Raw genomic sequence first — 57,671 nt, forward strand, 5'->3', positions numbered from 1 at the left:
GTTCCAGACGCCGTGGTTCGCCGCAATCGCGATCGGCTGCATCTCTCTCGTCCTGCCGCTGTTCCTCGACATGGCGACGCTGTCCCGCTTCGTCAACTTCGGCGCGCTGTCCTCGTTCGTGCTGCTGAACATTGCCGTGTTCATCTTCTTCTTCATCAAGGAGAAGAAGCGCAACAGCTTCGGCGACGTCGTGAAGTACCTGGTTTGCCCGGTTCTCGGCGTGCTCATCCTGCTGTACGTGTTCACCGGCTTCGACGTGCCGACCTACATCGTGGGCATCGCGTGGCTCGTCATCGGCCTCATCATCGGCGCCGTGAAATCGAAGGGCTACAAGGAAGTCCCCGAGGCTTTCAAGAATCTGGAAGTGTAACGCTTAGCCGAGTTGTTCGGGCTTAAGCTTCGCTTTTAGCAAGGCGCCTCGCAGGTAGCTGCAAGGCGCATCCAACAGGCCGCGTGTTCCGCACACGCGGCCTGTTTTGCATTAGCAGGAAGACAAAGGGAAAGCGAAGCCGCCGCATGCTCGGCGAGGCGGAAGCGGCGCGGGGCATGGGGTGCAAAACGGGCAGCCCCAGCGCGACATGCGGCTACGCAATGCCCCCTTTCCTTACCTGCCAAAGCAAAAGCGCGCGGACCTGAAAGGACCCGCGCGCTCGATGCATAGTTTGCGACGTGAGATGTATTACAGCTCGATGCGGCCGAACTTCGCAAGCAGTTCGGAGGCGGCGGCGCAAGAGGGGCAATTGCAATACTTGGCGCCCGCCTCCTTGCGCGCGAGCTGCGCTTCGAGCATTTTTGCGGCGGCCTCTTCGCCCATCATTTCTTTCGCCGGGCCCTGGGCGAACGCGATAACGCCATCGATTGTGGTGGGACGCCCCTCAAGGAAGTCGAGCAGCTTGGTGGTCGCAGCCTCAACAGCGGCGTCACTGCTGTCGGCGGCAACAGCGTCTTTCCAGGCGGCAGCCGCGTCCTTGGTGTCCTGCTTGCTCGTGTCAGCAGTGGCGAGGATGCCCGCGCGCTCGGCAACGTAATCGAACAGTTCCTTCTCCATGATGAACCTCCTTGGTTGCGCTTATATTCCTGCAGACATTATAGGATGCCGTCGATGCAATCCAAGTAGTTACTTTGCAGAAACCAGGGCCGTCGCGTCATCGGCAGCTCAAGGCGGCAAGCCCCTCTCTCAAACACCTCGCCTTGCCTTGCGCTATTCCCCTTTGGCCTTGTCGGTCATGTAAAGCCCGACGCGAGCCTGATTCCAGGTTTCAGCCTTTTTGTCAACCTTAAGAATGCGGCACTCAAGCACATCGTCGTGGCCGAAGCGCAGCAGCTGAGCCGCAAGGTCGTTCTGATCGCGCGGAATGTAGCCGAGCTTCACGTCCTTGCGATAGATGGCGACGGCGTTGGGATCCGCCGGATTGTGCGATTCCGCGACAAGACGCAGCTTCTTGCCCGGCTTGAGCTTGGAAATCACCTTTGCACCATCCCAGTAACGCATGCCAGCAACGTTGAAATCCGCGACGTAACGAGAACTCGAGCTCATGATTGCAGCCGTCCTTCCTTCTCCTCTTCTGTCCTTTTCCAATGTAGTTGCCATTCTATCGGGCCGGCACAATATGCCTGTCCTTGCTATCGGACATGGAAACTATGGGGCACTCTTCTTCCCATCTGCTACAATGAGGATGCATATCGTTATTGCGCCCCTCGAGAAAGCGACTGCTATGGCGTACAACAGCAAGGCGAAGCTCAAGGTTCTCTATCTCTGGAAGATCCTTCAGGAGGAAACCGACGCCGAGCACGGCCTTTCCATGACGCAGATTCTCGAGCGGCTCGATTCATACGGGATATCCGCCGAGCGCAAAAGCATCTACGACGACATCAAGACGCTGCGCGATTTCGACATCGACATCAAAACCTACCAGCGCAACCCCGTGGAATATGCCATCGAGCGACGCGACTTCACCCTCGAAGAGCTCATGCTCATGGTTGACGCCGTTCAATCATGCCGTGCCATCACCGAGCGGCAGGCGCGCATGCTCATCACCAACATCAAACAACTCGCCACCAACCGCGAGCAGGCGCTTCTCGACCGCCGCATCCACGTCGAAGGACGCATCAAGTCGAAAAGCGAGAGCGTGCTCTCGACCGTCGACGCCATCCACGAGGCCCTTCGCCTGCGCTGCAAGGTGGCGTTCTCCTACCGCAAGATCGGCGCAGACGGCAAGCCCCACGAAACGCGCGAGGGCAAGCGCCACGAGGTAACCCCCGTTGCCATCTCATACGACGACGGGTTCTACTACCTGACCGCATGGAACGACCACCACGCCAATCTCACCGAGTACCGGCTCGACCGCATGGCGAAGGTGAGCGTCGAACGCGACATGCCAGCCACCCGCAACGAAGAGATCGCCAATTACGCCTTCGACCAGGGGAAAGCCGTCATGTTCGGGCGGTTTAACGGCGAGGAGGTCGCCTGCGAGCTGACCGTCGACCCCGATAAAGTCGAGATCATCACTGACCGCTTCGGCAAGGGCGCAACCTTCCTCCCCTTCGACGGGCAGCAGGTGCGCGCTCGGGTGAAGGTGTGCAAGAGCCAGCAATTCTTCGGCTGGGTAGCGAGCATGGGCCGCGCCGTGAGCATCGCGGCCCCGCAGAGCCTCGTCGAGGAATACCGCAATTATCTGCACTTCCTCCTCGAAGAATAAGCGCCTGCCGCCAACATGTCGAGCTCGCGAACGGCGGCTTGAACCGTGCCACCCTCAAGCGATAAACGGATACTGCACCCTTCCAACTCGATGACGTATTCATCTTTTGCTGTGCGGAAAGCCCGACAAGCTCGCTGGCCGAACGCGCAAGAGAGGGGTCCCACAACGACCCACGCGGGACAGCAGTCTTCGGCGTCGCGCCGCAAACTGGCAGGCGGAAGCGAGGTGTCCACCGCTCCCGCGCAGACGGCAAGCTTGCCGTCCAGCGCCCGATATGCCGCAAGATCCCCTTCGGAGAAACGCAGGACGAAAGGCGCATCGGAAATCGGCGCGTCAGCGTAGAAATCCCAGGCTATAAAAGCGTCGGCCAAATCATCGCCCAAGGGGAAAGCCTCGGGAGAAGACGGCGCACCCAGCATCCACGACGCTTTGAGCTCGCAAACCTCACCCGACATCCCAATCGCGCACGCCGCATCAGGCACGGCGGGCTCATCCGACACCCCGCGCGCACCCGACCTTCTGGGTGCGCATGCCGCATCGGGAACGCACGACGATTCGTCCGTGTCGCCAAAGAGCTGATGCGCGCCTTGCAATGCCATGCGTGTGCCTCCCGTCGTTTTCTCGATTGGCGCCATTGTAGAACGTGCGTACGAACCAGTCTGTCCATGCTTTTGGACAGTCGCAGCCCAACTGGAAGAGTTTTCCGAAGCGCCCCTCACGCCCCTCGTGCCCTCGCGCTGCCTGCCGCCGCTCGCAACGCGAACGGGAAGCGAGGACGGAAACCGCGAACAGCCCTCGCGCTCGGGCAGCCTGCATCGAGTATCATGGGGGATGCGGCGCGCCATTCGCGGCATGCCCCACTATCGGAAGGACACTCCCTTGCAAACGCAGCAAACCACCTCCCCCGCACGCGAGCGCCTTATCCGCACGCTTGCCGCCCTGCTTCTGGCAGTGAGCCTGTGCCTTCCCTCGCTTAGCGGGTGCGCAGGCGGCGAAAGCGTCGCGAACGGGGACAATGCGACAAGCTCGCAGCAAGTTTCCGCAGGCAGTGCCGCCGCGAAGCTATCCGATATCCCCGAGTACTCAGGTGCGCTCTGCATCGATATCAACGAGGGGCAACCTGGATTCTCCGCCGATGACGCGGCGCGCGGGTCGTTCATGGAATTCAGCGAGCTCGACTTCGAGGGGCGCTGCGGCACGGCGTTCGGCCTTATTGGACCCGAGACTGTCTCCAATGCCGAGCGCGGCGACATCTCGCAGGTTCACCCTTCGGGCTGGGTCCAACATCGCTACAGCTTCGTCGACCGCGAGATGCTCTACAACCGCAGCCACCTCATTGCGCACCAGCTGTGCGGCGAGGACGCCAACGAGCGTAACCTCATCACCGGCACGCGCACGATGAACGCCGTGGGGATGACCTATTACGAGGAGCTGGTGGGCAACTACGTCCGTCGCACGAACAACCACGTCCTCTATCGCGTGACCCCGCTCTTTGCAGCGAACGACCTGGTGGCACGCGGGGTTCAGATGGAAGCGGAATCTGTGGAAGACGGCGGGCAGGCTATACGCTTCAACGTCTTCGTTTACAACGTGGAGCCCGGCGTGAAAATCGACTACGTGACGGGCGACAACTGGGAGTCGAGCGAGATTCCCGCCGTGAAGACCAAGAGCGAGGCAACCACAACCCGCGGCACGGGTGGCGATGCGGCGCTACCCCAAAGCGCGTCGAGCAAACGCGAGGCGGGCGCTTCGGGCACGAGCGGCTCATCGACTTCCAGCAACGCGGCAGCGGGGAATGGAGCGGGAGCAGCGCCATCCGGTTCCTCGGACGCGAAAACGAGCGGCGACTCGTCTTCTTCCGCGAACACCGCCGAACAGCAAACGTACGTCCTGAACAAGAGGAGCCACAAATTCCATCGTCCCGAGTGCGACGGCGTGCAGTCCATGTCCCCCTCCAACAAAGAGGAGTTCACGGGGTTGCGCCAGACGCTGATCGACGAGGGATACTCGCCCTGCAGAAGCTGCAATCCGTAACGCCACATTCCCCCAGGTCATGCACGAGCGATCTCAACCTGAGACCGAGGGCGCATCGACTAATGTGAGGCTTGCGTTCAAGCAGCCAGCTTGGTCCTTTCATCAAATTACAACAACGTTCAAAAAAGTGCTTGCGTTACTGTGCATAGTGTATATATACTGTGCTTATCAGATATACACACGTAAGGACTCACAGTGGACATCATCCTATCCAACTCGAGCGACAAGCCCATCTACGAGCAGATAACCTCGCAGATGAAAGCCCAGATTCTGTCGGGCGCGCTTCCAAGCGGGGAGAAGCTCCCCTCCATCCGCGCGCTCGCGAACGGCCTCGGCGTCAGCGTGATAACCACCAAGCGCGCGTACTCCGATTTAGAGGCCGAAGGATTTATCGCAACCGTGCAGGGGAAAGGCAGCTTCGTAGCCGCGGGGAACCTCGAGCTTCTACGCGAAAGGCGCCTGCGTCAAGTTGAGGAGCTGCTTGTGCAAGCGGGCGAACAGGCGGCTGAGCTGGGGGTCTCACGGGCCGAGCTGCACGACATGCTCGACCTCGTTGCGCCTGACGACCTTGCATGAAGCCACCCACCACAGGCAAAAAGCGCCTCACGACATGAAAGGACACGGAACGCCCATGTCAAACCTTCTTGAAATACGCGACGCAAACCGTCAGGTGAGCGACTCTTTTTCGCTCCGAAATGCCAACCTCTCCATTGGATCAGGGGAAATCGTCGGCCTCGTCGGAGCGAACGGCGCGGGAAAGACCACGATACTCCGAGCCGCACTCGGCCTTCTGAAACTCGGTTCCGGGTACGCAGCGCTTTTCGGCGAGCCCCTCGCCGCCGACACCCCCGACGCCGACGTGCGGCGACTTCGCTCCCGCGTCGGCGTCGTGTTCGACACGTGCCCCTATCCCTCCGAGATTACGGTGTCTCAAGTGGAAACATGCATCAAACCAGCCTTCCCCACCTGGGATAACACATGTTTTGAGACGCTGGTCGCCCGATTCGGGCTCGAGCCGAAGAAGAAGGTGAAGTCGCTCTCGCGCGGCATGGGCATGAAGCTGCAGCTCGCCTGCGCGCTCTCGCACAACGCCGACCTGCTCATCCTCGACGAGGCGACCGCAGGGCTTGACCCGCTCGCTCGAGACGAGCTGCTCGATGAGCTGCGCGATTATGCTTCAACCGGCGATCGCGGCGTGCTGCTTTCGAGCCACATCACAAGCGACCTGGAACGCATCGCCGACCGCGTGGTGGGCATCGACGCGGGCAGCATCATCTTCGACATCCCGCGCGAGCAGATAACCGACGTTGTCGGCATCGCGCATTGCACAGCTGACCAGGCGCAACGGATTCTCGCATGCGTGGATGGCGCCCGTATCGCAAAGCGCGAGTTCAGCTGCGACGTTCTCGTCCCCAACCGCTTCGAGTTCTCCGAAGCCTTCCCCGAAGTGCCCTGCGACCGCGCCTCCATCGACGACTACCTACACTTCATCCTGAAAGGAACCAACCGATGAAAGCCGCTTTCCTCTCCGAACTTGCCATAGTGCGCACCTTCGTCCTCAGCTTCATCGGCATCCTCGCATTCGTCTTCGTCTTCATGTGTTGGTCGATGGGGAGCGCCGTGGGTGCCGCCGCGGTTGTATGCGCCATGACGCCAATGCTCATCATGTTCTCGCTCATGGGCTACGACGACCAAAACGGCTGGCTGCGTTACCGTGCCGCACTCCCCTTCGCGCGCCGCGACATCATCGCGAGCCGCTACGCGACCATCTTGGCATGCGCCGTCGCCGTCATTGTTGGCGCTTCGGTGCTTGGCATCGCGCTCAACGGGGTGCTTCCCCGCTTTCTCGAAGGTTTCGAGGTAGCCGAGCCAATCGAAATCATTTCCTCAAGCATCGCGGCCACGATGATCGTCCTCATCATCGCCGCCATCGCCGAGCCCTTCCTGGTGAAATTCGGCACCACGAAGGGGATGCGCTATCTCATGTGCGCATTTATCCTGGCAGGATGCATCGACGTCGTCATCCTGACGAACTTCCTCGCCCCCGACGTCATGCAATCGATTCTCGTGTGGATCGACGCGCACAGCTGGCCGCTATTCGCGGCGCTCGTCATCATCGCACTCGACATCTACGTCGCAAGCTGTATGGTTAGCATCCGAATTTTTCAGGCGAAAGACCTCTAGGGAATCGCGGGGTCGCGCCGCGTGCTCTTCATCGCTCGCCCTCGCCTTCGCTATAATCAACGTCGACACGAACAAGCACGCGGAGAGGAACCCATGAACATCACCGTCTACCTGGGAGCAAATGAAGGCAACGACCCGTCCATCGCCGAAGCGGCCCGTGAGCTGGGCACATGGATCGGCGAAAGCGGAAATGCCCTCGTGTACGGCGGGTCGAAGGTCGGGCTCATGGGAATGCTCGCAGAAAGCGCACTCGACGCGGGCGCCGAAGTCACCGGCGTCGAGCCGCAGTTCTTCATCGACCAAGCCGTGCAGCTCGACACCATCACGCAGCTCATCGTGACCGACACCATGGCCGAGCGCAAAGCGAAGATGATCGAGCTCGGCGACGCGTTCATCGCCTTCCCCGGCGGCTCGGGCACGCTTGAGGAAGTGTCGGAGGTCATGTCGATGCTCTCGCTTTCGCACTTGGACGCGCCCTGCATCATCTACAACCTAAACGGGTACTACGACCACTTGAAAGCCCAGATCAACCTCATGATTGAGAAGGGCTTCTCCACGCCCAAGCGCCTGGAGCACGTCCACTTTGCAAGCAACCTTAACGACGTGAAGAACATCTTAGGTCGCTAGCGCATAAGCCGCCCGACGCCGCGGGGGAGCCTGCGCCTCATTGCAGCGCGCGCATCGGCCGACATCGCGCCCGCACCCCCGCGCGCCGCCCGGACTCGCACTCACATCCTCTCGCGCGTATCGCCCGCCTTCCCACCTCGCGATACGCTCAACCCGCATCCCCTTGTCATCTGCGTGAAAGCGCGCCGCCTTCCGCATTCCCGTTCCCCTGTAATAGTACAATGTGATTTTGCCGCCCTACGCGCCCATTGAGCACCGCGCTCGCAATCCGCGCGAGCAGGGCATTTCACTTCCAGATACGAGAAAGAACTAGCATGTCGACCCTAACGGATCAGATTTCCTCACGGCGCACCTTCGCCATCATCTCGCACCCCGACGCGGGCAAGACGACCCTCACCGAGAAGCTCCTGCTCTACACCGGCAGCATCCAGACCGCAGGCTCGGTCAAAGGCAAGTCCAGCTCGAAGCACGCCGTATCCGACTGGATGGACATCGAGAAGCAGCGCGGCATCTCCGTGACCTCCTCGGTGCTGCAGTTCTCCTATGACGGCTATTGCGTGAACATCCTCGATACCCCCGGCCACCAGGACTTTTCGGAAGACACCTACCGCACGCTCATGGCCGCCGACGCCGCGGTCATGGTCATCGACGGCGCGAAGGGCGTCGAAGCGCAGACGAAGAAGCTCTTCAAGGTGTGCACGCTGCGTCATATTCCCATTTTCACGTTCGTGAACAAGCTCGACCGCGAGACGCGAGACCCGTTCGACCTCATGGAGGAGATCGAGACAGTGCTCGGCATCGGCACCTACCCGATGAACTGGCCGATCGGCTGCGGACAGAACTTCCGCGGCGTGTTCGACCGCCAAACCCGCCGCGTCATCGCCTTCGAGGGCGATGGGCACGCCAACGCCACCAAGAAAGTTGCGGAAATCGAGGCCGAGCTCGGCGACGCCGCGCTTGCCGACCTCATCGGGGAAGCGAACCACGCGAACCTCATCGACGACATCGAGCTGCTCGACGGCGCAGGTGACGAGCTCGACCTCGACGCAGTGCGCACCGGCAAGCTCTCCCCCGTGTTCTTCGGCAGCGCGCTCACCAACTTCGGCGTCGAACCGTTCCTGAAAGAGTTTCTGCGCCTCACCCCCACGCCGCTTCCCTATACCGACTGCCTCACGGGCGAGCCGGTCGACCCGATGCGCGACGAGTTTTCGGGATTCGTCTTCAAAATCCAGGCGAACATGGACAAGAACCACCGCGACCGCATCGCCTTCGTGCGTATCTGCTCGGGCAAGTTCGAGCGCGGCATGGACGCAGTGCACATGCAGGGCGGCAAAAAGCTGAAGCTTGCCACAGGAACCTCGCTCATGGCAGACGACCGCGCGACGGTCGACGAGGCATACTCGGGCGACATCGTCGGACTCTTCGATCCGGGCATCTTCTCGATCGGCGATACCGTTTGCGCAGGTAAATGCCGCGTTCAGTACCCCGAAATCCCCACGTTCGCACCCGAGATCTTCGCGCGCGTCACGCAGGTGAACACGCTCAAACGCAAGCAGTTCGTGAAGGGCATGGAAGAGCTCGCACAGGAAGGCGCCATTCAGATTTTCCGCGAGCCGGGCTTCGGTATGGAAAGCGTCATCGTGGGCGTCGTCGGCGTGTTGCAGCTCGACGTGCTTGAACAGCGCCTGAAAAGCGAATACGGCGTCGAGGTGCGCAGGCAGGCGCTCCCCTATTCCGAGATTCGCTGGATTATGAACGATCCTTCCACCTACGACATCGCGAAGCTCAACCTAACAAGCGACACACTGCGCGTCGAGGACATGCGCGGGCGCAAGCTGCTTCTGTTCACGAGCGCATGGAACGTGAATTGGGCGAGCGAGCGCAACGCTGACCTGGAGCTTTCGGAGGTCGGCAACTTCTCCATTTAAGGGGGCGGCGATGCGACAGGGCAGACACGACACCTTTGGCGCGCCCGTAGATCATCCTTCGGGCGCAAGGGAGCTTGCGGGCGGGGGCTCTGTTTCGCTTGTCGCCAACACCTCATCGGCCGAAGTGGTTGCCGTGAAAGATGGCGAGTCATCGGCCCCGAATGCGGAAACGGCCTGTTCCGAATATACCCCGACACCCCTCTTTGCGCTTGATGTTCAAGGGGCGTGCGTCACTGTTTGGCCTGCGCAATCTTCGGGCAATGCGCGCAATCACGCTGGTGAAGGCGGCGAAGAGGACGACAGCAACCGCCTCAACCACATCGTCTATCTGCATGTTTACGACGGAGACGGCCTCGACGTCCTCAGCGAATGCCAGCGTATCGGCTGCCCACCGTTCACGCTCGTCGCCATAAAGCCCGCTTGCTGGAACGACGACCTTACACCTTGGGAATGCCCCGGCCTGTTTGCCGACGACGCCCCTTTTGCAGGACACGCCCAAGACCAGCTTCGCCTACTGGAAGAAGAAATCATCCCCCAGGTCGAGCGAGAATGCGGCAAACCCAACGGCGCCCGCATCTGCCGTACCGTTGCGGGCTACTCACTTGCAGGGCTTTTCGCCACCTGGACGGCATTCAACTCGTCTACCTTCTCCCGCATTGCAAGCGCTTCGGGTTCTCTTTGGTATCCCGATTTCGCACGCTTCGTCACTGAGGCACCGCTCGCTCGCCCAATCGATTGTGCCTATTTCTCGCTTGGCAGCAAGGAAGCGAAGACCCCGAGCCGACTTCTGCGCAATGTCGCAACGGGAACGCACGAGGTCGTAGTCGCATTTCGCAGCAAGGGAGTACCAACGCAATTCGAGTCGAACCCCGGCAACCACTTTAAAGAACCCGCCCTTCGCATGGCACACGGAATTACCTGGGCGATCAGCCAGCAAGTGACCAATCGATAGGCTCGGCTCCGCATTCCCTCAGCAGGTCGTTTGCGCGGGAGAACGGACGCGAGCCCAAGAAAGCGGGAAGATCGCCAGCCGCGCGCGATGCCGAAAGCGGCGAGGGGTGCGTGCTTTTGAGGATGAACTTACGGGAAAGAGCGTCGGCGACAGAGGAGCCGCTTTCGTCGGCTGCAGCGGGTGTGGCAGCACTCGAAGCAGAGCCACCAGCGGCCGCGACACCAGCACCAGCACCCGCGACACCAGCGCAATCGCCGCCTTCGAACGCATCCTTCGACACGCGCGCCTTCGCGCTCTCGATCAGCTTGATGGCCGGACGCCCCCACGCCAAAAAGACCACTGGCTGAGGCAAGCGCATGCACGCCTCGACGATCGCCGTCGTAACCACCTGCCAACCCAACTTGCTGTGTGAGTTCGCCTCGTGTTCCCGTACCGTGAGCGTCGTGTTCAAAAGCAGCACGCCTTGCTGTGCCCACGCAGACAAATCACCGCTCACGGGCATATTGCACCCCAGGTCAGACGCCATTTCCTTATAGATATTGCGCAAGCTTGGCGGAAGCTTCTCCCCGCTGGGCACCGAGAACGACAGGCCCATCGCCTGACCTGGGCCATGGTAGGGGTCCTGTCCTAGAATGACGACGCGGACATCTTCGGGCGTCACATAGGCAAGCGCGTTTAAGATGTCACCTTGCGGCGGGTAGATGGTCTCTTCCCTTCGCAGGTCATCGACCTCTAAGAGCAATCGCTGCGCAGTCGCCTTCGCCTGCTCGGGAACGAGCGCGAACCACGCATCGATCGATTCCTGTTTTTCCACCGTCGCCTCCAACCGGTCGCCTTCCCGCAGAGCCAATTCACAGCTTTGCGCTCGTCCATTTTAGCGAACAAGAAAGACCGATTTCTCCCTGTTTCGAAAAGCGCGTGGTTACAATGCACTTGGAGAAGGGGGTAACTGCCAGAAAAACGGCACTCTTCATCAAATCGAGAAGCCTTGTCGCCGAATCCAAAAGCTATACAACCGCATTGCCAAGCCAGTTTCAATTCCGTCCAAGCAAATGACCAGGTCGAAACAACGCAAGCTGAGCTAACCCAAATTCAAGCTCATTACCTTTTCTCTGGTTTGATGAAAACCACCCGATTTCTGGCAGGACCCCCCTGCCAAATTGTACAAGCGAGAACACGCGCGCGCCTAAACCAAAAATGTCCCAAGCGCCTCGTTTTTCGAGCAAATACTCCGATCGACAACGTGGACAGACTCTTGAAATGATAAGTGATGCTCGTATCATACCCGCATGGACATCTGCCTCTCACATATCTCCGCCCTTCGATGGCTCATGCGCAACCCGAACCCCCTCGCGGCCCAAAAAAGGACACGTTATCGCGCCGATGCGCCCGACGGCATTCCCTCGCCAACTCGTTGCCGAGAGCTTGCGCTTGAGCTTGACCCAGAACGCGAGTTTCTCGACTTCCTTTCGAGCAGCCGCCGCGGAAGAAACAACGGCAAGCACTTCGCAGTTCACGTCCAAACTGAATTGCTTCCACCAAAGTCCTTCATTAGGATCGGGACTATCGACAAGACTGCGATCTACATTGCCTCACCAGAACTCGTTTTCATGCAGCTCGCTCAACGCCGCCCACTTGAAGAAGCGGTCTATTTCGGCTTCGCCCTTTGCTCGCTATACCGCATCGACCCAACGGCACCAGGGGGATTGCGACAACGAGACGAGCGCCCGCTATCTAGCTCGGAGTGCGTTATCGCAGATAAGCCCCTCACAACCGTTAAACGCATCGAGAACTTCCTTGACACCACCAAGGGAAACCTCGGTTGCGAGAAGGCTCGCTCGACACTGAGGTTCGTCCGCGATGGCTCGCGATCACCTATGGAATCTGCGCTCGCGATTTCCCTGGGACTTCCCCGTAATCGCGGAGGTTTCGGTCTTGGCATCGGGCAGATGAATCATGCAGTTCGTATCTTCAATGGCGCTGATTGGGCGGGCGAAAGGCGCTACGTAACCCGATATCCGGACATAAGCATCGAGCATGGTGATTCGTCGGGCCGAAAAACCACCGTCGGCATCGATTATGATGGGCACGCGTTCCATTCAACCGCCGCCGCCCTTGCTCGAGATGCTCGCCGAAGAAACGAGATTGCCCCGATTCGAGGATTTACCCACCTCAGCATCAACGCCCAGGAAGCCACCGACTTCATCGCATTCTGCAGATTCGCTGATCAAACAAGACGAGCCCTCGGCATCAGGTCGCTCGACCGATGCCCACGAAACAACCCTACCGTTGCAGATCTCGAAAAACGCAACGCCATCGAGCGAAAGCAACTTGACCTCTGGAGAAAGCTCATTTGCCAAAGCGACTTCCGGAGAATTGAATAAGGTCGTACCTGCTAAGCACCTATTGCAGCGGTGAAACTCACGCCCCCCTTTGCTGCAGCAGAATAGCCTTCGCCCCCTGTGGCGATGCAATCTGAACCCCCCAACATGCCAGAAATCGCGTGGTTTTCATCAACATGGCATTCCGCAGAAGACATGGAGCAGTTTCAAGGCAGCAGGCACAAGACGTTCACCTGCGGGTTTCCATTTCCCACTCCCGCACCGCCTCCCAGAGTGCAACCCAGAGCGCACTCATTTGATGAAAACCACCTGATTTCTGGCAGGACCCCCATGTTTCGTCCGCAAGGTATCGCAATCGCTCGGGATGAGCGCAAGTGACGGTGCGAGTTTTGACGAACAGGGGGACGAGCGCTCGAGAAAACAACAGGCACCGCAACCTCGACGCAGCAATAGCGCATCTAAGCAGAGCGCTACGTCGCCAACACAACCGGCGCCGCACGAACGAACGGCGAGCATGTTCGGCTCAGCGTCGAAACGCGGTGGGTTCCTTGAAGCATCCGCCCCACCTCAAACGAAAGAAGGCCGCCCGAGGGCGGCCTTCCGAACACTTAGGAGCCTACTTCGCTACAGATGCAGCACGCGGTCCTTGATTTCCTGCGTGCGGCCCTGGTTCCAGAACTGCGTGCCGATGTATCCGCAGGTACGACGTGCAACGTTGAGCTTTTCCTGATCGCGATTGCCGCAGTGCGGGCACTCCCACACCAGCTTGCCGTCGTCTTCCACAATCTGAATCTCACCGTCGAAGCCGCACACCTGGCAATAATCGCTCTTCGTGTTGAGCTCCGCGTACATGATGTTGTCGTAGATGTACTGCATAACGCGGATGACGGCCTTCAGGTTGTCCTGCATGTTGGGGACTTCAACATAGCTGATAGCCCCGCCCGGAGACAGACGCTGGAATGCGCTTTCGAACTTCAGCTTGTCGAAGGCGTCGATCTGCTCGGTCACATGCACGTGGTAGCTGTTCGTGATGTAGCCCTTGTCGGTAATGCCGGGAATCACGCCGAAGCGACGCTGCAGCGCCTTCGCGAACTTGTACGTGGTCGACTCGAGCGGCGTGCCGTAGAGCGAGAAGTCGATGTTGGTCTCCGCCTTCCACTCGGCACACTTGTCGTTCATGTGCTGCATGACCTCCATGGCGAACGGCGTGCCCTCCGCCTCGGTGTGGCTGTGGCCGGTCATGTACTTCACGCACTCATAGAGCCCCGCGTAACCAAGCGAAATGGTGGAATACCCGCCGTAGAGCAGCTTGTCGATCGGCTCGCCCTTCTCGAGGCGAGCAAGCGCACCGTACTGCCACAGAATCGGCGCGGCGTCGGAAAGCGTGCCCTTCAGGCGATTATGACGGCACATGAGAGCCTTACGGCACAGCTCGAGGCGCTCATCGAAGATCTCCCAGAACTTCGCCTTGTCGCCATGAGAAGAAAGCGCCACATCAGGCAGGCTGATGGTCACAACGCCCTGGTTGAAGCGGCCATAGTACTTCGGCTTGCCCGGCTCGTAGTTGCCCGCGTTCGCCACGTTGTCGTAGCCGTTGCCGGAACGGTCGGGCGTGAGGAAGCTGCGGCATCCCATGCACGTGTAGCAATCACCGTTGCCCTCCGTCTCGCCCTTGGACAGCTTCATCTCGCGCATTTTCTTCTCGGAGATATAGTCGGGCACCATGCGCTTGGCCGTGCACTTCGCCGCCATCTGTGTGAGATAGAAATACGGCGAATCCTCGCGCACATTGTCTTCCTCGAGCACGTAGATGAGCTTGGGGAACGCCGGCGTGATCCACACCCCGGTCTCGTTTTTCACGCCCTCGTAGCGCTGGCGCAGCGTTTCCTCGATGATCATGGCGAGGTCGTGCTTCTCAGCCTCGGAGCGAGCCTCGTTCAGGTACATGAACACAGTGACGAACGGAGCCTGACCGTTGGTGGTCATCAGCGTGACGACCTGGTACTGGATGGTCTGCACGCCGCGGCGGATCTCGTCGCGCAGGCGGCCTTCCACCACTTCGGCGACGCGGTCGGCGTTGGCCTCGAGCCCGAGCTGGTTGATCTCCTGGAGCACCTGACGGCGGATCTTCTGGCGGGAAACGTCGACGAAGGGCGCTAGATGCGTGAGCGAGATGGACTGCCCGCCGTACTGGCAGCTGGCCACCTGCGCGATGATCTGCGTCGCAATGTTGCAGGCGGTGGAGAAGCTGTGCGGGCGCTCGATCATGGTGCCCGAGATGACGGTGCCGTTCTGCAGCATATCTTCCAGATTCACCAGGTCGCAGTTGTGCATATGCTGCGCGAAGTAGTCGGAATCGTGGAAGTGGATGATGCCTTCGTTGTGCGCGCGCACCACCTCGGGCGGAAGCAGCAGGCGCATCGTGATGTCCTTGGACACCTCGCCCGCCATGTAGTCGCGCTGCACGGAGTTCACGGTGGGGTTCTTGTTGGAGTTCTCCTGCTTCGCTTCCTCGTTGTTGCACTCGATGAGCGAGAGGATCTTGTCGTCGGTCGTGTTGGAATGGCGCTTCAGGGACTGCACGTAGCGGTAGATGATGTACTTGCGCGCCACGGTGTAGCGGCCCTGCGCCATAATCTGGTCTTCCACCATGTCCTGGATTTCCTCGACCGACACCGTGTGGCCCGAGCGACCGCACAGCCACTCGACGCTATGGGCGGCGAGCGCGACCTGCTCGTCGGTCAAGCGCTCGTTTTGCGGAACCTCGTTGTTGGCAGCCTTGATGGCGTTCACAATCTTGTCGATGTCGAAGGGCACTTCCGAGCCGCTGCGCTTGATAATCTTCATGGCACTTCCTCTTCGTTGCTTATCTGAAACCGTCTTACTCGCCCGCAATGGGGACACGACCGTGCGGGAAGGTATTTCCCGACGTCAGAGACGCTGCCCACGATCTTTGAGGGGTTTACTGCGTGCGGACGCCTGAGCATCCGCCTATATTATGTGCTTATGATACGACATTCAAACACAAGATATTGTGTTTTCTTGTTTTGAAAAATCCATAGATGGTGTTTTCCCGATAGTTTTCCACTTGCCCCAAAAACGGCATAACCCCACCTCGTCACGAAAGGCGCGCATTGTTTGGGCGCCTCGAAAACGCAGTTTTCCACCACCGCAAAACCCCAGGAGAAAATTTTTTGTGCGCTGAAAGCTGGCGCAAGGGGGTTGACAAGCGCAACGCTGCGGCTGCGCTATACTTTCACGCATGGCAAGCTATCAGCATATCTCGCACGGGTTCGACCCGGTATTCGACGAGCATTCCCGCATCCTCGTGCTAGGGTCGTTTCCCTCGGTGCTCTCGCGCGCGAACGCCTTCTACTACGGCAACCCGCAAAACCGCTTCTGGCGCGTCATCGCGCACTCCCTCGGCAAGCCGGTGCCGCCCAACGAAGGCGAGCCCCTGCCCCCGAACGGCAGCACAGCATCACTTGAGGAGTCGATTGCCGCGAAGAAGGCGCTTCTCCTCGAGGGCGGCATCGCGCTGTGGGATGCCATCGAGGAATGCGACATCAAGGGATCCTCGGACGCGAGCATCAAAAACGTCGTGCCCGCGCACATCGAGCGCATCACCGAGTGCGCGCATATCGAGGCAGTCATCTGCAACGGCGCCACGGCGGGCCGCCTCTACAAGCGCTACCTGCAGTGGAAGGTCGGGCTTGTCGCGCACGTGCTTCCCTCGACAAGCCCTGCGAACGCCGCCTGGAAAACCGAGCGCCTCATCGAGCGCTGGGGCAACGAACTCCGCGCGATTGCCGACGAGCTGGCGAAAGAAGACCGGCAGCAGGAAACGACAGCAGACGAAGGCACTCCTGAGGAGCCGCGCCGCCGCACAAAGGGAAGCACAACTGCCCGTACCCGCAAAGGCGGCTCCGTTTCCTATGGCACCATACGAATCGACGCACCTGCCGCCTCGAACTTCGCGGTGCACAAGTCGATGCAGGGAAACAAGCGAGCCAACACCAAGCCCGAGCTCTTGATGCGCGAACGGCTGCGCGCGGCGGGACTTGGCGGATACCGTCTGCAGTGGAAGGTCGCGGGGCACCCCGATATCGCCTGGCCAGGCAAGAAAGTCTGCGTGTTCGTAAACGGGTGCTTCTGGCACCGATGCCCGCACTGCAAACTTTCGACCCCGAAGAAAAACGTGGAGTACTGGACCGCAAAGTTCGAGCGAAACGTCGAGCGCGACCGCGAGAACGTCGCCGCGCTCGAAGCCGACGGCTGGCGCGTTCACGTGGTATGGGAATGCGAGCTGAAGAAGACGATCGACGCGACCATGGAGAAGCTCCTCCCTGAAATCGCGAATGAGCTGGGAAAAGAGATTCTGCTGCCCGAAGGTGGCGCGGTCGAGCCCGACAGCACGAGCGCCAGCCCCGAGCCCGAGCCCGACGGCACGAGCGCAAACGTCGCCCCTGCCGACGCCACTCCGCCCTCGCCCACTGCAAGCACGCCGACAAGCGAGCCCAAGCGCTACTACCTCTACGTCCTCGAATGCGGCGACGGCACGCTCTACACCGGCTACACCCCCGACATCGAGGCACGCCTCGCCCAGCATCGCGCAGGCACGGGTGCGAAGTACACGCGCGGGCGCGGGCCGCTCACCCTGCTCGCAAGCGCGGAATTCCCCACCAAGCACGACGCGATGAGCGCGGAATACCACTTCAAGCGCCTCACACGCGACAAGAAAGACGCCCTGCTCGCGGAGGTTGCCGCATCGAAAGAGCCCTTCGAGCGCATACTGGAGGAAACGTTCGCGAAATAGGGCGCCTCGCAAAGCCGCCCACATCGAAAAAGGCCAATCAACAACGAAGCGCTGCACCATCACCGGCGCAGCGCTTCGTCCATTCCCTTGATTGTCGCAACGGGGGCAGCTCCTACTCGAAGCCGTAGAGGTCCTTCGTCGCTTCCTGGAACGCAGCGTACACTTCCATCGCCACGCCCTCGTCTTCCACGAGCTCGAAGCCGGACGGCTGGTCGTCCTCGTCAAATTCCACAGCCTCCAAGATGACCACCTCACCGGAGGAAAGCGCCGGCTCCTCTTCGCTCACCGGGAAGAAAATGCCATAGCGATGACCGCCATGCAGAAGCAGGCCGAGGAACTCCAGAACGGTCGCGTCGCCTTTGGAGTCCTCGAAGTTGATAGTCAAGCCCTCCTCGACGGGCGGGCAAAAATTAGGGTTCGAACCTTCGCGCACGGGGCGCTCCTCTCTCTTCGCGCACCGATTGGGTGCCGCATTCTCGTAGCTGTAAGTCTTACCCGTAAGTATAGAGCGAGCCCCCGCCTTATCGTGCGAGGGCTCGCAAATCAACCGCATTCACGCAAACCGGCAAAAGCCGCTCCGCCTTACTTCTTCCCCTTGCGCTCGGCGCGCGAAGGCTTCTTCTTGCCGAAGTCGGGCGAAACCGCCGCATCATGAGGCGACACTGCCGAAGTCACAGCCGTCGCACCCTCGGAAGCGCCAGCGTCCACCGAAGAAGCCGCGTCTCCCGCAGCCGCCGCAGCCACAGCGGGGACAGCCGTGCCCGGAAGGCGGTTCAGGAACCAACGCTGGATATCGTTGCCGTACTTCTTCTGTAGCTTCTTGAAGCGCGGCTCGTGCGTCTTCCAAATGACGTAGAGCGGCGTTGCGATGGCATAGGACGAGTAGCAGCCGCACACGAGGCCGATCGTCATGGCAAGCGCGAAGTCCTTCAGCGTTTCGCCGCCGAACAGCAGCATCGCAACAACCGGGATGAGCGAGGTGATCGAGGTGTTGAGTGAGCGCACGAGAACCTCGTTCACCGAGTGGTTCGCCATGGTGGCGAAGGTGCACTTCACCGAGTCGTCCTTCATGTTCTCGTTGATGCGGTGGAACACGACCACCGTGTCGTAGAGCGAGTAGCCCAAGATGGTGAGCAGGGCAGCGATGGTGTTCGGGGTGATCTCGCGACCGACGAGCACGTAGACACCCACGACGATGATAAGGTCATGCAGCAGCGCCACGACCGCCGTCACGCCCATCTTCGGATCGCGGAAGCGGATCGAGATGTAAGCGATGATCAGCAACAGCGAGATGAAGAACGCAATCGCCGACGACTGGATGACGCTTGCGCCCCAGTCAGGGCCGATTGTGGTGACCTCGAAGCTGTCGGTGGTCCAACCGAAGGTGTCCGCTACCTCGTTCGCCGTCACCGTCGCATCTTCAGCGGAAGTCGTGGTGGTGCGGACGAGGAAGCCCGGCTCGCCGTCGGCCGTCGTGGTCTGGATGACCGCGTCGGGCTCGCCCGCATCGCTGAACGCGTCGCGAACCTGCTCGGTCGTCACGTCGCCCGTGCCGTGGAAGGTCACCGACGTGCCGCCGACGAACTCGATGCCGAAGTTCATGCCGCGCACGCCGACGATGATGGCGACAAGCACCATCGCGCAGCAGGCCGCGGTGAGGAAGATTTTCTTAAGCCCCAAAAGGTTGATGTCAAGCTTGATGAAGCGGCCGCGCACATCCTTGCGGGAAGCGGCCTGCTTCACGCCCTGGAAGTAAGGCACAGCCTCGATGCAGTCCTCCACGCCCCAGAACTTGGGGTGCTTCGCGATGAGCTTCGGGGCGAGAAGGCGAATGAGCGGCGCCTTGAACAGAAGCATCATGACGATGTCGCACACGATACCCAAAGCAAGCGTCATGCCGAAGCCCTTGACCGAGGCGCTCGCCAGGAAGAACAGCGTGAGCGCGGAGACGAGCGTCACAAGGTCGGCGTCAATCGAGGTCAAGATGCCGTGGCGGACGCCCGTGATGGACGCGGCGCGCACGCTTCTGCCCATGCGGATTTCCTCGCGGAAGCGCTCGAGCGTCAGAATGGAGGAGTCGGCCGCCATGCCGATGGTCAAGACGACACCGGCGATGCCCGCCATAGAAAGGCTGAACAGGCCGAACGCGGAAAGCAGCGCGAGGATACCCAGGTAGATCGCCGCGAACACGGCCATCGCCGCCGCGGTGATGACGCCGAGCCCCTCGTAGAACACGAGCAGGTAGATCATGACGATCACAAGGCCGATGAGCGCCACGAGCACGCCGGACTGCAGCGCGTCCTGGCCGAGCGTCGGGCCGACGACCTGGCTTTGCGCGTACTCGAAGCTCACGGGCAGCGAGCCGGATTCAAGCACGGTCTTCATCTGCTTGGCCGCGTCGAGCGTATAGCCGCCGGTGATGGAAACGTTGCCGTCGGAAATGACGGACTGCACGGCAGGAGCAGACTGCACTTCGCCGTCGAGGATGATGACAATCTGGCCCTTGGTGGGGGCGAGGTCTTCGGTTGCCTCGGCGAAGGCCTTCGTGCCCTCGGAGTCGAGACGCAGGTTAACCGCATAGTCGGTCGAGGTCTGGGAAGCCTGGCCCACGTCGACCTTCTCGAGGTTCGAGCCGGTGATGATTGGCGTGTACGTGCCCTCTTCGACCTTGAGGTGCTGCACCTCTTCGCTCGGGAAGGAATTGCCGAACGCGTCGGTCACCGTGCCCTGCGTGCCGTATTGGCCGTTCTGAATCTTCGTCTTCACATCGGAATCAGTGAAGGAGTCGAGTCGCGCGAACTCGAGCTTGCCCGTCTTGCCGATGGTATTGAGCGCTTCCTCGGTGTCGGACAGGCCGGGGATCTGTACGAGAATCTGATCATTGCCCTGGATCTGCACGACTGCCTCGGATGCACCGAGGGCATTCACGCGGTTCTCGATGATCGCGCGCGAAGATTCCATGTCCTCAGTGGAAACATCCGACCCATCGTTGTTGTGCGCCGTGAGCACGACCGAAAGGCCACCTTGAATGTCGAGGCTTTGATTGATCTTTTCCTGCGGCGGCGTGAACATCACGATCGAGCCGATGACCAAAAGCGCCATGACCACGAGCAGCCATACGTTGCGCCTATCTTTATTATGATGCTTCTTCTTTTTCTGAGGTTCCGCCATGTGCCTGAACTTCCTTACTTCCCCTCGCCATAAAGACATTGCAAGGTTGGTTTTGCGTATACGAACTTCCGTATTATGCCACAACAAAGCCGCATTAACGGTAACAAGCCCACATCGACAGGTAAAATTATTCTTAAATCTAGATAAACGGCAACCTGATAAATACCCGATACGCTCAAACAGAAGCGGCGTCCCAAGGAAGGCTCGTCACGGCAAGATTGTTCACGCGCCCGTAAATGGCTGATGGGCTTACTGCTCCAACAACTCATCACTTCCAATCGGACTTGAGTATGTTTCTTTACGCTCGTCTCCACTAACGCTGCAGTATTCCACCAGCTCTCCAACAATTTCAATATCTGGATAACCCGCAGCTATACCTTCCTCTATGAGAACCATAAGGTCTGACATCTGATCTTCACTGCCTTGTTCCAACCATGCTCCATCTTGGTCTATATGACACCATATCGACGGGGCACAGTCAGGGAAGGATTCGCCTTCCCAAATCTCGTCTTCAAGAGTTGCGTTAGCCTTAATCCATTCGGCAACTTCGGTCGCTTCTTCTCTGCCTTCGAGTTGGCTTCTTAAACCTTTTATATATTCCTTTAATCCTGCCTTCTGTTTGTCGGTTCCATTAAAAGAAAAAGAGAGGTCGTACGAAGTACTCATGGCGAATCATCCTTTCTGGTCAATGCCGTAAGCGTATCCCGTTGCGCAAACCGTCCAAATTTTACCACGCACCGGATCGTCAGGATGCTTGCATTCCGATGCGGGAGCGCTATGCTGCTGATGTCGACCCTAGCATGGCAGTAACTGACCGCAAGAGCGCGACCCCAAACAGCGTTGCGCCGACGAAGGATGAGGAATATGCCCATTATTCTTGGATTTCTAGCAGGTGTCGGGCTGCCCATACAGACGAGCGTAAACACAAGGTTGCGGAAAAAAGTAGGCTCCCCCTTCAACGCGGCCTTGGTGTCGTTTCTTGTAGGGTTATTGTTTCTGTCCGCATTATTGCTGGTCACCGGGCAGGGGCTGCATATCCCCTTCGCACAGTTGCTGAATGAGCCCGCATGGATCTGGATCGGCGGCATTTGCGGCGTGGTTTTCCTGACGGGAAACATCCTGCTGTTTCCAAAGCTGGGCGGTGTGCAGACGGTCGTGCTTCCCGTTCTCGGCCAAATCTTAATGGGACTGGCCATTGATAACTTCGGGCTGTTCTATTCGCAGCAAACATCATTGACAGTGTTTCGTGTTGCAGGTGCGGTGCTGGTGCTTCTCGGCGTGGTTTTGGTTTCGACGGCGAAAGAAAGCAAGGCGGAGCGGGGCAAGCGGCAAAAATCAGCGCCAGCCTCTTTGTGGCTCTGGAGGGCGTTTTCCGTCTTTAGCGGAATAGCGGTCGCGACCCAGACTGCCGTAAACGGTTACCTTGGAGTAGCGGCAGGCTCCCCGATAAAAGCATCCGTCATCTCGTTCATCGTCGGAATCATCTTGCTGGCAATCACCTGCATCGTTTTGCGCTTAAAGAACGGGAAACCAGAGTCAAAGGAAGAGAAACCAGCTAAAAACCCCTGGTGGATGTGGATTGGCGGAATCCTTGGCGGACTATACGTTCTCGCAAATGTCTATCTGTCGAGAATCATAGGAACCGGAATGACAGTTGTCGTTCTTCTGGTCGGCTCCACGACGGGCGGCGTCCTGGTCGATCATTTCGGGATATTCGAGTCTCCTAAAAAGGCAGTTAACAGGCAAAAGATACTCGGCGTCCTGATTATGATTCTAGGAGCCGCCGCAATCAAGCTGCTGTAGGGGGAACAATCCGCCGACTCGCAAAGCCTGCGAGGGTCGTATGCGGCTTACCGGTGCAGAAGGAAGTCGATGATGTTCACGATTTCTATCCCATCGATATCCGAGGGATAGCTGCCCTCGCCCACCACGACGATTTTGCGGTACTCGTCTCCGATGCGGCGCAGCGGGGCAAGCTCGCGACGCTGCGTTTCCTCGTCCTGCATATTTTCAGTTACCTGAATATACATCTTGCATCGAGGCTTTGTGGCAATGAAGTCGACCTCGCCTCCGCGCAAATGGCCAATCAAGACATCGTAGTCGTCGAACACCAGCTGACTGAACACCAGGTTTTCCAGCACGCGCCCGGTATCGGTGCCTCGATAGCTGTCCAGGTAGTTGCGCATGCCGACATCCGCAATATAGTATTTGCCGCCCGTCTTCAACAGCTCCCGCCCCTTCACGTCGTAGCGAAGCACGTGGCGGAATAGGTACGCCTCCGTAAGCGTCGAGATGTAGAAATCCGTTGTCGCGCGGGTCACCGATTGCCCGTCGGCCTTCAAGGAACCTGCAATTTTGTTAATCGATGTTTCGTTGCCGATATTGTCCGCCATAAACGCGCAGATGCGCTCGAGCGCCGCTTGGTTGCTAACCGCCCGCAGCCCCTTGCGCTGAGCGCGCATCATGATATCGCGAACGATTATGGTCTGGTATATGCTGCGCATATAGTCGCGGTGAACCGATTCGTTCGGCTCCTGAAGAGCCAGATACGGAAAGCCCCCGAACGTACGATACTGATCGAACAGGTTGGCGAGCGTAGCAAAAGAGCCATCCGCGAACGAGGCGATATCCGAGCCCGTCTTTCCTGCAGGCTGCCACGTCGCCCCACGAAAATCAAGATATTCGGCAAACGTCAGCGGCTGCATCGGTATCTCGACATAGCGTCCCGAAATGAGCGTTGCAAGCTCGCTCGACAGCAGAAACGCATTCGAGCCAGTTATGTAAATATCGCAATCAACATCGACGCGCAGTGCATTGATCGCCTTTTCCCAGCTCTCGACATTTTGCAACTCGTCAAAGAACAGGTACGCATGCGGCTGCCCTGCGATACGGCTCACAACCAAATCATATAAATCGCGATAGTCAACGATTCCCGCAAGCTCCATCGATTCCATCTTAAACGTGAGAAGCCTGCTTTCAGGAACGCCTTGCTGCGCAAGGTGACGACGCATCATGTCAAGCAGCGTCGACTTCCCACAACGGCGAATACCCGTGATCACTTTCACCAAATCAGTATCTTGGAATGAGATGAGCTTATCGAGGTACTTTTGCCGTACGATCATAAGGCCCTCCGTTTTCGTTAAGAACTATGGTAACCATAGTCAAAACTTGTCAAATTTGCAAGTTTTGACTATTGCATCTACAAAACTTGCTGCAGATGCAAGTTTTGTAGATTGAATTAGCGCGAAGAGCCCGATCTCCATAATTTTGCAACTCGTCTACCTGTTCCGCGTGCACCAAGCCGAGGGCAAGTGGCCAAAACCGCAAGGGTGGTCCGCCATCTGCTCATGACTGATGCGACTTACCGCACGTAGGTGGCCCGGAATACCCCAATTCACTTGCTTTCTTTATCGTTCGCTCATGCGGGAGTTCTGTGGGTTTGCAAGCAAAATCTAACATGTCCTCTAGCTAAGCATCTTGCAAATGTAAAGAAAATGCTGTACATTGCAATTACACTAAAGCAATGAGGTGATTAACATGTCAAAAACGGCAACTATCAACATGCGCGTGAGCCCCGAGGTCAAAAGCGATGCGGAATCAATTTTTGCCAGCTTAGGCATGAGCCTCACTGAAGCAATCAACGTGTTTCTACATAAGTCAATCATGGAAGGTGGCTTGCCGTTTGACGTGCGACAGCCGCGATACAACGCAACTACCGAGGCTGCAATGCGTGAAGCACGCGACATCATGGCCGGTAAGGTAAAAGCAGAATCCTACGATAGCGCAAGTGAGCTTTTTTCCTCTCTCGACAAGTAACGCCTATGCCATTAAAACTTGTCCCGACATCCCAATTCAAGAAAGATCTCAAGCGAATCAGGAAACGCGGCTATGACCTTGACGCACTTGAAATCGTTCTCGATAAGCTATGTGCATGTCAGCCGCTTGAAAACCGAAATCACGACCATGCCCTATCGGGCAATTACGCTGAATTTCGCGAATGCCATATCAAGCCCGATTGGTTGCTTGTATATGCGATCGATGGTGATCAGTTGATTCTAACCGCCTCAAGAACCGGCACTCATTCCGATTTATTCCAAGAGTGACTATGGCCAGCAGCCACTAAACCCTCGCTATTGAAACCGATTTTACTAAAAACGTTTTTAGTAAAATCGGTTTTAGCATTGCAGGAACCGAAGCATCTTCTCTCATTCCCCAGCGGCTGCATATTGTTGCAATCCGTAGCTTCTTAGTAGTCCTTCGCCGCAGGACTTGCCATCCATTGCGCTTCGAACTCGGCATACGCATCGGCAAGCACGGCCTCGCGCGCGGGAACGCGAGAGGCTTTCTCCAACGGTAGGCAGCTCGCAGCGAGCCCGACCTCACACTTGGGGCGCATGAGGTCGATCGGGTCGCGAAGGTTGCGACAAAGATGGTTCACCCGAAATCCTTCCCCGGTTTATTCAACAGCTAACTCACGTATTCTTCCTTGTGTCCATCTTGGAAACATCAATGCGTCGCAATCGTTGATTCACGCCCCACCCTTCTCGATGGTAGCTTGTTCATGGGGGGATTCATTGGGCTCTGCGAACAAACAACTTCGCAGACAAGAGCAACTCAGAGGAGGAGATATGAGTTCAGCTGTTGAAAGCGCCCCGAAGAAGGGGACCATGTCCGTGGGGAGGGCATGGGCGGTAGTCGTCGTAGTGTTCCTCGCAGGCTTCTGCATGCCGGCGAACATGGGACAGACGATGTGGCTCGCGCCTGTCATCATGCAGACGTTCGGCTTCGGCGAGAATGTGCTCGGCATCCTGAACGGATGCTTCTACATCCTGGGCGCATTGATTGCGTTCCCCGCCGCTTCGTTCGTCCGCAAGATCGGCGTGCGCAAGTCGGTCTGCATCGCACTTGCCTGCGGCATTGTGGGCAACCTGATCGGCGCATTGGTCATCCCCATGCTGTCGGTGCCGCTGCTCATGGTCGGCCGCTTCATCCAGGGCGCGGGCTTCGGTCTTATGGGCGTCATCGGCGTCGTGGCCATCACGCCATGGTTCCCGAAGGAGCGCCGTGGCGCACCGCTCGGCTTCTGGGGCATGTGGGTTGCCGTAGCAAACAGCATCACACCCCTCGTCAACACCGCCGTGTTCGGAAAGACCGGCTCCCTCGAGTCCGTTTGGTGGCTCTACTTCATCGTCGACATCGTAGTGCTCATCGCTTTCCTCATCGTGTACCGCGATCCGTCCGATCCCTACATTGACAAGGCCGAAAAGAGCGGCGAGGCAAAATTCTCCTACAAGGAGCTGTTCGGCAACAAGGTCGTCTGGATGCTTGCGGCACTGTTCTTCATCGAGGAGGGAGCCTTCATCGCCAGCCAGGGCTTCCTGTCCGCCTACATCCACTCCCAGATGAACGCCTCTCTGGTGATTGCATCCGCCTTCATTACCGGCGGCGCTTTGTGGGGAGCAATCTTCAGCCCCATCTCCGGCAAGATCTCCGACGCCATCGGATCGCGCTATAAGATCCTCGTGTTCTGTATGATCTGCGCAGTTCTCTTCGGCCTCATCGCCTTCTGGGTGACCGACTGGCGCATCTACATCATCGTCGTCATCCTCAACGGAATCACCGGCGGCGGCGTTGCAGCGATGCTGTGGGCTTCCTGCTCCGAAGTCGTTCCGTCGCATCTCATTTCCGGCGCTACTGCAGCGCTCGCCTGCTCGCAAAGTGTCGGCATGTTCATCGGCTCCACCTTCTTCGGCGGCGTGGTCGCATCCCTCGGCTACACCATGGCCGGTTGGGTCGTGCTGGTTCCCTGCTTCGGCATCGGCCTGCTTATCGCCGCGTTCGGCCTGCGAGGAAAGCTGCGCTAAGGCGACCGACAATACAATACCGCGGGAATTCAAGGGCGCCGATCACTCGGTGCCCTTTTTATTTCGAATTATCTACGTCCCTGAGCGCTCATCTCGTTTTATATCCGTTTTGGAAACAGTAATGCGTCGCAATCATCGATTCACATCCCCGTGAGCCGTAACTATATTGAACTTGGGTGGACGGGATGACTCAATAACGGGCCGTTCCGTAGAAGCAATTCAGAGGAGGAGAAATGGAGTTTAAAGACGACATCGGCAAGCCTTGGCGATTCGAGGAAGAGGGACTGACTGTCACCCGCTCCTGCGTGTGGTCGCCTCCGGGATGCCATCCGGTAGGCTGCGGCGTTAAGTTCTACGCCGACGAAGAAGGCAAGCTCGTCAAGGTTGAGGGCGACGAGAACCAGCCAGTCACCAAGGGCCGTCTGTGCGTTCGCTGCCTGACCTTGAAGGACTACGTCAACCATCAGGATCGCATCAAGTATCCTATGAAGCGCGATCCGAAGTTCCGCGGCCAGGCCGACAAGTGGGAGCGCATCTCCTGGGACGAGGCGTTCGACCTCATCGAATCCGAGTGGAAGCGCATCACCGGCAAGTACGGTCCGACCTCCGTGGCTGTTTGGGCCGGCACCGGCCGAGAGGGCGGCACGTTCATGCCCTATGCGGCAGCCGTGTTCGCAACCCCGAACTACTGCTACACCCAGTCCGGCTACGCGTGCTACCTGCCCCGCATGGCAGCTTCCGCCTACGTTCTGGGTGCCGTGTATCCCGAAATCGACTTCGCAGGCGGCCTCGAGGGCACCTACGACAACCCCGAGTTCAAGGTTCCCGAGGTCATCATGCTCGTCGGCAAGGACCCGCTGCCTTCGAACCCCGACGGCTTCTTCGGCCACTCGGTCATCGACCTCATGAAGCGCGGCGCGAAGCTCATCACCGTCGACCCGCGTTCCAACTGGGTCTCCACCCGCGCAGAGTACAACCTGCGCCTGCGCCCCGGCACCGACACGGCTCTGCTCATGGCGATGCTCAACGTCATCATCAACGAGAATCTCTACGACCATGACTGGGTCGATAAGTGGACCTACGGCTTCGACCAGCTCGCCGAGCGCGTCCAGGCAATGACCCCTGCCATCGCGGCAGAGATCTGCGACGTTCCCGAAGAGGACATCATCGGCGCTGCCCGCATGTACGCCAACGCAAAGCCAGCATCCATCGCATGGGGCCTCGCAACCGACCAGAAGGCCAACGGCCAGCAGATGGCCCACTGCGTCATGGCGCTCATGGCCATCACCGGAAACATCGACGTCCCTGGCGGCAACATCATCGGCGGCTTCGCTGACTCTCTGAACGAGCCTGGCTTCGGCTTCAAGATCATGTCCGACGAGACCAAAGACGCCCTCATCGGACTGCATGAGTACCCAGCATATTGCGGCATGCTCCTGAACGCCCACGCCGACCTCATGCTGAAGGCGCTCGAGACCGAAGAGCCCTACCCCATCAAGATGGGCCTGTTCGCTGGCAACAACCTGATTGCCTGCACCTCCGCCGAGCCTCGCCGTTGGCACGACGCCATGATCAAGAGCCTCGAGTTCAACATCGGCCTCGACGTGTGGATGACCCCGTCCGTCCAGGCTACCTGCGACCTCATGCTCCCGCTGACCACGGTTGCAGAGCGCGACGGCGTCGTGTTCACCCACTATAGCTCGCTGCCCGTCACCTACGGCATCATGACCCCGGCAATCAAGCGCGTGGGCGAGACCAAGTCCGACATGGAGCTCGGCTGGGAACTCGGCCATCGCTTGCAGCCCGACTTCTGGAACGAACAGTTCACCGACTTCACCAACTTCATCGAGAAGTTCCGCCTGCAGGGCAACATCTCCTTGAAGGAAGCGCGCGAGAAGGTTTGCGTCCAGCGCGGCTGCACCTATCGCAAGTATGAAAAGGGCCTGCTTCGCGGCGACGGCGCCGTGGGCTTCAACACCCCGACCGGCCGCGTCGAGCTGTGGTCGACCATGTTCCAGCGCTTCGGCGACGATCCGCTGCCGTACTTCGAAGAGCCGCAGTACAGCCCGGTCTCCACGCCTGAGATGCTCGAGGAATACCCGTTCGTGCTCACCTCCGGCTCCCGCCGCTACGAGTTCTTCCACTCCGAGGGTCGCCAGATCCCCTACCTGCGCGAGATTCACCCCGAGCCTACGTTCGACATCAACCCGGTCGATGCCGAGGCCCTCGGCATCGTTCAGAACGACATGTGCGTCCTGAAGAACCAGTTCGGCTTCTGCGAACTGCGCGCCAACGTCTCCGCAATCGTCAAGCCCGGCGTCACACACGCTGACCACGGCTGGTGGTACCCCGAGGAAGATCCGAACGAGCCGCATCTCTATGGCGTGTTCCGCTCCAACATCAATAACCTCGTCCCCAACTTCCACTTCGGCAAGATGGGCTTCGGCGCCCCCTTCAAGTGCCTGCTCTGCAGCGTGACCAAGGGAAGCCTCGCCGACATGATGAGCGAGGAAGAACTCATCGCCGGCGGATACGACCGTCCTGCCGTCAGCAACTGGAAGGAGGGGCGCAATGCCTAACTACGGACTTCTCATCGACTACGAATTCTGCTCCGGCTGCCACAGCTGCGAGGTCGCCTGCAAAGAGGAGCACGGCTTCCCGGTAGGCAAGTACGGAATCCGCGTGTGGAACGACGGCCCGTGGCCCATCGACAACCGCAAGATGAACTGGAACAAGATTCCTATTCCGACCGATTTGTGCGACCTGTGCGCCGACCGCGTCGAAAAGGGCAAGGTTCCCACCTGCGTCCACCACTGCCTGTGCCAGGCCATGAAGTTCGGCACCATCGACGAGCTGTGCGAGGATCTGAAGCGCAAGCATAAGCAGGTTCTGTTCGTGCCGCGCGAGGGCGAGCCGCTCAACTGGCAGGAAGAAATCGACACCACCAGCGTTGTTGACAAGGTCAAGAACGCCAAGAGCAATGAGATCGAGTACTCCGTTGCCGACGCTTCCGCTCTCGGTGAGAGCGAGGCGAACACCAGCTTCAAGCTGGCTCTGCAGCGCGAGGAGCAGAAACTCGACGACCGTCAAAAGGTCGAGTAACGAATCAAAAGGGGGAATCCGATGAACTCCATCACGTTCCACTACGTGGGAAAGACCGACGACGGCGAAACCTTCTTCGACAGCCACGAAGGCGAGCCGTTCGAACTCACCTTCGGTATGCATATGGTCATGCCGAAGCTCGAGGAAGGGCTGAAGGGTGCCGAGCCTGGTGAGAAGCGGACTATCGACGTCGGCATGGCTTACGGCGATATCGACCCGAGCGCCGTTCAGAAGCGCATCCTCAAAGAGACGATCGAGGACGGATTCTCCCTTCAAGAAGGAATGGAAGTGATGTGGACCAGTCCACGGAACACGCAAAGACCCATTCCCGCGAAGATCGTGCGAGCTGACGACCTGACGTTCGACATCGACTTCAACCATCCCCTGGCGGGAAAGAGCCTCGTCTATGAGGTAGAGGTACTTTCGGTTTCGTAACCATATCGCATGGCCCGCCCGGTTCTCTCGCGCCGGGCGGGCCTATTCGTTTATAAGGAGTGGATATGTGCTGGGGTTGCAATCCTTTGTGCGGAGGCTGCCGCCCTCCACGGCAGAAAGCTGTAACGTGCAGCTCTTGCGGATGGCTCAATGTCCTCGATATCCAGGCGAAAGGTGAGCCGAAGTTCGTGGGATGCGAGCGCTGCGGGGCCGATTTGACTCATGAGGCGGTTTCCGTGGCCGCCTATTGCGAGAGATTCGAAGTGATGTGCGCCAACCTGTGCGGGCTGTCGCGCAAGCCCCTTGCTGCAGAGGGACGAGGAGAATGCCAGAACATGATCGTTCCCGACGAGTGGCATATGCCAAATCCCCAAGCTTGACATCGAGTGGACGTCAGAATAGCCTGGTTTTATTCATTATCTAGTCTAGGCTTGGGGGAAGCATGGATGTCCAGTGGATAAAGGAGTTCTTGTGCCTGACAAGGACTCTGAACTACCGCGAAGCAGCCGAGCGGATGCACATGACGACATCGACCCTCAGCAAGCACATCATTAATATCGAGAAGGAACTTGACACCCAGCTGTTCGTAAGGGACACGAAGTCGGTTCATCTCACCGACAACGGAAAGCTTTTTCGGGATTGTGCGTCACACATGGTGCGCGAGTACAATTCCGCCATCAGCCAGTTGAGCCACGGTCCCTCAATCTCGGGCGAGCTCCATATCGGCGCAGGTCTGCGCTTCACGAAGCTGAACGAGGCCGTCCATCCCATGCTCACCCACTTCGAGAAGAAGTATCCCGAAGTCTCTATCCGCATCACCGATACGCAATATCGAGATTACCGAGAAGAGCTGATTCGCAACACCTTCGACGTTGTTTTCTCGATTAGGCTTCCGACGATGAACGAAGAAGGGCTCGAGTATCACGATCTGTTCGAGCTTCCCCTCTGCGCTTGGATTACCGAGGCGAATCGCTACGGGGAAAACAAGACGGTTACACTCGAGCAGCTCGCGGATCAAAACATGCGCATTCTCGAGAAGGAAAGGTGCCACGCCTATACGCAGTGGCTCACCGATGTATTTGCCAAAAAGGGACTTGTGCCCAAAATCGGCAAATCGATGAACCAGGCGATGGTGATCGGCGGAGATGACTACGGCATCACCCCCAACTTCAGCCCCTACGACCATTTCGGCTTCGGCATGCGCTCTATCTTGATCGAAGACGGGGAGAACGTGACGTTCAGCATGGTCAGAAAAAGCCACATCAGCAACCCCATAGCGGTCCTGTTTTGCGAGGAGTTCAAGTCGCTGTTCGGGTGATGGGCAGGTGAGACCACGCCTCGTTGCCGGCACCGTCCGCCGCGAATTTGCAAGTTTTCCCGATGGAAGAAGCCGCCCGGCGCCGATAGCCTCGATACCGGGCGGATTCTATCTTAGTAGTCCTTCGCCGCGGGGCTTGCCATCCACTGCGCTTCGAACTCGGCATACGCATCGGCAAGCACGGCCTCGCGCGCGCGGCGCATGAGGTCGAGCAAATAGTGCAGGTTGTGAATGGAAAGCAAGATGCCGCCGAGCATCTCGTCTTGCTTCACAAGATGGCGAATGTAGGCTCGCGTGTGATTTTGGCAGGTCAGGCATGTGCACTCGGGGTCGAGCGGCGTGAAGTCGCGCGTGTACTTGGCGTTGCGCATGTTCATGCGGCCCTGGCTCGAAAACGCCGTGCCCATGCGGGCCGTGCGCGTGGGAAGCACGCAGTCGAACATGTCGACGCCCTCGCCCACCGCGCGCACGAGCGTGGTGGGATTGCCCACGCCCATGAGATAGCGCGGGCGATCGTCGGGCAGCGCACGCGCTACCTGGCCCAACGTCTCGAACATCGTCTCGTGGTCCTCGCCCACCGAGTAGCCGCCGATGCCGAAGCCGCCGAATCGGCGCCCGCCCGCAGCCAGGCTCTCGTCCTCGATTTCGCGCAAGCGGCGAATGCTCTCCAGGCGCAAATCGAGGTTCATGCCGCCCTGCACGATGCCGAAGAGCGTCTGATCGGGTCGTTTGTGCGCTGCCAGGCAACGGCGCGCCCACATAGCCGACAGGTCGACCGCGCGCTCGACGAACTCGCGCGTCGCGGGATACGGCGGGCACTGGTCGAGCTGCATGGCGATGTCGGCGCCGAGCGCTTCCTGGATGCGCATGTTCACCTCGGGCGTCCAGCGCACATAGCTGCCGTCGTAAATCGAGCGGAAGGTGACGCCATCGTCGTCGAGCTTGCGCGTATCGGCAAGCGAGAAGATCTGGAATCCGCCCGAGTCGGTGAGCATCGGCCCGTCGTAGTTCATGAACTTGTGCACCCCGCCGGCTTCCGCAACCACGTCCTCACCGGGGCGCTGCGAGAGATGGTAGGTGTTTGCAAGCACGACCTGGGATTTCAGCTCACGAAGCTGCGGCGGGGTGATTCCCTTCACCGTGGCGGACGTGCCGACAGGCATAAACATGGGCGTGTGGAAATCGCCGTGCGCCGTCGTGAAAGTAAGCGCGCGGGCGTTGCCGCTCTGAGCGTCGCACGTGCAGTCGAAAAGCGCCATGCTAGTTCGCGCCTCCCTCGATCGTCGCAGGGTCATCGCAGGTCGGAAGGTCGTCCACCCACGCTGCGAACTCATCCATCGTGCCATGTTTCACGCCCTCAAGCCCGCGGCCCTCGGGGTCCATAAGATGGTCAGTCACCAGATACACATCGCAGCCGAGCTTTGCCGACGCCAGGTCATCAAGCGTGTTATTGCCCACCATAAGCACCTCATCAGCGGAAAGACTGCAATTTGCGAGAATTTCAGCATAGTATTCCACCTGCGGCTTCACCGCCGAGGAATTCTCATACGTGGAAATATAGCGAAACGGCGCATCTCCCACGCCGCCCCACGCAAGACGCCACTCGACCGCGCGGCGGGGAAACATCGGCTGGGTCGCGAGCACGAGCGGATATCCCTTCGCGACGAGCGCGTCGATGGCGCGGCGCGTCGCGGGATTCGCCTGAACGCCCTCGCCGATAGCGCCGAAGCGCGTCTCGTAGTAGCGCGCGAACATCTCTTCCCAATCCGCCCCATCGCGGTCAAACATGGTAAAGAAGGTGTCCCAGAACACGTCGTGGTTCGTCTTCCCACCAGGCACGCGCTTGCCCATGGCAGAAGCGCCGGCGCCAAACGCGCGCGCGAACTTCTCGCCATCGACGCCCTGCTCAACCGCGAAATGCGCGATGTCCTTGAAGTAGCTGCCCAGAAATTCCTCGAGCTCCATCGGGCACAACGTGCCATCGAGGTCAAACAAGATCGCGCGATATGACGTGTTCGCCATGAAAGACCCTTCCCAGAAAAAGACCGCCTCAGGGGGCGGATTGCAAATTCGATACGAACAACAGTATAAAAGAGTGGAGGCTTTCGGGCACTCGGCGGCGCGGTGAACATGCAAAGTGCGGAAAACGAGGCACGGGGTTTCTCGCCGGGCGCTCCGCCAAACATTGAGGTTTGGCGGTTTCGTCGACGGCGACACAAGAGGGGTTCGGCCCTGTGCTAGTATCGATGGGTTGAATCCACGAATGCGAGAGGAGCCGCAGATGAAACTGCTATTGCATGCATGCTGCGGGCCGTGCTCGCTCGAGCCCGTGCGCCTTCTTCAAGCGGCTGGGCACGACATCACCATTTACTACGCGAATTCGAATATCGCGCCTCAAGAAGAGTACGCGCACCGCCTCGTCACGCTCGAGGATTGGGCGAAAAGCGAGGGCCTACCCGTCATTGAGGGTTCTTACGACCCTGCCACCTGGGAAAACACCGCTGGACGCATCGGAGACGCAGCGCTTGCCGACGTTCGCACAGCCCGCGAGCAGGAACAACCCGCCGCAGACGACCACGACGCGAGCGACCCCGCTGCGGACAACCCCAGCGCGGGCGAGAACTCCTCGGGCACCCAGCAAAGCACGGGCGACCCCCGCAAGCGCACTCCCCTTCGCGCCGACGTCCTCTCCGTTGACCCCGCACGCCGGGAAGCGCGCTGCCGCGCATGCTATCGCCTTCGCCTCGAAGAGACAGCACGCGTAGCCGCCGAGCAGGGTTACGACGGCATCGGCACCACGCTTTCCGTAAGCCCTTATCAGTATACCCAGGTCATCGAGGAAGAAGTGCAGCGAGCTGCCAGCCGAGCTGGAATCACAGGCATCTTCGAGGACTTCCGCCCCTACTACGACGAAGCCACGCGCCGAAGCCGTGCGCTCGGAATGTATCGCCAAAACTACTGCGGCTGCCGCATAAGCGACGAGGAAGCAGCCGCCGAGCGCGCGGAGCGCAAGGCGCAACGAGCAGCCGCGAAGCAGGCCGAACGCGCGGAACACGCCGCCGAAATAGCCGCCGCCGAGGCAGAGCTCAAGGATCATCGAGCCGCACGCGCAGCCTACGATAAGAAGCAAGCCCGCAAGCGAGCAATCCTCAAATCACTTCGCGAGCAGGCAAAACAGGAAGTATCAGAGTGAGACCCTTCGCAGACCCCATACACCGCTACATGGACCATGTGAAGCGCACGTGCGCAACCGACCCCGAGCGCGGCTGGCGGGATGCGCTTATCGGGTTTCGCGGAAACACCTGGGGGTCGCGCCATCTTCCCAACTTCCATGCGGCGCGCGGCTACCACAAGCTTGAAGCCTATACGCTTGGCCTCGTCTCCGACCAGCTCGGACACGAAAACGACTACGTGTGGGGAAACGTGTTCGCACCCGTAGAGATCATGGAATGCTTCGGGCTGGGGACCGTGAGCGTCGAATGCTTGGCGAGCTTCTTCTCGGGATACCATCTCGCGCCGTTTTTCATCGATCGCGCACAGGAAGCGGGCATCGCACCCACACTGTGCACGTACCACAAAACGGTCATGGGGATGATGGAAACGGGCGTGCTGCATGCGCCGCGGCTTGCCGTGACCACCTCTTGCGCCTGCGATGGCAACCTGAGCACCTTTCGCCAACTGGGGCAACGCATGGACGTCCCCATGGTGCTGCTCGATGTGCCCTACGAAGGCGATGACGAATCGGTCGATTACCTCGCTGCTCAGTTGCGCGAGCTCACGCGTACTCTCGAAGAGCTGACGAGCGTGCCCTTCGACGAGGGTCGCCTTTCGCATCTTTTAGAAGTCGAGCGGGAAACAAACGACCTCGCCTGGGAATTCATGCGCCTGCAGGCCGAGCACTTCTATCCGTCCGAGTTCATCCACCACCTGTTCTTCGTGCTCGCCATGCAGCTTTCAGCGGGAAGCGAGGAGCTGCGCGACCTGTTGCGCTTCATGGTGGACGACATCAAGCGCGCGCCGAAGCTTACAGGCGACAAGATTCTCTGGGTGCATCTCATGCCGTACTATCAGCAAAGCCTGAAAGCAGCCTTCGACTACAGCCCGGCGCATCAAATCGTCGCGGCCGACATGGCGTTTTGCACAATGAGCGACCTCGCCGACGCCGACCCGTTCCGCGCGCTCGCCAAAAAGCTCATCGGCAACGCGATGAGCGGCCCCTACGAGCGCAAACTCGCACTCATCGACCGCCTGCTCAACGCAACCCACGCCGACGGCGTCATCCACTTCTGCCATTGGGGGTGCAAGCAGTCTTCAGGCGGAAGTGCGATTTTGCGCGAGCACCTGCATGAGGCCGGCGTGCCCCTTCTGCAGCTTGACGGCGACGGCATCGACGAGCGCAACAGCCACGACGGCCAAATAAAGACGCGCCTCGAAGCATTTTTCGAAGTACTTGCAGCGAAGCGAGCGGAAGACGACGAGCAGGGCGCGGCCGCCGAGACGAAGGGCGGTGCGCAAAATGCGAGCGCTGACCAGACGGGCGGCACGCAGGGCGCAACGGCTGATCCGAAGGGCAGTGCGCAATGAGCATCGGATACGTTTGCAAATACGTCCCCGTCGAAGCACTTGAGGCGATGGGCGCACGCATGGAGCGCATCGAACCTGATGAGAGCCTCGTAAGCTTCGATGCCGCCGAAACCTGCATGCATGCCAACATGTGCAGTTTCGCGAAAGCGGCGTTTGAGACCATCGTCGCAGGCAACTTCGACGGCATCGTTTTGACCACCTGCTGCGACAGCATGCGCCGTCTCGCCGATGCGTTGCGCGCGCAAGCCCCTAGCCTGTTCATCCACGTGCTCGACGTGCCGCGCGACACGGGCGATGCCGCTTGCGCATTATACGAGCGCAACGTGAGGAAACTCCTTTGCACATATGGCGAATTCGCCGACGCAACGTTTTCGGAAGAGGCACTGTTCGCCCAGCTCGGCGGCACAATCTGTTCAGCGGAAGGAACCTGCGACTCGCCCTTGGAGCTCAACTACGCGAGGCTCCATTCAGAAGCTTCGCAGCCTTCATTCCGCCTCACGAAGTCGAGCTCTGCTTCACAGGATTCCACCTACAACGACCAGGCAGCGGACTCGGCCGCATGGAGCGAAGGCTGCGAAGCTTCTGAGCGAAATGCGAGCGAGTCCGCCGCCGCCCCGCAGGTCGAATCCAACCGCGACCAGGTTGGCGACGCCGGCGCGCGGAGCGAAGGCTGCGAAGCTTCTGAGCGCAGCGCGACCGCGGCGCCAGCCGTCCCACAGGTCGACAACGCCCTGCAACCGAAGACGCACTTCTCCCTCACGATGCCCAACGTAGGCATTGCGGGCGCACGCGCGAACCCAGAAATCAGACGCATTCTCGAATCGCGCGGCGTGAACATCGCCTTCGACATCACCTGCACGAACGCTAATCGTCATTTCGCGCCCCAAAAAGCGGATGCCCTCACTCATTACGTGCACGACGTGCTCACGCAGCTTCCCTGCGCGCGCATGCGTGACATATCCCCGCGCAAAGCCTTCCTCGACTACGCTCTTCCCCAGGTCGACGGGCTTATCTACCACACGGTGCAATTCTGCGACCTGTATTCCTACGAGTACAGCGAGCTCAAGCGAACCTCATCCACGCCGATGCTTGCGCTCGAAACCGACTGCACGGCGCAAAGCCGTGGGCAGATGCTCACGCGGCTCGAGGCGTTCCTTGAATCGATAGGTGCCTTGCAAACAGAGCGCCTCACAAGTCAGAAAGGCTCACCTATGAGCACAGCCGCCACCTTCGTCGTCGGGCTCGATTCGGGCTCTACCTCGACCAATGCCGTCGTCATGAACGAGGCGCGCGAAATCGTCGCGAGCGTTGTTGCAAGAACGGGCGCGAAGGCGGGAGCCTCCGCCGAACGCGCGTATCGAGAGGTGCTCGAACGCGCAAACATCACGCCTGACCAGGTTGGATGCACTATCGCAACAGGATACGGTCGCGTGAGCATCCCCTTTGCCGACGAAAACGTCACCGAAATCAGCTGCCATGGGCGCGGCGCACACTACTTCAACCCCGACGTTCGCACCATCCTCGATATCGGCGGACAGGACAGCAAGGCCATCCATGTTAACGCCGCAGGCGAAGTGACCGATTTCGCCATGAACGACAAATGCGCTGCGGGCACGGGACGATTCCTGGAGATGATCGCGCGTTCGCTCGAGATCGACCTCGACGAGCTGGGGCCAGCAGCGCTTGAAAGCAAGAAGCACCTGGAAATCGCCAGCATGTGCTCGGTTTTCGCGGAGTCCGAGGTCATCTCACTCATCGCCAACAACGAGGAGAAACCCGATATCGCAGCAGGCGTCTGCCGCGCCGTGGCGGGCAAGGCGTATTCGCTCATGAGGCGCGTCGGGCTTGAAGGGGCGTATATGATGACAGGCGGTGTTGCGCAGAACCCGGGCGTCGTGCGCGCAGTCGAGGAGCTCATCGGCGACAAGCTCTTCATCTGCGACGACCCCGAAATCGTCGGAGCAACCGGCGCCGCCCTGCTCGCCCTGGAGAAATCAGAGTAGTATATATTTACGTATAACTTTTGCACAAATACGTGATAGAATTCCTTCTGTTCAAAGGAGGGATTCTATGCCGTTGCCCGTACCGCATATCAGGCCCATCAGCGACCTTCGTACCAACCTAAACGATGTATGCGAATTGGCGCGCGAAAGCCAACAGCCCATTTTCATGACGAAGAACGGCAAGGCGAGCCTTGTGGTTATCGACTGCGAAGTGTACGAAGGGCAACAGCGGCACGAACGCTATGTCCAGAAACTGCGCGAAGCGGAAATCGAGGAGAAGTATCAATCGAAATCGCTCACGAAAGAAGCAGTCGACGATTCAATCGGGCGCCTTTTCGCGCATTGGGGCATTTAAATGCTTGTCCCTCTCTACCGTCCTCGCGCCGTACACGATCTAGAATCGATAGTGATTTATCTAGGTGAGGTGCAGAAATCCCCGAAATCGGCCCGCAAAGTCTACGATTCGATTGTCGAAGCGGTCGACCACCTTTGCAAAACACCCGAGCTTGGCCGCCCCTTCGTCGACGAAAGGCTTTCTCACCAAGGGTACCGATCATGGCTTGTCAATCCCTACCGCATTTTCTATTCTTTCAACAGCGAGAACCTTATCGTATGGCGAATCGTCCACACTCGCCAAGATATCGATGACTTTGCGTTCATCGACATCGACGATTAGTCGAGAGCAAAGCAACGATCAAAGGATTATTACATGAGAACTGAAGATTTCAATTATTCAACAGTCCAGTGGACTGTTGAACCCCGAGCACCGCGAAGCGGAGCGCAGGGGGCCGGGAAGGCGAAGGGCCACGGCGAAGGGCGGCGAGCATGAGAACTGAAGATTTCAATTACGACCTGCCCGAAGAGCTGATTGCGCAGGAGCCAGCGCACGTACGCGACGCGTGCCGTATGCTCGTGATGGACCGCGCGACGGGCGAGCTCGAGGACCGCATATTCCGCGATATCGAGGAATATCTCCGCCCGGGCGATCTGCTCGTAGCGAACGAGACGCGCGTCATGCCCGCACGCCTCTTGGGCGCGAAGCGCGGCACGGGCGGCCAGGCGGAAGTGTTCCTCCTTCGCGAAGTCAAAGGCGAGAAGGCGAAGCTCTACCTCGACGAAGCACTCACCGAATCAGCCAATCAACAGGCCATTTGGGAAGTGCTTGTGCGTCCCGGGAAGCGCCTGAAGCCGGGAAGCGGCGCTGTCGTCGACTTCGCAGACAAGCAGGGCAATGTCGCGCTTTCCGCCGAGGTCGTCGATTGGGCGAGCGCAAAGACGGACGCAGCGGCGGCGGGCGAAGGTCAGGACGCCGACGCGTCAGCTGCCAAGGGCGAGCGCATCGCGCGCCTCACCACGACGCTCCCCTCGCTCGACGAGGCGCTTCACGCCGTAGGGCACACACCCCTTCCGCCCTACATCAAGAACTATGCCGGTGACGAGGAGCTGTACCAAACTGTGTACTCGCGCCGCGAGGCTTCGGCAGCAGCGCCTACCGCAGGCCTTCACTTCACGCCCGAGCTCATTGAGCGCCTGAAGGCAAAGGGCATTCGTTGGGAAACCGTCGAGCTCGAAGTGGGACTCGACACCTTCCGCATTGTCGACGAGGACGACCCGACCGAGCACAAGATGCACACCGAGTTCTACACCGTGCCGCAAACTACCGTCGACGCCATCAACGAAACGCACGCGGCGGGCGGGCGCGTCATTGCCGTGGGGACCACGTCCACCCGAAGTTTGGAAAGCGCTTGGGACGCCGAGGCGAACGGAGGCGAGGGTGCCATCACGGCGCGCAATCGCGACGCCACGAGCCTCTACCTTCTGCCGGGCAGCACCTTCCATGTGGTCGATGGCCTCATCACGAACTTCCACGTGCCCAAAAGCACGCTCATGATGCTCGTAAGCGCATTCTCAAGCCGCGAGCACATCATGGCAGCTTACCACCACGCCATCGAGAGCCGTTATCGCATGCTCTCCTTCGGAGACGCCATGTTCATCAAGCCAATGGAATAGCGTCTGGTTAACACAGCAAGAATACCGCAAACGAAAGCGAGGCCCCTGCGAATCGCACATTCGCAGGGGCCTCTCATCATATGAGGGGACAGCCAGGCGAAAAGGCGCCCAGCCTGCGCCTATTCCACCGCAGGCACCTCGCCGGTTTCCAGGATATGCAGAAGCGCGTCCTCGTCGAGCACGGGAACGCCGAGCGCGATGGCCTTGTCGTACTTGCTACCCGCAGCCTCACCTGCGACAACGTAGCTCGTCTTCTTCGACACGCTGCCCGACACCTTCGCACCGCGCGCCTTGAGCGCACTGCCTGCCTCATCGCGCGTCATCCCGCTTTGCGTGAGGCTTCCCGTCAGCACGAAGGTCAACCCCGCAAGCGTTTGCGGCAGCGCATCTTCCGCTGCAGCCTGCACATCGTCTTCAAGCGACACGCCGTGCTTGCGCAGCCGCTCGATCACGGCCATGTTGTCGGGCGTGCGGAAGAACAGGTACACGCAGCGCGCGATCTTCGGGCCCACGCCCTCGACCGCCGCCAGCTCCTCCTCGCTTGTCGCCATGAGCGCATCGATCGAGGGGAACGCCGCAGCGAGCGCCTCCGCCATCGTCTTCCCCACATGGCGAATCCCCAAGCCGAACAGGGGCTTCGCCAAGGGGCGGGTGCGGCTCTCGTCGATTGCCGCCACGAGCTTCTTCGCCACTGTCTCGCCTAGGCGGATCGGCGCGCCTTCCTTGTTCACGCGCCCCATGTCGAGCATCGAGAGCTCAACCTCGTCGAGCGTGTAGTAGTCGGCAACGTCGGTCACGCGCCCGCTCTCGATAAGGCGCCCGATGATCTCTTCACCCATACCGTCGATGTCCATGGCGCCGCGGCTTGCCCAGTGGATGAGACGCTCAGCAGCCTGAGCTGGGCAATCAATGGAAATGCAACGATAGTCGACCTCGCCCTCCTCACGAACGACGGGACTTTGGCAGCTCGGGCACACGCGCGGCATTTCCCACGGTTGCGAGTCCTCGGGACGAAGCGAAAGTACGGGCTCTAATATTTCGGGAATCACATCGCCCGCCTTGCGCACGATGACCGTGTCGCCCACGCGCACGTCCTTGCGGCGCACCTCGTCTTCGTTGTGCAGCGTCGCGCGCGCCACGGTGGAGCCCGCCACGCGCACCGGCTCGAGCTCGGCCACGGGCGTCAGCTTTCCCGTGCGCCCCACCTGCACTGTGATGTCACGCAGCAGCGTTGTCTTCTCCTCGGGCGGGAACTTGAAGGCAATCGCCCAACGCGGGGCGCGCGCCGTGTAGCCCATCGCTTCCTGCTGCGCGAACGAGTTCACCTTCACGACGACGCCATCGATTTCGTAGGGCAAGGCGCCACGGCGCTCCAGCGAGCGCTCGCAAAACGCATGCACCTCTTCAGCCGAATGGACGAGCTCGATGTCGGGATTCACGTGAAAGCCCGCGCGCTTCAGCCATTGCAGCAGGTCCCACTGCGTATCGAGCGCCAATTTGCGCTCGTCGCCCACGGCATACACGAACGTCGACAGGTCGCGATGCGCCGTGATCTGAGGGTCTTTCTGGCGAAGGCTGCCCGCAGCGGCATTTCGCGGATTGGCGAACCCCGACTTGCCGTTGGCCTCCGCCGCCGCGTTGAGCGACTCGAAACTCGACTTGGGCATATAGCACTCGCCGCGCAGCTCGATAGGTTCCTCGTTATTGCGGATGGTGGAAAGCGCTTCGTCGCGCAAACGCAAGGGGACGTCTCGCACCGTGCGCACGTTCACCGTGATGTCCTCGCCCGTCGTGCCGTCGCCGCGCGTCGCCGCCTTCAGCAGGCGCCCGTTCTCGAACGTGAGCGCGACAGAGGAGCCATCGATTTTAAGCTCGCACACAAGCGGCGGGATCTCGCCGAAGAATTCCTTCACGCGGCCGAGCCATTCATCGAGTTCGCCCGCATCCATCGCGTCGTCGAGCGAGTACATGCGGCGCTCGTGCTGAATGGGCGCAAACTGATCGCCTACATAGCCGCCGACGCGCTGGGTCGGGCTCGACGAGTCGACCAATTCCGGATGCTGCGCCTCGAGCGCGCGCAACTCGTGCATGAGCGAGTCGAACGCACCGTCGGAGATTGCCGGCGCGTCAAGGGCGTAGTAAAGATAGCTGTTGTGCTCGATCTCGCGACGAAGCGCTTCGATACGCGCCGCCGGATCACTCGTTTGAGCAGCCAATTCTTCGCCGCTGAACAGATTCTGTTGCTCTTCGGGCATATCGATCCCCTTCACGAACAAGGCCCCGGGATGCCGGGGCCTCATGTCATCTTGCTATGCGGTCGCCGCCTTGAGCGACGCTACATGAGCACGCTGTCGGCGCGCCATCCGTACATGATAAGGGAAACGCCGCGCATTATGACGAATACCGCCAAGAAAACAGCGAGCATTGCCGGATAGACGAAGAACACTACGCCGCACAGGATGTCCACGATGCCCGAGAACACCATCCAGCCCCACATCGGCATGCTGAACTTATGCAGCTGAATCGCGCCCGCGATCTCGATGATGCCGAACGCCACGACGAAGATTCCCACGAGCCACGATATGACGCCCGAGAAGACAATCGGATGCAGCAGGAGCATGACGCCGATGATGATATCGAGGACCGCATACACGATCATCCACGGCGAAGGCGAGGTGAAGACGTTCCCCTTCAGGCGAACGTAGCCCACGATGTCGAGGATGCCGCTCACGAGGAATCCCGCTCCCAGAATCGCCGTGATCGTCGCCATCGTCAGCCCGGGAAACGCGGTGATGAAAATCGCGAGAAGCACGAGAAGCGCACCCGCAACGATGAGCCCCCAATCATGTCGCCTCAATTCCACCATAGCGATCGACCTCCTTCGGATTCGATGGGCGCCGCGCCCGCTTCGGCGCCAAGCGTCCCGTTTGACAGGCTCATTCTACTCCCACGCGCATTCGATGGGAAATAGTTACTACTCGCTTGTTGAATAACGCAGGTGCATTTCTTGACGGCTCATCTGATTGCGCGCCGTCTCGAATCCCGAATCACCAGGGGAAGGTAGCGCGGCAGGTCCTCCGCCACGACGCATCGCTGCGAAAGCTCGGACGCGGCAAGGCGACCGGTTCGAGCGTGAAGCGTCGCCGCGAGCACGCAGGCGTCGAAGGGGTCGAGCCCCTGCGCGAGAAGCGCGCCGACTATGCCCGCAAGCACATCGCCCGTGCCCGCCTTCGCAAGCGCTGGCGTCCCCTCGTCCATCACGGCGACGGTTTCGCCATCGGAGATAAAGCTCTTCGGCCCCTTAACAAGCGCCGTCACGCCATACGCAAGCGAGATAAGGCGTGCAAGCTCGCTTGCATCGTCTGTCGGAAAGCCGAAGGGCGCGGCAAGGCGCGCCGCCTCGCCCGCATGAGGCGTCACGATCGTCTGCCGCCCTGCCTCGAATCGCTCCCGAAGGAGCTTTCGCCCCCTCTTCGTGGCGAGGAATGCGAGAGCGCCCCCGTCTACCACAAGCGGCGAGCAGGCCGATTCGAGCACCGTGAATGCCAGCTTTTGACACGACTCGCTTGCCGCGTCGAAGCCCGGCCCCAGGACATATGCCGAGGGGTGGCCTGCCTTCGCGGACGGGAAATCACCAGAAGAGAGGCCCTTCCACGAGCGGACGACAAGGGAAGGACTTACCGCGCGGACGGCATTGACCGACTTCGGCGAGCAGATGACCTCGGTGTATCCTGCGCCCATGCGCTGTGACGCCAAGCCTGCAAGAGCGGCAGCACCCGGATAGCGCGAACAGCCGGCGACAAGCGTCACCTTCCCACGCGTATATTTGTTAGCATCCTCTGCAAGCTCGGGAAGCAGGCCGCACAACTTCGCATCCGAATATTTCCACGCGATCATCTTGAATCCCTTTCGCACTATAAGGTCATCTCGATTGAGTATAACCTTTGCACAATCAATGCGATGTCTCAAAAACCGCCCACCATCTTATCCGATTTCATCGCATGCCCGGCGAGATCGGCGCATTCGGGAGCGAAAAGACGAGGAAGGCGGGCGGGGCTGGAAGACGAGCGGGGGTAGTGGGACGGGGGGGCGCAAGGCGGGCGGGGCGAGGGTGGTGAGCTGGCGGGAAGCGGGGCGGGCAGAGGCGGTGGAGCGGGGGCGCAGGCGGGCAGGCGGAACGCAAGGCGGGCGGGGGGCGCAGGCGGGCGGGCGATTGCGACGATGCGGACCCGCGGAGCCGAGAAATACACGCCTTTCCCGAGCGAATAGATGACGAAAACGGTAGGAATATCCGTTATACTTGGTAAAACATTAGACAGCTGCCTAATGTTTCAATTCTCAATCTATCTGCACTTATACCCTGATACAATCCCGCTTATGGATGTCATCATCTGCCACATATCGGCGCTTCACTATTGGCTCGCGCACCCTGGGGCGTGCGAGGCGAGCATGATTCAAGCCAAAACCCTTCCTATTCCGGCATTCCCCCTTCGCGAAGCCGAGATAGCAACAGCCGCGAGCATTCTCCCGCAAGGGTACCAAGGTGGCAAAGTCCATCTCCTCGTCAAATCACATCACGCAGCAAAATACTCACGCACCGCCACGCTCCACACGACATCCCTCGACGTTACGCCAGCAGACTTTTACTGCGCAGGGCCGGGAATCTATGTCTGCTCGCCCGAGTTCTCGCTCATCCAAGCCGCACCAATTCTCAGCGATATCGAATTCCTCCGAATCGCATTCGCGCTCTGCGGGACATATCGCGACGGCGTGAAAGACGCGCTCCCCCTGACCACGCCAATGAAAATCAACCAGATGCTTACCCGGATGAACGGCTTGCACGGCGTGAAATGCGCCCGCCAGCTCACGCCCCACATCCAGCCAAACGCCGCTTCGCCACGAGAAGCTCAGCTCGCCTTGCACCTATGCCTTCCCTACCGCATGGGAGGATACGGATTCCCCCATCCGCAGCTCAACCCGTGCATCGATCTCCCGCCGCGTATCCAGCAGATTTCAGGAAAGAGCGCTCTCTACCCCGACCTGTTGTGGCCCGACGCGCACATCGCCGTCGAATACGACAGCGACAAATGGCATACCGGGTCATTGCGCATAGCAAACGACGCTCGCCGGCGAAACGTTTTCACATATCTCGGCATAACGGAAATCTGCGTCACGAAACGCCAGTTCAACGACTTGATTGCTTTCGATAAAACCGCGCGAATCCTCTCCCGCGCGCTTCGGCACAGAATCCATCCCCGAAGCGAGGAGTTCCGCAGTCGGCAGATGAAGCTCCGCAAGCAGCTGCTGGCTCCTCTCCTTCCTGTACAAAAACGACGATAAGTTATGGAGAAATTGTTGTCTTGTCTCAATAATGGTACAGACAAGCTGATAATCCTCGTCTTAATGCTCACGTTAATGGACAAATATCTTGTGAATGGGGTTTAACGTCTTCATTTGTGAAGAGAATTCATAACTTACTGTCGATTTCGTACAAAAACCTCTGAGCCCGCGAGGTGAAGGGTTTTTAAGGAAGGCAACGAGGAAGGGAACCCGCATTGGGAAGGGATCGCCCGCGGCGTGGCGCAGCAGGTTAGGCGGGTGCGTCGGTCGCGGCGGATGCAACGGGCGCGAAGAGGCGGAGCGAACTGGGGCGAGAGAACACGCGCAACGCGGCGCAGCAGGCCCGACGGGGCGAGCGGCAACGGCCGCGAAGACGCGAGCGAAGGAACGCGAGCACCATGCGAGCGGGACGCGATGGGCGCGACGAGCGAGGGAATGCTCGCGGCATGGCGTAGCGATTTGGGGCGAAAGAACGCGAGCACCCGCGACTTGACATGCGGCGGCGAACACAGCGCGGCGAGTGGGACGCGGAAGCTCGACGGACGATGCGCCCCGAGACGAACCACCTAGGTCGATGTCGCTCCCCCAGCGGGCACAGTCTCCCCCCGAGGCAACCCGCCTGGATCGATGTCGCTCCCCCAGCGGGCACGGCTTCCCCGGACAGCTCGCCTACTACGCCAGCGCCTCTTCTCCGTCTGCTGCAGCCACGTCGCCCGTCGCCCCACCGGCAAGGGCGTCAATCTCGTCGAGCATTGCGCGCGCCTCCTTGAAGCGCTTCGCGAGCTCGGCCTTCTGGTCGACACGCTCCTCGGCCGCCTTGCGCGAATCTTCCGTAATGGCCAAAGCGCACGCGACGGCATCGGTGTGCGTATACGAAAGCGAAATGGGAAGCTCCCGCACGCCCATCTCCTGGGCAATCTGCTTCGCGCGACCCGACAACACCACATAGGGGCGCCCCTTTGACGAGCGCTTCACCTCGATGTCGCGCACTCCGATTCCGCGAGTGAAACCCGTTCCAAGAGCCTTCACCACGGCCTCCTTCGCAGCGAAGCGCGTGGCGAAATGGACCTCGGGTGCGGCCGTGTCCTCGCAGTAGCAGCATTCCTCGCAGGAAAACACCTTGCGCGCGAACGACGGAGTGCGCTCCAGAATCTTTTTCATGCGAGCGATCTCCACGATATCGACGCCAAGACCGACCGCTCCATCGATGGGAAACGACGCGGCGGCGGCGTTCTCAACTGCGCGAACGGTCTCCTCTTTCCGTGCAGGCATCAAGACCCCGTTTCCCTATTCCACCGTCACGCTCTTCGCGAGGTTGCGCGGCTGGTCAACGTCGCACCCGCGCTCCACGGCGATGGCGCGGGCGAACAGCTGCAGCGGAACGCTCGCCGTGATGGCGGAAAACGCATCGCGCACCTTCGGAATATAGATCACGTGGTCGGCGTGCTGCTTGATGTCCTCGTCGCCCTCGGTGGCAACGGCGACGATCATCGCCCCGCGCGCCTTGCTTTCCTGCAGGTTGGAGACGACCTTGTCATAAACCGGGCTCTTCGTCGCGATGGCGATGACGGGGAACCCTTCGTCGATGAGCGCGATCGGGCCATGCTTCATCTCGCCAGCAGGATACGCCTCAGCGTGCAGATAGCTGATCTCCTTTAGCTTGAGCGCGCCCTCGTAGCTGATGGCGGCGCCCATACCACGCCCGATGAAGAGCGCATTGCGAGCGTCCTTGCACGCGTGCGCAGCCTCCTCGATGGAGGGCTTGCACTCGGCAAGGATGCGTTCGACCTGTTCAGCCGTGTCCGCCAACTCGCGGAACAAAAGGCGGATTTGGTTCATGCGCAGCTTGCCCTTCGCCTGCGCAAGCAGCATCGCGAGCAGCGTCAAGCTCACCACCTGGCCCAAGAACGACTTCGTCGATGCGACGGCGATTTCCTTGTTCGCCTTCGTGTAGATGACGCCGTCGGATTCACGCGCCACGGGGCTTCCCACCACATTCGTGATGCCGAAGACTCGCGCGCCCTTCACGCGAGCGTCGCGGATAGCGGCGAGCGTGTCGGCCGTCTCGCCCGACTGCGACACCGCCACGACGAGCGTCGTCGGGGTGATGATGGGGTTGCGATAACGGAATTCGCTTGCGACCTCGCATTCCGTGGGGATGCGCGCCCAGCCCTCGATCAGGTTCTTCGCGATGAGACCCGCATGATAGCTCGTGCCGCATGCGATGACGTAGACGCGGTCGATGAGGTTGAGCTCCTCAGGCGTCAGATCGAGTTCGTCAATCGAGAGCGCGCCGTTCACCAGGCGCCCGGCAAGCGTGTCGCGAATAACGCGCGGCTGCTCGTGGATCTCCTTCAGCATGAAATCGGGATAGCCGCCCTTTTCTGCCAGGTCGAGGTCCCAGTCAACATGGGTGATGCGCGGCTCGATTTCGCGCCCCGCCTCGTCGGTGAACTCGATGCCCGCTGGGGTCATGCGCGCGTACTCGCCGTCCCCCAAGATGACGACATCGCGCGTGGCGTCGATCATGGCGATCATGTCGGAGGCAACGTAGGCGCCGTCTTCCCCTTGCCCGATGACAATCGGGGAGTCCTTACGCGTGACCGCAATGACTCCCGGCTCCATGTCGCACACCGCTGCAAGACCATATGCACCCACGATGCGGGAACACGCCTCGCGCAGCGCCGCCACAAGATCGCCCTGGTAGGCCTCTTCGAGCAGATGGGCGACAACTTCGGTGTCGGTCTCGCTCGTGAAAACATGTCCGCGGCCTTCGAGTTCCTCGCGCAGCTCGGCGAAGTTCTCGATGATGCCGTTGTGCACGACGGCGATGTGGCCGCCGCATGAGGTATGGGGGTGTGCGTTCGCCTCGCTCGGTTTGCCATGCGTGGCCCAACGTGTATGCCCGATGCCGCACGTCCCTTGGAAATCGAAGTGCGACAGCGTGTGCTCCAGGCTCGCGACCTTGCCCTTGCGGTGGATGACGGCGAGAGCGTCCCCTTCTTGCACCGCAATGCCCGCCGAGTCATAGCCGCGGTACTCAAGCCGCGTCAATCCCTGAATAAGAATGCCCTGAGCTGGGCGTTTGCCAGTATATCCCACGATTCCGCACATATTGCGAGCTCCTTATCGACAGGCGCGAGCGGCGCTTTTTCCGCAGATATTTTAGGCGATTCGCGTCGTTTGCAACCTCCCGCGACCGTCAAAGCAGAAAATCACTCGGCAATGGCGCATCCTACCTGTATTCTTTCGGAAAAAATTGGCAGCCTGATTGGGTTTGCGCGATAATAAGAAGTTGTTTCAGACGTATACGTGTACGAAAGAGGTCCAACATTATGTGGAGCAGCTGCCATCCAAAGTCGGATGACGACTTGAAGGAATGCGCTGAGCTGGGCAAATCGCTCAATCGTCTTTCCCAACCCACCATTCTTACCTTGCTCGCCCAATCGGATACCCCGCTTCATGGCTACATCATCGTCCAACAAGCGGCCAACTCCCCGATGTTCGGCGGCAAGAAGCCCGACGCGACGGGCGTGTATCGCGCGCTCAAGCGCATGGAGGAATCCGGGCTTGTCACTTCCGAGTGGGAAACCCCCGTCGAGGGCTCGGCGAAACGCCTGTTCAAGCTTACGGAAAAAGGCCGCCGCTGCCTGCGTCGCTGGATCGACGCGCTCGCCTGCTACGAACTGACCCTGGAAGAACTTCGCAAGGACGCCGCGGACGCGCTCGACATCGAGCTTCCCGACGCGCCGACCTGCTCGCACTAGCTTTCGCACTCGATTCGCTCATGGCGGTGAGCCCCTCGTCTGCAAGAGAGCCGCAATCGACATCTCTCACCTGGGAAAAGGAGCCCCATGAGCGAATCACCCGCGCGCAACGCGCAAGACTATCCCGCAGTGAGCGGCCGCGATATCGCCGCACTGCAAGATCCGCGCCCCACGACCATCATCGGCGCATGCGGCACCCATGGCGACACCTGCTTCGCCACCGTTATCTGGGTCACACCACTCTCTCACAATCCACCGCTCATCGCCTTCGCCCTTCGCGCGAAATCGCGCACCATGCAGCTTATCCAAGAGTCGAAGGCCTGCAGCATCACCACGCTCCCCGCGACCGACGACGCCGTCAAGCTTGCGGAATACTGCGGCACCACCTCGGGAAACATCATCGATAAGGCCTCGCACGTCGCTCACTTCACCGCGACTACTGAAAGCGGAGCCCTCGTTCCCGTGCCCGAAATCGCCTTTTCATGGACGGTTTGCAAGGTGAACGACATCCAGCAAGCAGGCGACCATCTGCTTGTCATATGCAACGTGGAAGAAGCCCATATCGATTGCGAGCGCGATGGAAAAGGCCAGCTCGTGCCCCATGGCATGCTGCTTTGTGTGCAGCACGGCACCTACGCCGCCGATCGCGTGCTGTAAGCGGGCTCGCAAGCCGCAAAGAGGCGGCTCCCGGCAATAGAATGAGCCTCCTTCTTTGGCAACCATCTTAGGCTATCGCGTCTTTGCGCGGCCAATACCACAAAAAACGGGGTCTGCCACCAGTTCAGACTGATAACAGACCCCGTACTTGATTCTTGATTCGCACTCGCGAGCGCTTTACGCGCCCTCGCGCTTCCAGCCCATAGGAAGCGGCCCGCACTCCTCGATAAGCGGGCAGCCATCGCATTCCTCCGTCACGCCTGGGGCAATATCGTCCCAGGGAATCTCGACGAATCCCAAAATACGGTAGAACTCGATCGATTTTCCGCGCGCCACGAGGCGAATCTCGTCATGGTGCGCCCGAGCATCGTCGATAAGCGCGCGCCCGACGCCATAGCCACGCCATTGCTCGTTGATGACCACGGGATTCACGTGCGCAATCCCCGCCTCGCTGAAGGCAAGACGGCAAAAACCCACGCAGTCGTCGTCCCCATTTGCAGCGACGGTGACGTTGTCAAGCGAGGGGATGGCGTCCATCCCCTCGTGGTATGCGTAGTAGTTGATAAGCTCCCAGTCGCCCTCGCGAGCCGGTCGCAGTGTAAACAAATCGCTCATGAACAGGCCTATGCTACATAATCGGCGGCACGTAGATCTTCATGCGCGAATGCGGGATGGCCTTCAGCGAAAGCTCCGTCAACCCCTGAGCCACCGTTTCCAAGCGGTCAGTCGGGATGCCCATGAACATCATATCCTCGCCGATATCGGTCGCCGCGCGGCAACCGTAGCACCCGAACGTGATATTCGGCTCCTCTTCCATCAGGGGATACAGCACCGCTTCCACACACATCGAATTGAAGCCCGATGCATGGAAGTCGAAGCGATGGCCGCTGTAGTAGCTCATCGACATGCACAGCCACATCATCTGCTCGGGCGTGCCGGTGAACACGACCACCTCGGGCTTGCGTACCGTCTTCGAAAGCGGTGCCACGTAAGTGGCACGGCGGCTATGAGGGGGCAGCGTCGGGCGCTCGCGCACCATGCGCGCGGCAGCCTCCGCGTTCACCACCTTATGGAAGAGCACGTAAATCTCGCCTGTCGCCAGCTTCTCGGGAACGCCCGTCATGCCGAAAATCGACGTACCATCAGGGCATGAATGGCGAAACGGCGGCATGAGGATGCTCGCTCCGCGCCGCGCTGCCATCATCGCCTGGCAAAAGCGCAGGTTCTCAGAGGGCATGGGGACGTCGGGCAGAAGCTCATCCTTGTCGATGAGGCTCACCGCGACGGGACGCCAGCGCAGGTCGAGCTTTTCCATGATGGTGTGCTCCAGCTCGGCGTAACGTCGGTGAAGTTCGGGGTCGATCGGCTCCGCGCGCGGCTCATCCGCGAAGGGATCGTAGGTCGCATCGCCCTCGCATTCAACGGTGAGCGCACGCTGAGGGCAGTTGCCCGCGCAGGTGGTGCACCCCACGCAGTTGTCGATATGGGCCGCGAAAGGATAGCCCTCCTCGTCCGCTTCGAGCACGTTGCAGGGGCAAAACGCGATGCACAAGCCGCATTTCACGCAGCGCGATGCATCGTTCGTCACCGAATAAACGGTCTCACTCGCGTCGTTGGAAGCATCCCACAACGCAATCTGATCTTGAGTATCCATGTTCGCTACCGCAATTCTTCCTTGCACCAAGGCGGATACACGCGACGCCCCGAGGAATCCGTCAGGTGGTACGAGCAAAAGGGAATGGCTCTCCCATCAGGAACAGTGACCATCATGGAGCACTCGCGCAGGCGCTGCGTATCCATGGAGATGGCGTCCATGTAGTTCATGATGATGACCGACAGGCCGCTTTTCACCTCGACGCCCTTCTTGGAGAGGATGTCTAAGAACACCGACCCTTGAGGGCTGTCGGGGCTGTAACCCTCGCGATATTCTTCAGTCGTCATCGCGCGCGTCGCTGGATAGAAGCCCGACGGGTGCGCGGGCACGCCCTCGGGCGGGGTGCCGTGAACCAGGAACACGCCAGTGTCGCACAGCGGGTTCGAGCAGCCGAGCGGCCAGATGTCTTCCACACGCAGCAGACCGTCGGACTGCGCGGCCAGATCGAAGATGACGTCGCCCGCGCTCATGGGCATCGCGCGCTCGGCGTCGAAACGCCCGGAGGTGAAGGCGGGCTGAAGCGCCAGACCGGCCACGACGTCGGCGTTTTCGAGAGAGAAACGCAGAAGATCGCCGAGCTGGTCGTCGTTGAGGCCGGAAACAACCGCGACGGAGAGCACCACCTGAATGCCGACCTCGCGGCAGCGCTCGATCACCTTGAGCTTGGTCGCCAGGATATCGCGCCCGCACGTACCCTTGTACACATCGCCCGTAAGACCGTCGAAGGACAGGTACACGCCCGTAAGACCCGCGGCGACAAGGTCTTCGAGATAGCCTTCCTTATTCGCGATGACCAGGCCGTTCGTATTAACCTCAATGCCCCAGAAACCCTTTTGGCGACCCATGTAGATGATGTCGACCAAGTCCTTGCGGCACGTCGGTTCGCCACCGGTGATCTGTACGGCGCCGTCGGTTCCCACGGCGTTCGAGATAACGTCGTACATCGCCGAAATCTCGTCGAGCGTCGGATCGCCCTCGCCGGTCTCGGCGCTCATGAAGCACACGGGGCAATGCAGGTTGCAGTTGCGCGTGACCTCGATTTCGAGCAGCGTGCCGCGACGTTCGTGGCGCGCGCACGTGCCGCACCCGAACGGGCATTTGTCCGTCACGGGAATGGTGTTTTGCGGCTTGGTCTTCTCGAACGCTTCTGAAAGCAGCCACTCGTAGTGCTCAGCGGAAGGCCACATGCGTGTGTCGAGCTTGCCGTGCTCGGGGCACGTGCGCGTCATCCACACGACCCCTTCATTGTCGGCGTACACCTCCGCCGGCAACTCCTTCAGGCACGTTGGACACAGTGCCCCCGTAGTATGCAAAGTACGCAAAATCTCGTCCTATCTGGTCTGAAACAACGGCTCGTTCCACGGGCCGCAAGAGATGGAAATCTCCCCTATCGCCGAAGCGTCAGCGAGCGGCGTTCCGGCGAGTGCAGCTGGCGTGAAAAGGCTTCGACGCGTACTTCGGTACGCAAGAAGTCTTTGGAGCGCCATCTGTGCCGCCAGAGCGCCGCGCAGCGTCGGCCCGTTGCGGCGGCTGATAAGCCGCAGCAACCTCCTATTCCTCGTCGATGTACTGGCGAGGGTCGTGGTTGTCGTTCGGCGGCGTGGAAACGCGGATGTTCATGAAATCGCACCAATCGAGCACGCGCTGCGGCACGTAGATCTCGGTCTGGTACTTCGCAGCCTCCTTGATCGCGCGGATGCAGGAAACGGCGTGTGCGAGGTCGACCTTCTCATCGATGTCGGCAACGGGCGTGAAGTACGCCGAGGGGATGTCCATCTCTTGGAGCTTCTCCACGTACGCGTCGAGCGCGGGCTTGCCGGTGAGGTTGTAGTACACGCCCTGGTGGTTGATCGGCGTGTTGTGGCTGAAGCCGACGAGCGACGTGCCGCACTCCTGGCAAGGCGCCTGCACAAAGCCCGGGGTTCCCAAGTCCTGGAAGTAGTCCAGCCACTGGAATGCCTGGGAGATATGGGTGATCGGCATGGTCGGGACGTCGCCGCCGACAGAGACGATGTGCTCATAGCCCATGTCGAAAATCTGCTTGAAGGCGTCGTCGAAGTGGTCGTCGAACGTGGCGCCCTTGTCGGTGATGTAGTGGATTTCCATTGGCCACTTGCCGAGCGCGTCGTAGGTCTCGCGCATGAGCTCGACGTTGTCGGCAGGCGTAGTCGACACGAAGAAATCGTAGGTAATCTTGTCAACCGACGGGTCCTCGGCACCGAGGGCATCGTTGTCCGCCTGCATCGACAGAAGCGCCTGCATGCACATCTCGCTCACATCGTACAGGCAACGGCGGAACAGCTCCGCCGCCTGCTCGGGGCTCAAGAAGCCGCCGCGCTCAATCGTCAGGCGCGTCTTCACCAGGCCCGGGACGGGCGGCTTGCAGAACAGGAGCAACGCTTGCTTTTTCTCTGCCACAATACTCTCCTTCGTATGTCTTCCGCTCGATTTCGAGCGCATTCACCACTAGTAGTGTACCTTGCACATTATAGGACGCGAACAGCTATCTGGCGCTGTCCTTGCCCGCATCGGCTGCATCTTCCACGCAGGAATCACGCTGCCATGAAAGGGTTGCATCGACCTTCCTGATCACGCAATCGATGGCGTTGTACCACCAGGTGCCGATCATGGGCTCGCCCGTCGCAACCGAGCAGGTCGTCAGGCAGTTCACGTTCGACTCCCACATGCCGCCGAAGTCGGGCGCGCCGGGCGTCCATTCGGGATGCCACCAGCCATAATCGACATTCACCAGATCATCGCGCATCGTGCGGATCTCCAGCACGAAGCGCGCGCTTCCCTTGTCGGTAGCAACCTCGACGGTATCCCCCGCGCAAAGCCCCAGACGCTCCGCCGTTGCAGGAGAAATCTCCACCGCGGGATGCGGCGAGGATTTGCGGAACTTCGGATTGTTGAAGTACATCGACGCATTATAGGGCTGCTTGCGGGCGCCGGTGACCATCGCCAGATGCGCTCCCCCACACGTCTCGGCGCGCTTAATAAGCTCATCCGAGCAAAGCGAGAGACAGGGCGCAGGCTCGGGCAGGCGCTGGCCGCCGAAATCGGGAAGGATCTCGCTTGCAAGCTCGATCTTTCCCGTGGTGGTGGCGAAGCCCCGAGGATTGCCCGTCTCGTCGGGATACAGGTACTTGAAGGGGACGGGCGGGCGGAAGTACATACCCTGCTCGCAATAATCATCCCAGGTCATGCCCGCGCGGGCGAGCACATCCTCAAGCGCGTCTTTGAACGTCTCGTGCGGCCACGCCTCAGCCTGCCCCAGGCGAAGGCCCAAGGCGCGGAAGATGTCGTAGTCGCTTTTGCGCTCGTAGTAGGGTTCGACTGCCGCCGGGCCACCATAGGCAATGTTCGCGACGCCGCCATGCTGCTGGAAGAGAGGCCGCTCGATCGCGCCTGCGCAGGGCAGGACGAAGTCGGCAATCGAGGCAGTCGGCGTCAGGTAGTAGTCGATCACCACGATCAGGTCGAGGCCCATAAGCGCATTGAATACGCGATGCGTATCGGCATAGGTGAGCAACGGGTTCGTCGCGTTCACGATAAGCGCGCGCACCGGATAGGGCTCGCCCGTCTCCATCGCGCGAAGTACCAGGTCGGGATGGGCCGACGTCATGTAGCGCGTCGGAAGCCTGCAGCCCAAACGCTCGGTTATCTTCTGCACCTTCGCGTAGCCCTCGTAGCACTGAAGCGGCGTGTAGGGGGTGTTCAGGCAGCGCGCCTTGTGCCCGGGCGCCATCTCGTCGGTCATCTCGAGCTCGACTTCTGTGGTGAAGTCGCTCATCTCCGTGATGATGCAGGCGCCGGGCTTGTCGACGTTGCCCGTGATCGCACGCAGGCAGCAGATCGCGCGGTGCGTGGGCGCCACGTTGCGCCCCGACTGATCGATGCCGCGCCCCGACACGAGCGCCGCCGCCTGGGCACGTCCGAACCAGCGTGCAGCCGTACGCACGTCATCAGCCGAAACACCGCAGAATTCGGCAACGTATTCAGGAGTGTAGCGCGCCACATGCTCGGCGAATTCGTCGAAGCCGTGACACCATTCCGCCACGAAATCGCGGTCGTACAAGCCCTCGGAGATGATTACGTTCGCAAAACCGAGCGCAAGCGCGCAATCCGTTCCCGTCTTCGGTGCGATCCATAGATCGGCACAGGAGGCGGTCTTGGTGAAACGCGGGTCAATCACCACGAGCGGCGTGTCCGATTTCCCAAGACGTCGAATCGACTGCCACCACAGCGAATTGTCGGACTCCGCCGGGTTCGTTCCCCAGATGAAGACGCATTCCGTGTCATCGTTGATGTCGGCCTCGATCGTCCAGCCGAAGGTAATCGCATCCATCCAGATACGCGGGTTCCAACAGATCTGCCCGATGCCCATGTTATTCGGCGAACCGAACATGTTCATAAAGCGATGGAGCGGCCAAAACGACGCGTGAGGTCCGCCGATCATCGACGCGAGCGTTTCGGAGCCATACTGGTCGCGAAGCTGCGAGAGGCGCTGCGCGATGTTGTCGAGCGCTTCATCCCAGCTCACGCGCTCCCATGTATTCGCCCCGCGCTCGCCAACGCGCCGTAGCGGGTAGTTCACACGGTCGTCGCCGTCGAGCACGTCGAGATTCATCTTCCAGCGACGGCATCCCGCAAGCACCTTCGGGTCGTAAGGGTAGCGCGACGAATCGGGCTCCAAATCGACAACGCGACCGTCTTCCACCGTCGCGAAGAAGGCACAGAGATACCCGCAGAAATGACAGTTCGTTTTGCGCACCTTGCGCATTTACGCATCCTCCTTCGCGGCTCCCTCGCCGCCGAGTCCAACGAAGCTCCTCGCACTTGCGTCCTGCTTCTCAACGCCAAGGGAATCGTCGAACAGGAATCGCAGTTTCATGTAAACATCGGCATGGTACCAGTCGATGCGCCAGTTGAAGAGCAGCTCGAGATAATGGAACACGGGAACATCGCGCTGCGCCATCATCAACTGGAACGTGCAGCTCACACACGCCGTAACAATCGCGCTTGCGCCAAGGCCGCACGCGTCTTGCCCATGTTCGCGCGCCTGGCTGTCGGCAAGTTCGGTCTTGCCAGCTGCGCGGGCGAGCGACCCGCAGCACACCGAGCGCTTGCGCACCTTCTCGCCCTCGACAAGCAACCCTTCGGGCATGAGCGCGCGCAACCCATCGGCGAACTCCCCCGTTTTCTTGTCGGGGCACGAATCGTGCGGCATGAACAAGAGCGGCTCAGGCGCCTTGCATGCCTCGGTTGGGTTGCCAGCCTCGTCATACCAGTCGGGATGGCGCCAGGCGAACTCGCGCGTGAGCAGCTCGCGCGCCACATCGGCATCGATGCGATAGCCCATCTGTGCGAGCAGTAGCGGAAGCGCAACGATCTCCACGCCCTGCGTGCGCTCATCGCGAACAAGCGCACCACGAAGCGCGAGCGCGCAGTTCGGACATGCGGCAACGATGCGCCGCACGCCGCGGGCCTCAACCTGCTCGATAAGTTCCGCCTCGAAGGCACGACGCTGCGCCGGCCCATCTGGCTCGTACTGCAAGATCTTCCCGCAGCAGAGAAGCGAGATACCCTCAACCTCACCCGCGGATTTCAGCAGGTCGTACACCGACTGCACGAGCGGCAAGCCGTAGTTGATAAGCGAACACCCTGGAAAGAACAGCGAGTCGCACCCGCCAGCTTCCCCCGACTGCTCGACCATGAGCGCCTGCAGCCCCGGATAATCGCACGATATCGAGCTTCCCGTCAATGCGTCGTTGAATGTATAGGGTCCCACAGCGTCTTACCTCCTCCCCCTGCCTTGCTTGCAGAGTTTTCCATCATCAATGCGAATGCGCCCCAACCGCTTCGCCCTCATGCTGGAAAACTGCGCTTGATACAAGGCGAACCCGACCTCGCGTTAAGGTCGGGTTCGCGACATGCTCAATCAGGTGCCCAGATTATACGACCTGGGTTACAAGCGAGAGCTTAGTACATGTTCTCGCCGTAGGTCCAATGCTCAACGAATTCAGCATGGGGGTCAGCCGTACGGCTGCAGTAACGGTTCTCGCCCGGAATCTCGGCGCGCTCGTCGGAGTAGACGCAGAGATAACGGAGCAGCAGGCCGCCGCAAAGCACGAGGACGGGAGCCACCACAGTGGAAGCCGCGGAGCCAGCGCCGAAGACGTAC

The 57,671-nt window shown here is 59.9% G+C and carries 52 protein-coding genes and 1 pseudogene (1 of these 53 running past the window's edge); 29 read left to right on the forward strand and 24 right to left on the reverse strand.

All coding sequences use genetic code 11. The annotated features are described in order from the left end of the window. Positions 1–370, forward strand: a pseudogene (locus Q0G85_RS02045) (amino acid permease); the annotation flags it as partial. A gap of 309 nt (positions 371–679) precedes the next feature. On the opposite strand, the gene Q0G85_RS02050 reads toward Q0G85_RS02045, so the two are convergent. Further along, positions 680–1,048: a 3-hydroxyisobutyrate dehydrogenase gene (locus Q0G85_RS02050; RefSeq protein ID WP_297149599.1), complete on the reverse strand. Its 369-nt coding sequence runs from the start codon at positions 1,046–1,048 to the stop codon at positions 680–682. Positions 1,049–1,201: 153 nt separating this feature from the next. Next, positions 1,202–1,537 (reverse strand): HIRAN domain-containing protein, encoded by a 336-nt coding sequence (locus Q0G85_RS02055; protein ID WP_297154254.1) that lies wholly within the window; start codon positions 1,535–1,537, stop codon positions 1,202–1,204. 178 nt (positions 1,538–1,715) lie between these two features. Between Q0G85_RS02055 and Q0G85_RS02060 the strand changes: the two genes are divergently transcribed. Beyond that, positions 1,716–2,699, forward strand: a complete 984-nt coding sequence (locus Q0G85_RS02060; RefSeq protein WP_297154256.1) for a YafY family protein — start codon at positions 1,716–1,718, stop codon at positions 2,697–2,699. Here the strand turns inward: Q0G85_RS02060 and Q0G85_RS02065 are convergent. Then, positions 2,672–3,298 (reverse strand): hypothetical protein, encoded by a 627-nt coding sequence (locus Q0G85_RS02065; protein WP_297154258.1) that lies wholly within the window; start codon positions 3,296–3,298, stop codon positions 2,672–2,674. The genes Q0G85_RS02060 and Q0G85_RS02065 overlap by 28 nt on opposite strands. A 280-nt stretch (positions 3,299–3,578) precedes the next feature. Here Q0G85_RS02065 and Q0G85_RS02070 point away from each other — a divergent pair, with 280 nt between their 5' ends. From Q0G85_RS02070 to Q0G85_RS02100, 7 genes are all read left to right on the forward strand, one after another. Further along, entirely contained in the window at positions 3,579–4,733 is a 1,155-nt protein-coding gene (locus Q0G85_RS02070) for a DNA/RNA non-specific endonuclease (RefSeq protein WP_297154260.1), read from the forward strand. A gap of 195 nt (positions 4,734–4,928) precedes the next feature. Then, positions 4,929–5,309, forward strand: a complete 381-nt coding sequence (locus tag Q0G85_RS02075; RefSeq protein WP_297154261.1) for a GntR family transcriptional regulator — start codon at positions 4,929–4,931, stop codon at positions 5,307–5,309. Positions 5,310–5,364: 55 nt separating this feature from the next. Beyond that, positions 5,365–6,246: an ABC transporter ATP-binding protein gene (locus Q0G85_RS02080; RefSeq protein WP_297154262.1), complete on the forward strand. Its 882-nt coding sequence runs from the start codon at positions 5,365–5,367 to the stop codon at positions 6,244–6,246. Further along, positions 6,243–6,917 (forward strand): ABC-2 transporter permease, encoded by a 675-nt coding sequence (locus Q0G85_RS02085; RefSeq protein WP_297154265.1) that lies wholly within the window; start codon positions 6,243–6,245, stop codon positions 6,915–6,917. Before Q0G85_RS02080 ends, Q0G85_RS02085 begins: the two co-directional genes overlap by 4 nt. A gap of 93 nt (positions 6,918–7,010) precedes the next feature. Next, the gene (locus tag Q0G85_RS02090; RefSeq protein ID WP_297154267.1) at positions 7,011–7,544 is read left to right on the forward strand and encodes a TIGR00730 family Rossman fold protein; all 534 of its coding nucleotides are present in this window, start codon (positions 7,011–7,013) and stop codon (positions 7,542–7,544) included. A gap of 314 nt (positions 7,545–7,858) precedes the next feature. Then, positions 7,859–9,472: a peptide chain release factor 3 gene (locus Q0G85_RS02095; protein WP_297154269.1), complete on the forward strand. Its 1,614-nt coding sequence runs from the start codon at positions 7,859–7,861 to the stop codon at positions 9,470–9,472. A gap of 10 nt (positions 9,473–9,482) precedes the next feature. Next, positions 9,483–10,424, forward strand: coding sequence for an alpha/beta hydrolase (locus Q0G85_RS02100; protein ID WP_297154271.1), 942 nt, complete (start codon positions 9,483–9,485; stop codon positions 10,422–10,424). Here the strand turns inward: Q0G85_RS02100 and Q0G85_RS02105 are convergent. Next, complete coding sequence (locus Q0G85_RS02105; RefSeq protein WP_297154273.1) at positions 10,399–11,238, reverse strand: uracil-DNA glycosylase; 840 nt, start codon at positions 11,236–11,238, stop codon at positions 10,399–10,401. The genes Q0G85_RS02100 and Q0G85_RS02105 overlap by 26 nt on opposite strands. A gap of 475 nt (positions 11,239–11,713) precedes the next feature. On the opposite strand from Q0G85_RS02105, the gene Q0G85_RS02110 reads away from it, so the two are divergent. Next, complete coding sequence (locus Q0G85_RS02110; RefSeq protein ID WP_297154275.1) at positions 11,714–12,808, forward strand: hypothetical protein; 1,095 nt, start codon at positions 11,714–11,716, stop codon at positions 12,806–12,808. Positions 12,809–13,390: 582 nt separating this feature from the next. On the opposite strand, the gene nrdD is transcribed toward Q0G85_RS02110, so the two are convergent. Continuing rightward, complete coding sequence (gene nrdD / locus Q0G85_RS02115; RefSeq protein ID WP_297154277.1) at positions 13,391–15,613, reverse strand: anaerobic ribonucleoside-triphosphate reductase; 2,223 nt, start codon at positions 15,611–15,613, stop codon at positions 13,391–13,393. A gap of 415 nt (positions 15,614–16,028) precedes the next feature. On the opposite strand from nrdD, the gene vsr reads away from it, so the two are divergent. After that, on the forward strand, positions 16,029–17,582 hold the full coding sequence (gene vsr / locus Q0G85_RS02120; protein ID WP_297154279.1) for a DNA mismatch endonuclease Vsr: 1,554 nt from the start codon (positions 16,029–16,031) through the stop codon (positions 17,580–17,582). A gap of 112 nt (positions 17,583–17,694) precedes the next feature. On the opposite strand, the gene Q0G85_RS02125 is transcribed toward vsr, so the two are convergent. The 3 genes from Q0G85_RS02125 to Q0G85_RS02135 form a co-directional block, all read right to left on the reverse strand. Further along, positions 17,695–18,015 carry a DUF1292 domain-containing protein gene (locus Q0G85_RS02125; RefSeq protein WP_297154281.1) on the reverse strand — a complete coding sequence of 107 codons (321 nt, stop codon included), beginning with the start codon at positions 18,013–18,015 and terminating at the stop codon, positions 17,695–17,697. Between the two features lie 149 nt (positions 18,016–18,164). Next, positions 18,165–20,753: a protein translocase subunit SecD gene (gene secD / locus Q0G85_RS02130; protein WP_297154283.1), complete on the reverse strand. Its 2,589-nt coding sequence runs from the start codon at positions 20,751–20,753 to the stop codon at positions 18,165–18,167. A 249-nt stretch (positions 20,754–21,002) separates the two neighbouring features. Then, on the reverse strand, positions 21,003–21,419 hold the full coding sequence (locus Q0G85_RS02135; protein WP_297154285.1) for a hypothetical protein: 417 nt from the start codon (positions 21,417–21,419) through the stop codon (positions 21,003–21,005). A gap of 198 nt (positions 21,420–21,617) precedes the next feature. Here Q0G85_RS02135 and Q0G85_RS02140 point away from each other — a divergent pair, with 198 nt between their 5' ends. Beyond that, positions 21,618–22,556, forward strand: a complete 939-nt coding sequence (locus tag Q0G85_RS02140; RefSeq protein WP_297154287.1) for a DMT family transporter — start codon at positions 21,618–21,620, stop codon at positions 22,554–22,556. Positions 22,557–22,603: 47 nt separating this feature from the next. On the opposite strand, the gene Q0G85_RS02145 is transcribed toward Q0G85_RS02140, so the two are convergent. Next, entirely contained in the window at positions 22,604–23,875 is a 1,272-nt protein-coding gene (locus Q0G85_RS02145; protein WP_297154289.1) for an ATP-binding protein, read from the reverse strand. A 415-nt stretch (positions 23,876–24,290) separates the two neighbouring features. Between Q0G85_RS02145 and Q0G85_RS02150 the strand changes: the two genes are divergently transcribed. Together Q0G85_RS02150 and Q0G85_RS02155 are read left to right on the forward strand one after the other, a co-directional pair. Continuing rightward, positions 24,291–24,569, forward strand: a complete 279-nt coding sequence (locus Q0G85_RS02150; RefSeq protein WP_297154292.1) for a type II toxin-antitoxin system RelB/DinJ family antitoxin — start codon at positions 24,291–24,293, stop codon at positions 24,567–24,569. Positions 24,570–24,574: 5 nt separating this feature from the next. After that, positions 24,575–24,856, forward strand: coding sequence for a type II toxin-antitoxin system YafQ family toxin (locus Q0G85_RS02155; RefSeq protein ID WP_297154294.1), 282 nt, complete (start codon positions 24,575–24,577; stop codon positions 24,854–24,856). Positions 24,857–24,999: 143 nt separating this feature from the next. Here Q0G85_RS02155 and Q0G85_RS02160 read toward each other — a convergent pair whose 3' ends face one another. Next, positions 25,000–25,191, reverse strand: coding sequence for a hypothetical protein (locus Q0G85_RS02160; RefSeq protein ID WP_297154296.1), 192 nt, complete (start codon positions 25,189–25,191; stop codon positions 25,000–25,002). 190 nt (positions 25,192–25,381) lie between these two features. On the opposite strand from Q0G85_RS02160, the gene Q0G85_RS02165 reads away from it, so the two are divergent. The 6 genes from Q0G85_RS02165 to Q0G85_RS02190 all read left to right on the forward strand — a co-directional run bounded on the left by Q0G85_RS02165 (position 25,382) and on the right by Q0G85_RS02190 (position 31,472). Continuing rightward, positions 25,382–26,617: a nitrate/nitrite transporter gene (locus tag Q0G85_RS02165; RefSeq protein ID WP_297154298.1), complete on the forward strand. Its 1,236-nt coding sequence runs from the start codon at positions 25,382–25,384 to the stop codon at positions 26,615–26,617. Between the two features lie 233 nt (positions 26,618–26,850). Further along, positions 26,851–29,196: a molybdopterin-dependent oxidoreductase gene (locus Q0G85_RS02170; RefSeq protein WP_297154300.1), complete on the forward strand. Its 2,346-nt coding sequence runs from the start codon at positions 26,851–26,853 to the stop codon at positions 29,194–29,196. Further along, the gene (locus Q0G85_RS10325) at positions 29,189–29,719 is read left to right on the forward strand and encodes a 4Fe-4S dicluster domain-containing protein (protein WP_367116854.1); all 531 of its coding nucleotides are present in this window, start codon (positions 29,189–29,191) and stop codon (positions 29,717–29,719) included. The genes Q0G85_RS02170 and Q0G85_RS10325 overlap by 8 nt, the downstream gene beginning before the upstream one ends. Before the next feature lie 21 nt (positions 29,720–29,740). After that, positions 29,741–30,154, forward strand: coding sequence for a peptidylprolyl isomerase (locus Q0G85_RS02180; protein WP_297154302.1), 414 nt, complete (start codon positions 29,741–29,743; stop codon positions 30,152–30,154). 65 nt (positions 30,155–30,219) lie between these two features. Next, on the forward strand, positions 30,220–30,534 hold the full coding sequence (locus tag Q0G85_RS02185; RefSeq protein WP_297154304.1) for a hypothetical protein: 315 nt from the start codon (positions 30,220–30,222) through the stop codon (positions 30,532–30,534). 62 nt (positions 30,535–30,596) lie between these two features. Beyond that, positions 30,597–31,472, forward strand: a complete 876-nt coding sequence (locus Q0G85_RS02190; protein WP_297154306.1) for a LysR family transcriptional regulator — start codon at positions 30,597–30,599, stop codon at positions 31,470–31,472. Between the two features lie 113 nt (positions 31,473–31,585). Here the strand turns inward: Q0G85_RS02190 and tgt are convergent, their stop codons facing one another. Continuing rightward, positions 31,586–32,731 (reverse strand): tRNA guanosine(34) transglycosylase Tgt, encoded by a 1,146-nt coding sequence (tgt, locus tag Q0G85_RS02195; protein WP_297154308.1) that lies wholly within the window; start codon positions 32,729–32,731, stop codon positions 31,586–31,588. Position 32,732: 1 nt separating this feature from the next. Further along, positions 32,733–33,494 carry an HAD family hydrolase gene (locus tag Q0G85_RS02200; RefSeq protein ID WP_297154309.1) on the reverse strand — a complete coding sequence of 254 codons (762 nt, stop codon included), beginning with the start codon at positions 33,492–33,494 and terminating at the stop codon, positions 32,733–32,735. Between the two features lie 259 nt (positions 33,495–33,753). Here Q0G85_RS02200 and Q0G85_RS02205 point away from each other — a divergent pair, with 259 nt between their 5' ends. From Q0G85_RS02205 to queA, 6 genes are all read left to right on the forward strand, one after another. Next, positions 33,754–34,665, forward strand: coding sequence for an epoxyqueuosine reductase QueH (locus tag Q0G85_RS02205; protein ID WP_297154310.1), 912 nt, complete (start codon positions 33,754–33,756; stop codon positions 34,663–34,665). Continuing rightward, a complete protein-coding gene (locus Q0G85_RS02210; RefSeq protein WP_297154311.1) occupies positions 34,662–36,056 on the forward strand; it encodes a 2-hydroxyacyl-CoA dehydratase subunit D in 1,395 nt (464 codons plus the stop codon). Before Q0G85_RS02205 ends, Q0G85_RS02210 begins: the two co-directional genes overlap by 4 nt. Continuing rightward, a complete protein-coding gene (locus Q0G85_RS02215; RefSeq protein ID WP_297154312.1) occupies positions 36,053–38,059 on the forward strand; it encodes an acyl-CoA dehydratase activase in 2,007 nt (668 codons plus the stop codon). The genes Q0G85_RS02210 and Q0G85_RS02215 overlap by 4 nt, the downstream gene beginning before the upstream one ends. A 67-nt stretch (positions 38,060–38,126) precedes the next feature. Continuing rightward, a complete protein-coding gene (locus Q0G85_RS02220; RefSeq protein WP_297154314.1) occupies positions 38,127–38,414 on the forward strand; it encodes a type II toxin-antitoxin system Phd/YefM family antitoxin in 288 nt (95 codons plus the stop codon). Further along, positions 38,415–38,735 carry a type II toxin-antitoxin system RelE/ParE family toxin gene (locus tag Q0G85_RS02225; protein WP_297154316.1) on the forward strand — a complete coding sequence of 107 codons (321 nt, stop codon included), beginning with the start codon at positions 38,415–38,417 and terminating at the stop codon, positions 38,733–38,735. Positions 38,736–38,884: 149 nt separating this feature from the next. Further along, entirely contained in the window at positions 38,885–40,069 is a 1,185-nt protein-coding gene (gene queA / locus Q0G85_RS02230) for a tRNA preQ1(34) S-adenosylmethionine ribosyltransferase-isomerase QueA (RefSeq protein ID WP_297154317.1), read from the forward strand. Positions 40,070–40,188: 119 nt separating this feature from the next. Here the strand turns inward: queA and ligA are convergent, their stop codons facing one another. The 3 genes from ligA to Q0G85_RS02245 all read right to left on the reverse strand — a co-directional run bounded on the left by ligA (position 40,189) and on the right by Q0G85_RS02245 (position 43,966). Continuing rightward, positions 40,189–42,324 carry an NAD-dependent DNA ligase LigA gene (ligA, locus tag Q0G85_RS02235; RefSeq protein WP_297154318.1) on the reverse strand — a complete coding sequence of 712 codons (2,136 nt, stop codon included), beginning with the start codon at positions 42,322–42,324 and terminating at the stop codon, positions 40,189–40,191. Positions 42,325–42,404: 80 nt separating this feature from the next. Then, positions 42,405–42,935 carry an HdeD family acid-resistance protein gene (locus tag Q0G85_RS02240; RefSeq protein WP_297154319.1) on the reverse strand — a complete coding sequence of 177 codons (531 nt, stop codon included), beginning with the start codon at positions 42,933–42,935 and terminating at the stop codon, positions 42,405–42,407. 149 nt (positions 42,936–43,084) lie between these two features. After that, positions 43,085–43,966 carry an NAD(P)H-hydrate dehydratase gene (locus Q0G85_RS02245; RefSeq protein WP_297154320.1) on the reverse strand — a complete coding sequence of 294 codons (882 nt, stop codon included), beginning with the start codon at positions 43,964–43,966 and terminating at the stop codon, positions 43,085–43,087. Between the two features lie 480 nt (positions 43,967–44,446). Here Q0G85_RS02245 and Q0G85_RS02250 point away from each other — a divergent pair, with 480 nt between their 5' ends. After that, positions 44,447–45,409, forward strand: a complete 963-nt coding sequence (locus Q0G85_RS02250; protein ID WP_297154321.1) for a hypothetical protein — start codon at positions 44,447–44,449, stop codon at positions 45,407–45,409. Positions 45,410–46,081: 672 nt separating this feature from the next. Here the strand turns inward: Q0G85_RS02250 and acpS are convergent. Together acpS and glmS are read right to left on the reverse strand one after the other, a co-directional pair. Next, the gene (gene acpS / locus Q0G85_RS02255; protein ID WP_297154323.1) at positions 46,082–46,681 is read right to left on the reverse strand and encodes a holo-ACP synthase; all 600 of its coding nucleotides are present in this window, start codon (positions 46,679–46,681) and stop codon (positions 46,082–46,084) included. A gap of 15 nt (positions 46,682–46,696) precedes the next feature. Continuing rightward, positions 46,697–48,523, reverse strand: coding sequence for a glutamine--fructose-6-phosphate transaminase (isomerizing) (gene glmS / locus Q0G85_RS02260; RefSeq protein ID WP_297154324.1), 1,827 nt, complete (start codon positions 48,521–48,523; stop codon positions 46,697–46,699). Positions 48,524–48,744: 221 nt separating this feature from the next. On the opposite strand from glmS, the gene Q0G85_RS02265 reads away from it, so the two are divergent. Continuing rightward, positions 48,745–49,176, forward strand: a complete 432-nt coding sequence (locus Q0G85_RS02265; RefSeq protein ID WP_297154326.1) for a PadR family transcriptional regulator — start codon at positions 48,745–48,747, stop codon at positions 49,174–49,176. A gap of 87 nt (positions 49,177–49,263) precedes the next feature. Beyond that, entirely contained in the window at positions 49,264–49,833 is a 570-nt protein-coding gene (locus Q0G85_RS02270) for a flavin reductase family protein (protein ID WP_297154328.1), read from the forward strand. Between the two features lie 177 nt (positions 49,834–50,010). Here Q0G85_RS02270 and Q0G85_RS02275 read toward each other — a convergent pair whose 3' ends face one another. The 7 genes from Q0G85_RS02275 to nrfD form a co-directional block, all read right to left on the reverse strand. Beyond that, positions 50,011–50,448, reverse strand: coding sequence for a GNAT family N-acetyltransferase (locus tag Q0G85_RS02275; protein ID WP_297154330.1), 438 nt, complete (start codon positions 50,446–50,448; stop codon positions 50,011–50,013). A 13-nt stretch (positions 50,449–50,461) separates the two neighbouring features. Beyond that, complete coding sequence (locus tag Q0G85_RS02280; RefSeq protein ID WP_297154332.1) at positions 50,462–51,487, reverse strand: DUF169 domain-containing protein; 1,026 nt, start codon at positions 51,485–51,487, stop codon at positions 50,462–50,464. Between the two features lie 5 nt (positions 51,488–51,492). After that, on the reverse strand, positions 51,493–52,746 hold the full coding sequence (locus tag Q0G85_RS02285) for a radical SAM protein (RefSeq protein WP_297154334.1): 1,254 nt from the start codon (positions 52,744–52,746) through the stop codon (positions 51,493–51,495). A 292-nt stretch (positions 52,747–53,038) separates the two neighbouring features. Next, a complete protein-coding gene (locus Q0G85_RS02290; RefSeq protein ID WP_297154336.1) occupies positions 53,039–53,905 on the reverse strand; it encodes a DUF2064 domain-containing protein in 867 nt (288 codons plus the stop codon). Between the two features lie 85 nt (positions 53,906–53,990). Beyond that, positions 53,991–56,270 carry a molybdopterin-dependent oxidoreductase gene (locus tag Q0G85_RS02295; protein WP_297154338.1) on the reverse strand — a complete coding sequence of 760 codons (2,280 nt, stop codon included), beginning with the start codon at positions 56,268–56,270 and terminating at the stop codon, positions 53,991–53,993. Then, on the reverse strand, positions 56,271–57,278 hold the full coding sequence (locus Q0G85_RS02300; protein ID WP_297154340.1) for a (Fe-S)-binding protein: 1,008 nt from the start codon (positions 57,276–57,278) through the stop codon (positions 56,271–56,273). Positions 57,279–57,469: 191 nt separating this feature from the next. Further along, positions 57,470–57,671, reverse strand: partial view of an NrfD/PsrC family molybdoenzyme membrane anchor subunit gene (gene nrfD / locus Q0G85_RS02305; protein WP_297154342.1) — the 3' portion only. It continues 785 nt past the right edge of the window; the window shows 202 of its 987 coding nt (coding positions 786–987); its start codon lies off the right edge, out of view — the gene reads right to left on this strand; the stop codon is at positions 57,470–57,472.

Origin of the sequence: uncultured Ellagibacter sp., assembly GCF_934617235.1 — a bacterium.
Lineage (GTDB): Bacteria > Actinomycetota > Coriobacteriia > Coriobacteriales > Eggerthellaceae > Ellagibacter.

Excerpts from the sequence above, each read along its gene's own strand:
- Q0G85_RS02135 (WP_297154285.1), bottom strand. The coding sequence starts at position 21,419 with ATGAGTACTTCGTACGACCTCTCTTTTTCTTTTAATGGAACCGACAAA.
- Q0G85_RS02275 (WP_297154330.1), bottom strand. The coding sequence starts at position 50,448 with ATGAGCGATTTGTTTACACTGCGACCGGCTCGCGAGGGCGACTGGGAG.
- Q0G85_RS02150 (WP_297154292.1), top strand. The coding sequence starts at position 24,291 with ATGTCAAAAACGGCAACTATCAACATGCGCGTGAGCCCCGAGGTCAAA.
- Q0G85_RS02215 (WP_297154312.1), top strand. The coding sequence starts at position 36,053 with ATGAGCATCGGATACGTTTGCAAATACGTCCCCGTCGAAGCACTTGAG.
- vsr (WP_297154279.1), top strand. The coding sequence starts at position 16,029 with ATGGCAAGCTATCAGCATATCTCGCACGGGTTCGACCCGGTATTCGAC.
- Q0G85_RS02205 (WP_297154310.1), top strand. The coding sequence starts at position 33,754 with ATGAAACTGCTATTGCATGCATGCTGCGGGCCGTGCTCGCTCGAGCCC.
- Q0G85_RS02085 (WP_297154265.1), top strand. The coding sequence starts at position 6,243 with ATGAAAGCCGCTTTCCTCTCCGAACTTGCCATAGTGCGCACCTTCGTC.
- Q0G85_RS02270 (WP_297154328.1), top strand. The coding sequence starts at position 49,264 with ATGAGCGAATCACCCGCGCGCAACGCGCAAGACTATCCCGCAGTGAGC.
- nrdD (WP_297154277.1), bottom strand. The coding sequence starts at position 15,613 with ATGAAGATTATCAAGCGCAGCGGCTCGGAAGTGCCCTTCGACATCGAC.
- Q0G85_RS02145 (WP_297154289.1), bottom strand. The coding sequence starts at position 23,875 with ATGATCGTACGGCAAAAGTACCTCGATAAGCTCATCTCATTCCAAGAT.
- Q0G85_RS02080 (WP_297154262.1), top strand. The coding sequence starts at position 5,365 with ATGTCAAACCTTCTTGAAATACGCGACGCAAACCGTCAGGTGAGCGAC.
- Q0G85_RS02225 (WP_297154316.1), top strand. The coding sequence starts at position 38,415 with ATGCTTGTCCCTCTCTACCGTCCTCGCGCCGTACACGATCTAGAATCG.
- queA (WP_297154317.1), top strand. The coding sequence starts at position 38,885 with ATGAGAACTGAAGATTTCAATTACGACCTGCCCGAAGAGCTGATTGCG.
- Q0G85_RS02055 (WP_297154254.1), bottom strand. The coding sequence starts at position 1,537 with ATGAGCTCGAGTTCTCGTTACGTCGCGGATTTCAACGTTGCTGGCATG.
- Q0G85_RS02295 (WP_297154338.1), bottom strand. The coding sequence starts at position 56,270 with ATGCGCAAGGTGCGCAAAACGAACTGTCATTTCTGCGGGTATCTCTGT.
- Q0G85_RS02180 (WP_297154302.1), top strand. The coding sequence starts at position 29,741 with ATGAACTCCATCACGTTCCACTACGTGGGAAAGACCGACGACGGCGAA.
- Q0G85_RS02265 (WP_297154326.1), top strand. The coding sequence starts at position 48,745 with ATGTGGAGCAGCTGCCATCCAAAGTCGGATGACGACTTGAAGGAATGC.
- Q0G85_RS02100 (WP_297154271.1), top strand. The coding sequence starts at position 9,483 with ATGCGACAGGGCAGACACGACACCTTTGGCGCGCCCGTAGATCATCCT.
- Q0G85_RS02095 (WP_297154269.1), top strand. The coding sequence starts at position 7,859 with ATGTCGACCCTAACGGATCAGATTTCCTCACGGCGCACCTTCGCCATC.
- Q0G85_RS02185 (WP_297154304.1), top strand. The coding sequence starts at position 30,220 with ATGTGCTGGGGTTGCAATCCTTTGTGCGGAGGCTGCCGCCCTCCACGG.
- Q0G85_RS02245 (WP_297154320.1), bottom strand. The coding sequence starts at position 43,966 with ATGATCGCGTGGAAATATTCGGATGCGAAGTTGTGCGGCCTGCTTCCC.
- Q0G85_RS02140 (WP_297154287.1), top strand. The coding sequence starts at position 21,618 with ATGCCCATTATTCTTGGATTTCTAGCAGGTGTCGGGCTGCCCATACAG.
- Q0G85_RS02090 (WP_297154267.1), top strand. The coding sequence starts at position 7,011 with ATGAACATCACCGTCTACCTGGGAGCAAATGAAGGCAACGACCCGTCC.
- secD (WP_297154283.1), bottom strand. The coding sequence starts at position 20,753 with ATGGCGGAACCTCAGAAAAAGAAGAAGCATCATAATAAAGATAGGCGC.
- Q0G85_RS02240 (WP_297154319.1), bottom strand. The coding sequence starts at position 42,935 with ATGGTGGAATTGAGGCGACATGATTGGGGGCTCATCGTTGCGGGTGCG.
- Q0G85_RS02170 (WP_297154300.1), top strand. The coding sequence starts at position 26,851 with ATGGAGTTTAAAGACGACATCGGCAAGCCTTGGCGATTCGAGGAAGAG.
- Q0G85_RS02060 (WP_297154256.1), top strand. The coding sequence starts at position 1,716 with ATGGCGTACAACAGCAAGGCGAAGCTCAAGGTTCTCTATCTCTGGAAG.
- Q0G85_RS02155 (WP_297154294.1), top strand. The coding sequence starts at position 24,575 with ATGCCATTAAAACTTGTCCCGACATCCCAATTCAAGAAAGATCTCAAG.
- Q0G85_RS02220 (WP_297154314.1), top strand. The coding sequence starts at position 38,127 with ATGCCGTTGCCCGTACCGCATATCAGGCCCATCAGCGACCTTCGTACC.
- Q0G85_RS02165 (WP_297154298.1), top strand. The coding sequence starts at position 25,382 with ATGAGTTCAGCTGTTGAAAGCGCCCCGAAGAAGGGGACCATGTCCGTG.
- Q0G85_RS02110 (WP_297154275.1), top strand. The coding sequence starts at position 11,714 with ATGGACATCTGCCTCTCACATATCTCCGCCCTTCGATGGCTCATGCGC.
- ligA (WP_297154318.1), bottom strand. The coding sequence starts at position 42,324 with ATGCCCGAAGAGCAACAGAATCTGTTCAGCGGCGAAGAATTGGCTGCT.
- Q0G85_RS02250 (WP_297154321.1), top strand. The coding sequence starts at position 44,447 with ATGGATGTCATCATCTGCCACATATCGGCGCTTCACTATTGGCTCGCG.
- Q0G85_RS02050 (WP_297149599.1), bottom strand. The coding sequence starts at position 1,048 with ATGGAGAAGGAACTGTTCGATTACGTTGCCGAGCGCGCGGGCATCCTC.
- Q0G85_RS02280 (WP_297154332.1), bottom strand. The coding sequence starts at position 51,487 with ATGGATACTCAAGATCAGATTGCGTTGTGGGATGCTTCCAACGACGCG.
- tgt (WP_297154308.1), bottom strand. The coding sequence starts at position 32,731 with ATGGCGCTTTTCGACTGCACGTGCGACGCTCAGAGCGGCAACGCCCGC.
- Q0G85_RS10325 (WP_367116854.1), top strand. The coding sequence starts at position 29,189 with ATGCCTAACTACGGACTTCTCATCGACTACGAATTCTGCTCCGGCTGC.
- acpS (WP_297154323.1), bottom strand. The coding sequence starts at position 46,681 with ATGCCTGCACGGAAAGAGGAGACCGTTCGCGCAGTTGAGAACGCCGCC.
- Q0G85_RS02200 (WP_297154309.1), bottom strand. The coding sequence starts at position 33,494 with ATGGCGAACACGTCATATCGCGCGATCTTGTTTGACCTCGATGGCACG.
- glmS (WP_297154324.1), bottom strand. The coding sequence starts at position 48,523 with ATGTGCGGAATCGTGGGATATACTGGCAAACGCCCAGCTCAGGGCATT.
- Q0G85_RS02065 (WP_297154258.1), bottom strand. The coding sequence starts at position 3,298 with ATGGCATTGCAAGGCGCGCATCAGCTCTTTGGCGACACGGACGAATCG.
- Q0G85_RS02190 (WP_297154306.1), top strand. The coding sequence starts at position 30,597 with ATGGATGTCCAGTGGATAAAGGAGTTCTTGTGCCTGACAAGGACTCTG.